Origin of the sequence: uncultured Pigmentiphaga sp., from assembly GCF_937950555.1 — a bacterium.
Classification (GTDB): Bacteria; Pseudomonadota; Gammaproteobacteria; order Burkholderiales; family Burkholderiaceae_B; genus Pigmentiphaga.
In genome coordinates, this window is record NZ_CALFCW010000072.1 from 57,128 (window position 1) to 114,257 (window position 57,130).

Consider the following 57,130-nt stretch of genomic DNA (forward strand, 5'->3'; position numbering starts at 1 on the left):
CCCGCCATCCGGCGCCGCGAGGAGGCCATCACCGAGAAGGGCAGCGATGCGGTGCGCTCGGTGTTCATGGTTCACAAGCTGAGCAAGCTGCTGGGTCGGCTGTCGCAGGACATGCGGCTGGTCAACATCGCCAAGCAGATCCTCGGCTCGGACGTCTACATCCACCAATCGCGCGCCAACATGAAGCCCGGCTTCAACGGCAAAGAGTTCTACTGGCACTCGGACTTCGAGACCTGGCACATCGAAGACGGAATGCCGGCAATGCGGGCGTTGAGCTGCTCGGTGCTGCTGACCGACAATAATCCCACCAACGGTCCGCTGATGGTCGTGCCGGGGTCGCATCGCCAATTCGTGTCATGCGTGGGCGAGACTCCGCAGGATCACTATAAGCAGTCGCTGAAGAAGCAGGAGTATGGGGTGCCGGATCCGGTCAGCCTGCAGCTGCTCGTGGACCAAGGTGGCATCGACGTGCTGTCGGCACCGGCGGGCTCGGTCGTGTTTTTCGATTGCAACCTCATGCACGGTTCCAACAGCAACATTTCCCCATACCCGCGGGCCAATGTGTTCATGGTGTATAACAGCGTGGAAAATACCCTGAACAGTCCCAGGTACGGCCTGAACCCGCGGCCGGAGTTCATCGCCACGCGCGAGAGTTTCGCTCCCATCCAGCCGGTCGAGCCGGGCTATCTGCGGTCGGTCTGACGACCGCCTCGCATCGGCCGGCAGGGGCGTCTTCGGGCGCCCTTGCCGCAGGTACAGGGGAAGCGGGCCGCCGTTGGAGCCAACCGGTCCGGATCGGGTATAAACGCACCTGGCCGTTTGCGGTCGCTTCCTAGGACATCCCACGTTATGCAACGCATCATGCTTCGCGCCAAGATTCACCGCGTCGCGGTGACTCAGGCCGACCTGAATTACGAAGGCTCCTGCGGTATCGACGAGGACTTCCTCGATGCCGCGGGCATGAAAGAGTACGAGCGCATCGAGCTGTACAACATCAACAACGGCGAGCGCTTTTCCACCTACATTATCAAAGGCAAGCGCGGCAGCGGCGAGATCTCGCTCAATGGCGCGGCGGCGCGTCGAGCCCAGGTGGGCGATTTGTTGATCATTTGCACCTACGGTCCGATGACGGACGAAGAGGCGGAACAGCACAAGCCCGTCGTCGTGCTGGTCGACGAGAACAACCGCATCAAAGAAGTGATCCGCAAGTCCTGAGCCTGCCGAGGCTTCGATGCAGGCCGATTTGCTGCTCTTCCTGTCCATGTCAGTGGGCGTGACGATCGCCCCCGGGCCGGACAATCTCCAGGTACTCGCACGTTCGCTTAGCCAGGGCCGCACCGCGGGCATCGCTGCCGCGCTGGGGTTTGCCTCCGGCTGTCTTTTCCATACCGCACTGGCGGTCTTGGGCGTCGCGGCGCTGCTCAAGGCTTCGCCCATGGCCTTCGATGCAATTCGACTGGCCGGGGCAGCCTATTTGTTGTGGCTGGCGGTGCAGGTGCTGCGGAACCGGGGCGGTTTTTCGCCTACGAGCGGCCCGCAGCCCTTGAGCCATGCGCGCATTTTCGGGCAGAGCGTACTGGCAAACATGCTCAACCCGAAGGTCACGCTTTTTTTCCTCGTATTCCTGCCGCAGTTCGTGAATCCCTGGGCCGGCCATCCCGATTGGCAAATGCTGTGGCTCGGCGTGATTTTCATGGTCCAGGCCGCAGTGGTCTTTTGCCTGATCGCCTGGTTTGCCGGGTTGGTGGGGCAGCTGCTGCGGCGCCGCCCGCACGTTGGGGTTTGGTTGGACCGGCTGGCGGGCCTGATCTTTCTGTTCCTCGCCATCCGCATTGTCTGGGAGTGAACGCGGCGCCGCGGTCATCGTGCGCCGAACCAGTTGCGGAGCGCATGACCGACGCAAGGGTGGCGCAGGCGGACGCGCAATTCGGAGCGCAACCGGCGAGTGTCCAGCCGGCGCGACTCCTGCATGAATGACCACATGGCAGGACGCACTGCGGCGCGCACCTGCGCAGCTGGCAGGCGAGGCGGACGTGGCAGGCCGGCAGCGTCGGCGACTGCGTCGAAGTAGTCGCCCATCTTCAAATCCTGTCCATCCGCCGCGTGTATCACCCGTTGTGGCCGGCCCCGGTACAACGCGCATTCCAGGATGCGCGCCAAGTCTCCGATTTCGATGTGGTTGGTGTAGACGTCCTCCTCGGGCACGAGGCACGGCAGCCCTGTGCGCAGTCGCTCCAGGGGCAGCCGGCCTCGGCCATAAATGCCGGGAATGCGCAGCACGACGGTGCGCCACGGAGCAAGGCCCAGGTGGGCGGAGCGCGCGCGGGAGGGGGCGATGGCGCGCCAGACTGCTTCGGCCGCGGCGCGGCGCCGCCCGCGCGGCGAGGCTGGTCGCAACGGCGCCGTTTCCGTCAGCCGGCGCCCCTGCGCATCGCCGTAGACGCCGGTCGTGCTGGCATAGACGAGGGTGAGCGGCCGGCGAACTCGCTCGCGCGGCCCTGTCGCGGGTTTGGCTACAATGTCGGGATGCCGGACAGGACGGGTGCCGCGGCCCGTCGGGGCCGGCAATGCGCGCACTTTCCGGGCTGGGCGCCGTAAGACGGCAGCCAGTCGCCGGGAGCGCGGATCGTCTTCGCCTTGGCCGGGCGGGGGCGCCAGCATCAGGACGTCGGTGGCGAGGCCTCGCAGGCGTCCGAGCTGCCGCAGGCAGTCCAGATTGCCCAGCAGCGGAATGGCGCCCGCGGCGCGGAGCTCGGACAGCCGTTCGGGGCTGGACGTGAGCGCAAAAACCCGTTTCCGGCCGGACAGCCGTTCCAGGACGTGCAGGCCCGTGTCGCCACAGCCGACGATCAACAGACGCGGGCGGCCCAGGCGCGCGGTTCTCGCGGGCTGTGGGAAGTTCATCGTATTTCCACCGTTTTTATAGGATCCGGGTGATGAGTCATCAGGTCACCGTACTGCCCAGCGGTCATCAGTTCATGGTCCAGGAAGGCCAGACCGTGCTCGATGCAGCGTTGCAGGCAGGCGTAATGTTGCCTTATAGCTGCAAGAACGGCGCGTGCTCGTCGTGCAAGGGCAAGGTGGTCGCCGGCGAGATCGAGCTGGGACCGCATCAAGCGCAGACGCTGACGCCGGAGGAGGCCGCCCAGGGATGGGCGCTGTTCTGCGTCGCCAAGCCGCGCTCCGATTTGACCATCGAAGTGCGCGAAGTCGACGGCATTGGCGACATTCCCATCCGCAAGCTGCCTTGCCGTGTGCAGAGCCTGACGGACGCCGCGCCGGACGTGAAGATCGTCCGGCTGCAGTTGCCCGCCACGGAAAAGCTGCGTTTCAACGCGGGGCAGTACGTGGAGATCATCATGAAGGACGGTCGCCGCCGCTCCTATTCCATGGCCAACGCGCCGCACGAAGAGGGCGGACTGGTGCTGCACATCCGCCATCTTCCGGGTGGAGCCTTTACCGATCACGTCTTCGGCGTCGGCCCGACCCAGATGAAGGAGCGGGACATCCTGCGCTTCGAGGGCCCGTTCGGTTCGTTTTTCCTGCGCGAGGAAAGCGCCAAGCCCATCGTCATGCTTGCCAGCGGCACGGGTTTCGCGCCGATCCGGGCGATGGTAGAGCACATGATCCACAAGGATATCCGGCGTCCGGTCCACCTGTATTGGGGAGGGCGTCGCCCGCGCGACCTCTACATGGACGCAGCGGCCCGCGAATGGGCGAGTACCCGCCCGGACTTCCGCTACGTGCCGGTGATTTCCGACGCCTTGCCGGAGGACGGTTGGGCGGGCCGTACGGGTTTCGTGCACAAGGCCGTCATGGAAGACATTCCGGATTTGTCGGGCTACCAGGTCTACGCGTGCGGCGCCCCCGTCATGGTCGAATCGGCCCATAGGGATTTTGTACAACAGTGCGGCCTGCCTGAAGACGAGTTTTACGCGGATGCCTTCACTTCCGAGGCAGACATCGCGCGCAACACGGTGTAATGTTTACCGACCCGCCGCATCGGCGGGTCATCCATTTTCGCCCCCCGGGCACGCAAGGAGTTTGAGTCATGGAATTCGGCCAGTTCAACGTCAACGCCCTCATGGAGATCACGCAGCGTCCGGACCTCGTGTTCATCCGAGGGCAGGGGTCGTGGCTGGAGGATCATGCCGGCAAGCGCTATCTCGACTTCATACAGGGGTGGGCGGTCAATTGCCTCGGGCACTGCCCGCCGGAAGTCGTCAAAGCCCTGGAGGCACAGGCGCGCCTGCTGCTCAATCCGTCGCCGGCGTTCTACAACCAGCCGTCCATCGAACTGGCCACGCGCCTGACCAAGGCTTCCTGCTTCGATCGCGTCTTCTTCGCCAACAGCGGAGCCGAGGCCAACGAGGGCGCCATCAAGCTCGCGCGCAAGTGGGGCCAAGTGCACAAACCGGGCGCCTACAAGATCATCACCTTCAATCACAGCTTCCACGGACGCACGCTGGCCACCATGTCGGCGTCCGGCAAGCCAGGTTGGAGCACGCTCTTTGCGCCCCAAGTCGATGGCTTCCCGAAGGCGGAGCTCAATGACCTCGCATCCGTGGAGGCGCTGATCGACGACCAGACCGTGGCCATCATGTTGGAGCCCGTGCAGGGGGAGGGTGGCGTCATCCCGGCGACCGCGGAGTTCCTGCAGAACCTGCGCAAGCTGGCCGATGCGCGCAAGCTGCTGCTCATCGTCGACGAAGTGCAGACCGGCATGGGCCGCACCGGCACGATGTTCGCCTACGAGCAGGCGGGCATCCGTCCCGACATCATGACGCTGGGCAAGGGCATAGGCGGCGGCGCGCCCCTGGCGGCGCTGCTGGCGCGCGAGGAGGTCTGCGTGTTCAAGCACGGAGACCAAGGCGGCACGTACAACGGCAACCCGCTCATGACCGCCATCGGCGTCGCGGTGTTCGACGCCTTGGCCGCGCCCGGATTCCTGGAGGGGGTGCGCCAGCGGGGGCAATACCTCTCGCAAGGGCTGGCTGCATTGGCCGCCAAGTGGAACATGCCCGGCGAACGGGGCAATGGCTTGCTGCGCGCGTTGATCATGGATCGCGAAGACGGTCCAGCCATCGTCGAGCGCGCCCGCATGCTCGAACCGGAAGGCTTGTTGCTGAATGCGCCGCGGGGCAACCTGCTGCGTTTCATGCCCGCCCTAAATGTGACCGAAGCCGAGATCGACCGGATGCTCGAACTCCTGGACGGCATTCTGGCGACCCTGCGCAAGTAAACTTGCCGCGCGCATCGGGGCCGCGTCGTTCGGCCCCTGCTATCATGGCTGTATGAATATACAGTACCTGCGCCGGGCGCGACGCCGTGCGCCGGCCCGGCCATTCCTGCGGGCATGAATGCGCGTATTCGTCCCGACGGTCAACGTGACGGCCTGGAATCGGCGCCCCTGCCGGACGGCTCGGCGCCGGCTTACGTGGTTGCCGTGCGTGCCCTTTGCGAGTTCACGGCGCGGCAGGGCGACCTCGACTTGCGCTTTTCCCCTTCTCCGTCGGCACAGGAGGGGCAGGCCGGCCATGTCCTGATTGCCAAGCGCCGGGGGCCTGGATATGAAACCGAAATCGTCCTCGCAGGCGCGTATCGCGAGCTGCTGGTACGCGGGCGCGCCGACGGATACGATCCCGTCGCCAACCGCCTGGAAGAGTTCAAGACCTATCGCGGCCGGCTCGAGGCCGTGCCCGCCAACCGGCGTGCGCTGCACTGGGCGCAGGCGAAAATGTACGGCCATCTGCTGTGCGCCGCGCGTGGACTATCCAACCTGGACGTCGCGCTGGTTTACCTCGACATCGCCACCGAGCGCGAGACCGTACTGAGCGAGGCGTACGCGGCGGCGGACCTGGCGTCATTTTTCCGCGAGCAATGCGAGCACTTTCTTGCCTGGGCGCTGGCGGAACGTGCACACCGGCAAGCGCGCGACGCGGCGCTGTCGGGATTGCGTTTTCCTTACGAGCAGTTCCGGCCCGGCCAGCGCGAGCTCGCCGTGGCAGTCTATCGCGCCGCCCGAGACGGCCGCGCGCTGATGGTGCAGGCTCCCACTGGCATCGGCAAGACGCTTGGCACCTTATTTCCTGCGTTGAAGGCCTGCGCCGGAGACGGACTGGACAAGGTGTTCTTCCTCGCGGCCAAGACGTCCGGCCGGGCACTGGCGCTGGGGGCGATCGATGCCTTGCGCAGCGCCGCCGGGTCCCTGCCTGTTCGCGCCCTGGAACTGGTGGCTCGCGACAAGGCTTGCGAGAATCCCGGCCGCGCCTGCCATGGCGACGATTGTCCTTTGGCGCGGGGGTTCTACGATCGCCTTCCGGCCGCGCGTGCGGAGGCAGTTGCCGTTGGCGGCACGTGGGATCGCGCCGGCGTCCGCCGGCTGGGGCTGGCACACGGCGTATGCCCGTACTTCCTGGCCCAGGAGCTGGTGCGCTGGAGTGACGTCGTCGTGGGCGACTACAACTATTACTACGACGGTAGCGGCCTCTTGTATGCCTTGACCGCGATGTGTGGCTGGCGGGTCGCCGTCTTGGTGGATGAGGCCCACAACCTGATTGAACGCGCGCGCGGCATGTACAGCGCATCGCTGGACCAGGCTGCGCTGAAAGCGGCACGCGCCGCCGCGCCGGGGGCATTGCGCAGGCCGCTCGGGGCGCTCGAGCGGCGTTGGTCGGCGTGGAACCGCCTGCACTCCGCCTCCTACCAGTCCCTTCCGGCCGTCCCGGCGGGCTGGCTCGCAGCGCTGCAGCAGGCGACGGCGGCAGTCACGGACTATCTCGCGGAGATGCCGGTGGGCATGGACCCGGCCGTGCAACGGTTTTATTTCGACGCGCTGCACTTCACCCGGCTCGCCGAGCAGTTCGGGGATCACTCGCTCTTCGACGTGCGCCTTGTGCACGCACGCGAGGGGCGGCCGGCCTCATCCACCTTTAGCCTGCGCAACGTGGTGCCGGCGCCGTTCCTCGCTGTGCGCCATGCGGCGGCGCGAGCCACCGTACTTTTTTCCGGAACGTTGGGGCCACCCGACTTCTATCGGGACATGCTTGGCCTGCCAGGGCATGCAGGGTGGTTGGAGGTTGGCTCGCCCTTTCGGTCGGAGCAGTTGTCGGTAAGGATCGCGGCGCATGTGTCCACGCGTTTCCACGACCGAGAGCGCTCGATCCCGCTCATCGGTTCGCTCATCACCGAGCAATATGCGACGCGTCCCGGGAATTACTTGGTTTTCGCCAGCAGTTTCGATTACCTGCGCAGGCTGTCCGACGGTCTGCGGGCGCAGGCGGGCGACTTGCCGGTGTGGGAGCAAACGCCGGAAATGGACGAGGGCGGACGCGAGGAATTTCTCGCCCGGTTCGTCGAAGGTGGCCGGGGTGTCGGTTTCGCCGTCCTCGGCGGCGCGTTTTCCGAAGGCGTGGATCTTCCCGGTTCGCGCCTGATCGGCGTGTTCATCGCCACGCTGGGCCTGCCGCAGGTCAATGAGGTGAACGAAAAGATGCGCGCGGTCATGGAGGCGCGTTTCGGCCGCGGTTTCGAGTACACCTACCTGTACCCCGGCCTGCGGAAAGTGGTGCAGGCGGCCGGCAGGGTGATCCGCACCGAGCAGGACGAGGGAATGGTGATGCTGATCGACGATCGCTATCGCAGGCAAGACATCCGAAGACTATTGCCGACGTGGTGGCGCGTGGGTGGCGTGGCGGGACCGAGCCGGGAGTGCGCGGGGACGCGTGAACCCAGGCCAGGCGGCTGAGTCCAATTGCCGTTCGAACCGCCAAGCTACAATGCACGCGAGAGCGCCGAACGACCGTTCGCGTCGATCCAAGACTTCAACGCCATGACCCGACTCGTGATCGTGGGCGGCGGCCATGCCGCTTCCCAGTTGGCCGCATCGCTGGCCGAGAAGCGCTTCCCCGGCCAAGTCGCACTCATCAGCGACGAGGTGCATCTGCCTTACCATCGCCCGCCTTTGTCCAAGACCTTGATCAAGGATCCAGAAGCGGTCCTGCCGGAGCTGCGGGGCGCCGCGTTCTACGAGCAAGCTGGGATTGAGCTGAGGCTGGGCACGCGTGTGCAAGGCATAGACCGCGCGCGCAAGGTGCTGCGCCTGGTCGCGCCCGACGGGCCGCGTGAATTGGCATACGATCACCTGGTGTTGGCCACCGGCGCGAAAGCGCGCGAACTGCCCCAGGCACCGGTCGGCACACCGGGCGTCCACTATCTGCGCACCTACGACCAAGCCCAGGCGTTGCGGGATGCGCTCGCCCAGGCACGACGCATCGTCGTGCTGGGCGGTGGGTTCATCGGTTTGGAGATCGCCGCCACGGCACGCCAGCTGGGTAAGGAGGTGACGGTGTTCGAGGCGATGCCTCGCCTCCTGGCGCGTTCGGTATCGCCCGCCGTGTCGGACTTTCTACTTGCCACGCATCGCGGCGCCGGGGTCGACATCCGCCTGGGGACGATGGTGGATGGCCTGCAGATGGCCCAGGGACGGGCGACGGGCGTCCTCGTGGGCGGCGTGTCGGTGCCGGCCGATGTGATCATCGCCGGCATCGGCGCCACGCCTAACGTGGACTTGGCGCGGGACGCCGGCCTCGCCTGCGATGACGGCATCGTCGTCGACGCCACCCTGGCTACGACCGACCCGGACATCTCGGCCATCGGAGACTGCGTTGCGTTTCCGCATCCCGACTGGCCCCAGCGGCTTCGGCTCGAGTCCGTGCAGAATGCCAATGACCAGGCCAAGGCCTTGGCCGCGCGGCTATGCGGCGAGCCGCAGCCTTACGCCGCAGTGCCATGGTTTTGGTCCGACCAAGGCGAGGCGCGCCTACAGATCACCGGCCTATGGCGGCCCGGCTGCGAGAGTGTCCTGCGGCCTGCATCACGCGGCAACGGCTTTTCGGTCCTGCATTACGAGGGTACGCGCTTGCGGGCCATCGAGTCGGTCAACTCCCCGGTCGACCATATGGCGGCTCGTCGCTTGATGCAGTCTGGGCAGTCGCCCGACAAGGCCGTTGTCGGTGACCCTGCCCGCCCGATCCAAGCCGCCTGATGGAGGATGCGTCCCATGCCGGGGGCGCCACGGTGTATCCGTTCGATTCGGCTCTCCAGGACGTGGAAAGGGGCCGCCTGACCGAGGGAGCGGTACACGGCGCTGTAGGCGGGAATATACACTTACGCTTTGTGCCCCCTGCCGGGGCGGCGCCAAGACGGACCGGGCCGCCGGGCCCGAGGAGCAAGAATGAAAGTCGTCGTATTGGGTAGCGGAATCATCGGCACGTCGAGCGCATGGTGGTTGCGCCAATCGGGTCATGAGGTGACGGTCATCGATCGCCAGCCCGGCGCAGCCCGGGAGACTAGTTTCGCCAATGGCGGGCAGATATCGGTTTCCTATGCCGAACCTTGGGCCAATCCCCAAGCGCCCCTCAAGCTGGCGCGCTGGCTGCTCAGGGGAGATGCACCCCTGCTGTTTCGACTGCATGCGGATTGGCATCAGTGGATTTGGTGCCTGGCGTTCCTGCGTGAATGCCTACCTGGCCGGCTGCCCCGCAACATTCGGGCACTGGTCAACATGGCGTCGTATAGCCGCTCCGTGCTGCAAGCCATGCGCAGCGAACTCGGCATCCGCTACGATCACCTCGAGAAAGGCATCATCAACTTCTATCGCGATGCGGCGGAGTTCGATGCCTCGCAAAAGGCCGCCGACTTGATGCGGGAGTTCGGAGTCGACCGACGCATCCTCAGCACCGAAGAGCTCGTGGCATTGGAGCCGGCGCTAGCTCCGCAAAGCCATCGCATCGTCGGCGGGGATTACACGGCCTCGGACGAAAGCGGCGACGTCTACCAGTTCACGACGGCGTTGGCAGAGAAAGCGGCCGCGGCCGGCGTAGAGTTTCGGTTTTCAACCCAAATCACGCGCTTGCTCGCCGAAGGCGGCTGGGTGAAGGCGGTGGAAGTCATCGACGAACAGGGCCGGTACGGCAAGGTTCACGGCGACGTGTTCGTTGCGGCGTTGGGCAGCTTCACGCCGGAGCTGGTCAGGCCGTTGGGCGTGCCCTGCATGGTATATCCAGCCAAAGGATATTCGGCGACATACCCGGTTACTGATTCCTCGCGCGCGCCTACCGTCAGCCTGACGGACAGCGCGAATAAAGTGGTATTTTCGCGGCTGGGCGACAAACTGAGGGTCGCGGGCACCGCGGAACTCAGCGGGTACTCGCGGGCTCTGAACACCGCGAGGTGCGAGGCGTTGACGTCCTTGACCCGGGAACTCTTCCCCGGGGCCGTGGACTTGGAGAACGTTTCGTATTGGTCTGGCCTGCGCCCGGCCACGCCGTCGAACGTGCCGCTCATAGGACGCACGCGCCTGCCCAATCTTTATCTGAACACCGGCCATGGCACGTTGGGGTGGACCATGGGCTGTGGTTCGGGGAAAGCGCTTGCCGACCTCATCTGCGGCCGCCGGCCCGAGGTCGATTTTCCCTTTTTGTGAATTTGTGTACCCCTGTGAAGTTTGAGAAGTTTCAGGAGATGGGATTGATGCAGCCGAACAAACGCTGGTCGAAATGGTGGGTATCGGTTTTCGCCGCCAGCGTTTTGGCCTTGAGCAGCCTGGGGGCCTCGGCGGCGCAACCGGCCAAGCAGGGCAATACCAAGGCGGCCGCGAAAAAACCAGCGTCCGCGAAACCAGCATCCGCGCCCAAGAAGGCGGCAGCGGGGGCCGCTGCCGCAGCGGCTGCCGGGGCCGCCGCTGCGGCAGCCGCTCCTTCCGGCCCCATCGAGCTTCAAGTATGGCACACCATGAACCCGCCGCAGGCCGCGGAGTTCGAGTCCCTCGTGGAGCGTTTCAATGCCGGCCAGCACGGCTTCTCCGTCAAAGCCGTGCATAAGCCATCGACCGAAGCATTGATCGAGGACGGCATTGCCGCCGTTCGCGCCCGCCGTGCGCCGCACATGGTCGAGCTGCCCGACAATCGCTCGCCTGAGTTCATCGCGCGGCACGCCACCATCCTGCCCATGCATGAACTGCTGGCCAAATATCCCATCAAGGATCTGCGCTGGTTCCTCCCGCAAACCACCAGCACCATGCGCGATGCCAAGGGAAGGCTGCTGGCGTTGCCGTGGATGGCCGACATTCCCATTTATCTGTACAACCGCGACCTTTACCGGCGTGCCGGCTTGAACCCGGATGTCCCGCCGCGCACCTGGCGGGAAATGCAAGGGCATTTGCTCGCCCTCTTGCAGAGCGGGGTCAGCTGCCCCTATGCGACCAGCTGGCAGACCTGGGTGCACGTGGAAAGCCTTTCCGCCATGCACAACACGGCCTATGCCACCCGCAACAACGGGCTGGACGGCCCCAACGGCGCGCATCTGCTTGCCAATGACCTGCTGCACGTGCGGCACCTTGCGCTCATGATGAGCTGGGTGCGCAGCCACCTGTTCCCGGTACGCTCTGGCCGGGACGAGGCGGATGCGCATTTCGTTTCGGGCGAGTGCGCCGTGCTTACCAGCGGCAGCAGCGCCTTGGCGCAGGTGCAGGCCAAGGCCAATTTCTCGTACGGCGTTGCGCCGCTGCCGTACTACGAGGAAGAAGCCTCGCAACCGAGCACACCCTTCGTCGGAGGGTCGGCGTTTTGGGCGTTGGGTGGACATTCCGCGGCAGAACAAAAAGCCTTGGCGACCTTCATCGCTTATCTCGCCACGCCCGTCGTGGCTGCAGAGTGGCACCAGAAGACCGGCTTCTTGCCCTTGACCGAAGCTGCCTACCGGGCCTCGAGCGTGTCGTTCTACAAGAACATTCCCGGCGCCGAAGCCGTGGTGCGCGCGATGGCCAATCCCCCGGCCAAGTTCACCCGGGGCTTTCGCCTGAACAACTATGGCCGCGTGGTGAGCATCATCGACAGCGAGCTCAATGCCGTCTGGAATGGCATCAAGCCTCCCAAGCAAGGCCTGGACGATGCCGTGGCGCGGGCGGCGGCAGTGATGAACGCGAAAAAATGAGCGTTTCGGCCAACGTCGTTTCCGCAGCGCGCTGGCCGTATCCCCGGATATTGGCCCATCGCGGCGGAGGTGTCCTGGCTCCCGAGAACACCCTGGCGGGCATGCGGGAAGCCCATGCGCGCGGAATCCGGGGTGTGGAGTTCGACGTGATGCTTGCCGCCGACGACGTGCCCATCCTCATGCACGACACGCAGCTCGGGCGCACCGTCCCCGGCCACGGCGACGTCGGCGCCTTCGACTCTGAAGAGTTGTCGCGCATGGACGCCGGCGCGTGGTTCCATCCGCGGTTCGAAGGTGAGCCCGTGCCGCGCATGGAAGACGTGGTGCAGTGGCTGCGGGAGCACGATGTCTGGATGAACATCGAGATCAAGCCTCGCGCGGGACATGACGTCGATACCGGCCAGGTGGTCGGGCAGATGGTGCGGGAGCTTTTCGCCGACACTTCAGATCCCGCCCGGCTGCCGCTGTTCTCATCGTTTTCCGCCAAAGCCCTGGCAGCGGCGCGCAACGCCGCGCCGGACGTCCCGCGCGGCCTGTTGGTGGAAGGCGTTCCTGCCGATTGGTTGGCGCGACTGCAAGCCCTGGGATGCGTATCGCTGCACTGCCGCCACGATATGCTCGATGCGGCACTCGCCCGCTGCATCAAAGAGGCCGGCTATGGCCTCATGTGCTACACGGTCAACGACCCAGACCGGGCGAGGGAGCTGTTTTCCTGGGGGGTCGACGCGATATGTACGGATCGTTACGACATCGTCGGCGTCGACCTGTATTGACGCGCGTTCAGACCGTCACCACCAGCTCAGGATCGAAGTCCGCGTTCTCGCCCGGGTAGCCGCCCGGGTTGGCGACCACGCGCGCCTTGCCGATGTGGTAATCGAAACAGGTATGCGTGTGGCCATGTATCCAAAGATCTGCCTTGGCTACCAAATCGTCGAGCCTGGACGAGAACGCCGGCGATAGTTGGTTGCCTTTGTATTGTTCTGGTACCGACCGCTCGCTTGGCGCATGGTGGGTGACGACCACGGTGCGGCCTGAGTAAGGGGCGTCAAGTTGCTCGGCGAGCCAGTTGCGTGCCACCTGGTGCAGGGCGATGCAGGCGTCGGGCGTGAACCGGCCGGCGTCTGTGTCGATGCAGCTGAAATCCGGCATCAGGCGTACGGCCATGGCCTGGGCCAGCTCGTCGGCCGGCGAGCCGTACAGCGCGAAGTCGGCCCAGAGCGTCGTGCCGAGAAAGCGCACGCCTTCGAATTCCACCGCTTCGTTGACCAAGAAATGTATGCCATGGCGGCGGGCCGTTTCGCGCATCTTGCGCTCGAGCTTGCCCATGTGGGCCGAGTAGAACTCGTGATTGCCAGGGACGTAGACCACCGGCGTCTTGCCGAAGGCGTGCGCCGCCCATTCGATGCCCAGCTCGTGGCTATGGATGTCGCCGGCGAGGACGACCACGTCCGCATCGACGTTGGGAAGGGGGCGGTTTCCGCCGAAGTGTTCGTGGTGGAGGTCGGACAGGACTCGGATGCGCATGGGATTCGGTAGCTTGGCTGGGGCAGGACAAATGCGGCCTTACGTACGTAGTTCACACGCTACTCGCGCCTTGCCGCATGCGGCACGATGCAGCCCTGGTCGCGGCGCCGTCCGCGACGCTTTGCCGGGGGTTCATTATGCATCCGTGTCGAGTCGTCGTGTCCGTCTTTCTCGCCTTGGCCTCGGGCGTCGCATTGGCGCAGCGGGCCGGGCAAGCCACGCACGGGGCGGCCGCCCGCAGCCAGTATGACTTCACCTACCGCGTCGAGGGAGACAGGCGGGTCGCGCCGGTGCAGGTTTTCGACGATGGGCAGCGGACCTACATGCAGTTCCGGGTGGGCCAGCTGCCACCTGCGATATTCACGGGTGCCCCGCACGAGGCCCGCTTGGCGGCCGTGGCGTGGCAGGGCGGCTATGCGGTGGTGTCGGGCACGGCGCGGGACTTCACATTGCGCATAGGCGACGTGTTCGCACGCGTCCGCTACGAGGGGCGGGCGCCGCGCAGCGAAGGGGGAGGTTTCGACGCGGAGGTACCACCCGGACTTTCCGAGCGGACGCCGGTTCCCGGGGCGGCAGGCCGCGCCCGTGTTGCCGCGGATGCGGACGTCGCGGGCGATGCGCGTTCCAGGCCGGCGGCCGTGCAGCCGCCTTCGCTGTACGAGGCCACGCCGGCGGACCGTACCATGCGCCAGGCGCTGGCCCGCTGGGCCAAAGCGGCGGGCTGGACGTTCCAGGACGAGCACTGGGCGGTCGACGTCGATATTCCGTTGGTGGGGGCCGCCCGGCTGGGCACCGATTTCAAGTCGGCGGTGCGCGAATTGCTGGCCTCGACCGAGTTGTCGTGGCGTCCGCTGCAGCCGTGCTTTTACTCCAATCGAGTGCTGCGCGTCATTCCCTACGCAGAATCCTGCGACCGGACGGCGCCTGCGGCGGCGCGCCAGGGGTAGGCCATGAAGCCATCGTTTTTCGCGCGTTCGCTAGGGAGGGCCGGCATGATGGCGGCTGCCGCGCTGTGCGGCTGTGCGCAAATCGAAGCCATGCGCAAGATCGACGATGCCGCTGCCCGCGCGGCGGAGAGCATAGCTGGCGCCCAGGTAGGTTTCCAGCATGCGGTGGTGGATACGCGCCGCAAGCTACTTGCACAAGACGTCGCGCGCCCGTGGCTGGCCGGAAAGCCCCAGCCTCTGGCCCGGGACGTTGCATTGCCCGAGCCGCTGCGCGCATCGGTCGAGACGGCCATCATGTTTCCCGGCGGAAAAGTAGACTTGCAGACCTTGGGCGAGCAAGTGACGCTTGCCACCGGCATACAGGTCCGCGTCCAGCCCGAGGCGCTCTTGCCGTACGAAGCTTTTCTGCCTCGGCTGAGCACTCCCGCAGCCGGCGCCGCAACGCTTCCGGCAGCCTCCCGGCTCACACTGCCTTCCGGCCTGCATCCCTTGCCGCGCCTGCTCGACCTAGCGGCCAACCGGCTTGGGGTTTATTGGAAATACGAGGCCGGCGCCATTGTCTTTTACCGTACCGAAACCCGGGTGTTCAACGTCCGGGCTCTCACGCTCAAGGCCACGGCTGCCGCCACCCTGGGCCGCACTGGTGGCGGAGGAGCCGGTGCCTTCGAGAGCGCTTCATCCACGCGCATCGAGGCGGGGGGCAGCGACGCGCTCGCATCCATCAAGAGCAAGCTCGAGCCTTTCATGACTCGCGCGGGCGTCATCGCAGCCAATGGTGATGCATCGGGGCTCATCGTCGTGACCGACACCCCCGATGCGCTCGATCGGGTTGCGGCATTCCTGGAGCGCGAGAACAAGGCGCTGACGAGGCGCGTGCGCCTGATGTTCGAAGAGATCGAGCTGGTGGCCAAGAACCAAAGCGAACATGGAATCGATTGGAGCCTCGTCTACCGGCGCACGCGCGACGCCCTGCAGGGCGGGAGCCCTGAGTCTCTCGTTTCGGACGTCGCCGGAACCGGACTGGGCGTCTCGATCACGGGAGGACGCTGGGACGGCACGGCGCTCGTTCTGAAAGCGTTGAGCGAGGTGGCCACCATTACCCGGCGGACTACCGTACCGCTGCAGACCCTGAACCGACGGCCCGTTACCCACGCCGTGCGCACGACCTTCACCTATATCGACCAGGTCCAGGTCACGACGGTGGCTTCCTCAGCGGGCACCTCTACGGCGCCTTCGGTCACGCAGAAAGAAGAAACGGTCGGCTCTTTCCTCACCGTCATTCCGGATGCGCAGGAGGATGGCCAGATCCTGCTCACCATCGCGTATGACAATACCGTGGCGCAACCGCTCAAGACGCTCACCTTCGGCGCTAACGGCAATCAGGTCCAACTGCAGCAGAAAACCATCGACGGCATGGGCACGGTGCAGCAGGTGGAGTTGCGGCCGGGGCAGCCCGTGCTCATTTCCGGCTTCGAGCGCTCGCAGGACCAATACGACAAGCGCAGGCTCGACGAAGGCGCGCCCCTGGTCCTGGGAGGGTCGGGAAAAACCGCGCGCGAACGGCGCCATACCGTGGTGCTGATCACGGCCCAGGTCGAAGAAGGATTCTGAGGGCCGGAGCATGAACGACTACGTATTGCTTCGGTTCAGCAACGATGATCGCGTGCTGGTGCTTGGCATGCGCTGGCATACCATCCTCGGTAGCCGGCTCGACCTTCGCGCCAGACAGAAGGCGAAGCAAACCAAGGCCTCGCATTATGCGCATGCTTCGCACTCAGAGGCCGTAGGCGTGGTCAAGCTGGGGCGGGCCGACCGCAAGGAAGCCGAGCTGTTCCATAGCGGCGCGTTGGCCTTTGCCGCGGAGCATCCGCATGGGGTGGTCGCGCTGCGGGCGGCCTTGCCCGACGGAAGAGTGTGGGTCGTCGCTGCCCAGTCCGGCAAGGTGCTCACGAACTCCGACCGCATCTATGCAACGGCAGAACAAGCGCTGGCGGCGATCGACGAGCTCGCGGCGCGTCACGGCGATGCGCTGACCGTGCTGGAAGCGCTGGACTTGGACAGCCCCGCCATGCCATTCGCTGCACTGATGAGCGAGTCCTCGGCTGAGTGCCGCCTTCGGTCCTGCGGTTGGGCGCTGCCGGGGATTCCTCGTCCCGTCGCGGTGGCGGTAATCGGTTGTGCAGCAGCGTTTTTACTGAGGGCCGTCTGGGATTGGCACGCAAGCCGCTCCGGTCGCGCGGTCGAACCGCTGGCCGTCGATCCCGAGGCCGCCTGGTCGCAGGCATGGGAGGCTTTCCGCAGCCGCGTCCGCGTCGATGCGGAGCATGACTGGGGCGCTTTGTTCGACCGACTGGTCGACCTGCCCGTGGAAATCGGCGGCTGGCGGCTCGCTTCGGCGCAATGCAAGCGTGACGCGGTCCGCGGTTGGTCCTGCTGGGCGAAATACGGCCGCATCCACCGGCTCGCCACCAACGCCAGTTTCCTGGCTTCCCGCCCTAAGGGGTGGAGCGAGGCATGGCAACCCATGGATGGCGTGGTTGCCCGCTTCGATGTTTCTGTCACTGGCCGTCCCTTGGATGTTTCCCGTCTCAAGACGAGCGCCGAACACGAGAGTGAAACCATATCGTCGCTGCAGCGCTTGCTGCCGCTCCTGAGCGCCGCCTCATTGGGAGAAGCGGCGCCAGTGCGCGTCGAGGCTCCGCGCGACGAGCGCGGCGTGCCGCTTCCCGTTCCTCCGTCGTTACCGGCCCTCGTCGAGCGGACGGTGACACTCGAAGGGCCGCTACGTTCGATGTTCTTGCTGCCCGGTACGTTGGCAGGCCAGGTCGAATGGCGATCCGTCGCGCTATCCGTGGACCCTTCCGTCGAACCTGCATTGAACCGCAGCCAGCTCATGGCCGGTATTTCTGGAGTGCTCTATGCGCATGAATAGGAGGATCGCATGGGCGTTGGCCGCGTTTGCGTCTGCGGCCGCCTATGGACCGCTTGCATGGGCGAGCGATGCGGATCTCGACAAGGTTCGCGAAATGCTCAGGCTCGATACCGAGCGCGCGTTGGCGGCCGAACGCGCGCGGCGGGGGGCAGGCGGGGAGGGCGCGCAGCCCCCCAAGGTCGCGCGCCGCCCGGATAAGCTCGTCCTTTCAGCCGTTTACGGCTTGCGCGGTGCGCTGACCGCGGTGGTCCTGGTCAACGGTGAACCCAAGGTATATCGCCAGGGGCGCGACTTGCCTTTCGGTGCGACGTCCGCCTCCTCGGACTACCGGCTGCACCGCATCGAAGAAGGGTGCATATACCTGCGCAAGGGCGCGGTGCAGAGGTCGGCGTGCTTCGACCCGTCGGCATCGCTGCCCAGTCCGCCGGGCCTCGCCCCGCCTGTTCCGACACCGGCCCAGGCTCCGCCGCCCATGCTCCCCATGCTTGCACTTCCTCCCGCCGTCCGCCCGTGACGCCAGCGGCCATCGCCCACAGGAGGCTTCATGTTGATATCCGCTACCCGTACGCGACTGCGTACGATCAAGCACTCGCCCACGCCGGCAAACGGGGCGTTTGCCGGCGAAATCGACGCCCTCTCGGCGCCTTTCGCCCGGATCGACAACCGGGATCAGCTTGCACGCATGACCCCTGCATTCAAGCGGGCATTGCGCACCGAATTCGACCTAGGCAGCCTGCTCAACAAATTTTGCCCCGTCGAGTTGGACACTGGCGAGATTGCCCTATTCACCGTGGATGACTACGTCCGCAGCGAGCAGATCGAGGAGTTCGAGCGCATGGTGCGGGCGCGCGGGCGTACGTTGGCACGCCCTGCGCGGGTGGTCGTGCATGCCACGCTATTGCTGTCCATCGTGCGCGGCCAGATTACGGGCGAGACCCTGCGTTCCCGCCGCAGGGTCCTGATGGACCCGGTCAAGAGCTCCATGGCTGCAGCGTTCCACGACATCGTGGCATGGGGCGTCCGTCACGGCGCGAGCGACATCCATTTCAACGTCAGGATGGCCCACCCTGAATCCGAGATCCGGTATACGGTTGGCGGCCGCTACGTGATGCCCGAGAGGTTCCGCGGCATGCATACCTCGACCCTGATGGAAATCCTTGCCGTGGCGTACATGGACATACAGGGCGGAAACGGCGCCGTGTTCGATCCCATGACAGAGCAGCAGGGCAGCATTCTGCATGAGGTGGAGGGCGGGGCGTACATGCTGCGTTGGGCGTCGCTGGCTACCGACGCGGGCGCGTCGGTCACGATGCGCCTGCTGCGCATGGACATGACCGAGCAGCCCAGGGACTTCGCGCAGCTGGGGTATCTGCCCTCGCAAATCCAGACCATGGAGCGTGCCCTGAAGGCGGAGGGCGGGGCCATCGTGCTGGCGGGCGTGGTGGGATCGGGGAAATCGACCACGATTGCTTCGATGATGGCGGCCATCCCGCCCACCCGCAAGGTCATCACGCTCGAGGATCCCGTGGAGTACCTGATCCCGAACGCACTGCAGAACAGCGTGAGCCGCTCGCTCGACGGTACCGTGTCGAACGAATTCGATGCCAAGCTCAAGACGATCAAGCGGTCGGCCATGAACGACTTGCTGATCGGCGAAATACGCGATCGCTCTACCGGCAGGGCCTTCATGGATCTTGCCAGTTCGGGCAGCAATCTCTACACGACGACGCATGCCGGCAGTGCGGCCCTGATCCCGGACAGATTGGCTTCCGAATTCATCGGGGTGTCTCGCCGTTTGCTGTCCACGCCGGGCATCCTGAAGCTGCTCATTTACCAGACTTTGCTACCCACTTTGTGTCCGCGCTGCGCGCTGCCCCTGTCTTCCCTGTTCGAACGAAGAGGCGGGGAGGACGGATCGCCGGACGAGTGGAGGGCCTATGCCGGTCGCCTGCAGGAACTGTACGGGCTCGATATTGGCCGCCTGAAGGTGCGCAACCCTGCGGGTTGCGCATCGTGCAAGGAAGCCGGGCTCGCCGAGCTGCAAGGATATGCCGGCCGCACGGTGGCGGCCGAGATGATCGATCCGGCCGTCGATGACGACTTTCTGCGTCTCGTACGCGATGCCGATGCGCTTGCCTTGCGGGATTACTTCCGGTATCGGCGACGCACGGCGTTCGACCACCCCGACATGACGGGCAAGACAGCCATGGAGTGCGCCATCTACAAGGCATCCCAGGGTTGGATAGATCCGCGCGACATCGAGCCGAGATTCGTCAGTTTCGAGACGGTGCAGATGCGGGCGAAACATGCCGGCGCGGCGGCGAGGCGCCCGATGCGAAGGCGCCGGCTGGCGTCGGGCCGGGTGCCCGCGCTGCTCTCGCGCCGGCGAGACTCAGGGCGGGGGGCCGCATCATGATGCCCTCGCTCGAAGGGTTGCGCGTGAGCGTGGCCGCACGATGCTTTCGTCCCATGCGGGCGGATTACTACGACTACCTTGCCGACATCATGGAAGCCAGCAGCGGCCGCAAGACGCTGCGGGACATATTCCTCGACGACGCCAGGCGTTATGGGCGTCACCCGCGCGGCGTGCTTTCCGGCCATTGGGCCGCACGCTACCAGGAGGGTGGGGGCGACCTGTACGAGACCTTCCGGTCCACCTTGCCCACTGATGAGCTCGTCTTGATCCGGATGGCCCAACGGGGCGGGGGCGGCGCGCTCGAACAGACTTTGCGCGATGTGGCAGCGTTGACGCGCCTGGTCGAGGAAACCAGGAGGACGCTCGTGAGCACGCTGTCCGTGGCCTTCGCCGCAGTGTTGGTCACCTTCGGGATGATCGTAGCGGTGCCATTGTTCACCGTGCCGCGCCTGAAGCGCGCATTTGGCATGCTCCCCGCCGAGTTCGTTGGAGGGTTGACGCGCAAGCTGTATGCATTCGCCGAGTTCGTGCAGGCACATTTATTTGCTTTCGTCGTGTGCCTGGGCCTTGCGATCTATTTCGTGGCATGGTCGTTGCCGAATCTGACGGGACGCCTCCGGCACGTGTTGGATCGATGGTTCGTGTGGCGCTTGTATCGGGATCTCCAGGGCATCGGTTTCCTGGCATCGCTTGCGACGATGGTCAAGCGGCGCGGCAACGTGAGCACGGCATTGCGCGAAGCGCTCGAACTGCAGGTAGAAGGCGCGACGCCGTGGCGCCGATGGCACCTGGAACGGATGATCGCCAACATCGACGATGGGCGGGTCGGTAGTTCGACCTTCGATACCGGCATCGTCGACGCCGAAACCCTATGGTTCCTGACCGACCTCATCGCGGCGCGAGGCATGGACACCGCCTTGCAACAGACGAGGCAGCGGCTCGTGGAGCGGTCTTTGCGGCAGGTGGCGCGCAAGGCCGCCGCGGCGCGCTGGATCCTGCTCTTGGCGTCCGTAGGAACGGCGCTGTCCATCGTTTTCTGGCACATGGGCGTCGTCCAGGAAATGCGGACGTCCCTGACGAATTATTACTCCAGCCGATGAGGTATCCAATGCGTCGCTTTTTCCGAGTCTCCCTGCATCGCCAGAAAGGTTTCACCTTGGTGGAAGTCGCCATCGTCGCAGCCATCGTGTTGATCGCTGCGATCGTGGGCATTCCGGCCATCAACGGGTACATCATCGAGAACAAGGTACCGGCCGTGGCGCAGGAGTTGCAGCGCTTCATCGCCCGGACCAAAGCGTCGAGCCAGGGATTGGGGACGACGCCCTACGCAGGCATCGGGATCGTGCAGCTGGCCAACGCGTTGCGCGGCAGCAGCGTCGTCACCGTCAGCGGTGCGGGGGCAGCGGCCATCGTGCGCCACGGATTGGGCGCCAGCGACGGCCGCATTGTCTTGGCTGCCGGCACGATGACCAGCGCGGGGGATGCTTTCGAGCTGACGCTGGACAAAGTCAACGAGGCCGCGTGCCCCGGGCTGGCCGCCGTCATGCAGCGCGTCTCAGAGCGCATCGTGATCAACGGCAGTGCGGTCAAGCAGCCCGGGACAGGCAACGCCGCGGGCGTCTACGACGCGGTGGGCGCGGACGGAGCCTGCACGAGCGGCGACACGAATACGTTTTCGTTTACCGCGCGCTGAGGCAGGGGATGGAGAGGCTGGCCGGAACACGTCGTCGTGCCGCGTCCGCGCGACAGCGGGGGGTGACGCTGGTCGAAGTGGCCGTGGCCGCGAGCATAGCCATGGTGCTGGCGGTGCTCGCGGCCGGCCGCCTGATGCAGGAAGTCGACGATGCCGCGGCGCACGCCACCGGGACGTATCTGCTCGCCGTCAAGGGTGCGCTGGATGGTTATCTCGTCCAGCATTACGACGCCCTGGCAAGCGGGCAGGACATTCCTGGCGTGGCGGCGCCGTTGGCCCCCACCCTGAGCGAACTGCGGGCCGCTGGCATGTTGCAGGCCTCGTTCCCGGACCGCACGCCGTTCAACCAAGACGTTGCCATTCGCATCGAGCGCAGCGGGGCATGCCCGGGCGCGGGCTGCCGGATGGATGCCCTGGTCCATACGACGACTCCGCTCAGGCCGCCGGGCGCCGCCGAGGCAAACGACCAGCTATTGGCACAGGTCGTCATGGCGAGCGGAGGGTTCGGCGGCGCGGCATATAGCCGGCAGCCCTCCGTGGTGCGGGGCGCCACCTTTACTGTTGCCAATCCGCTCGGCGCCGCGGCCGGCACGGTAGGCGCGTTGGCGAGCCTGGATACCACGCTCTTTCAGCAGTTCGTGCGCATGCGCGACACCCGCAACCCCGACCTACGAGGCGGCCTGGACGTGCAGGGGGCCGTTCGGCTGCACGATACGCTCACGCTGCGCGGAGCGGCAGGCGATTGCATCTCCGCCAGCAACACGGGCGTCATGACCATACAGTGCTCTGGCCTGCTGCAGACGAAGACAGGGCTGTTCCAGGCCGACAACGGTGCGGTCGTGCGCATAGACCCTGCCACGGGCGTGATTGCCAGCCAGCGGGTCATGGGGGCGCTCGGGTTGGTCACAGACCGGGGGTCCGTGTTCGATGCGGCCGATCCCCAACCCGCCATTCGGGTCGCAGCAGGGCAGATGGTCGTCGCCACCGGCGATGGCGTGGCCTTGACTGTCTCCGGCCGTGACCTCGTCGGCCACGCCGGCGTCTCGGCGGCACGGCTGGGCGTTCGCGAGGTGGCGGTTGCGAATACGCCTTGCGCTCCGCTGATGTCGCCCGAGGCTGGGGCCAACGCCGAATTCGCGCGTACGGCCGCGGGTGGCCTACTCGTGTGCGTAGGGGGAGCCTGGCGGGAATTGGCCGCCATCGCCTCGAACGGGACGGCCTGTACGCCCAACGGCGCTTTCGCCACCGATGCGGATACCGGGACGGGGTTGGTGTGCCGCCTGGGGGTTTGGATGCGCGCCGATGATCTGCTTTCCAGCTACGTCATGACGGGCAGCCAGGTGGTCGGGTCGGGAGACCTGGTGCAGAAGCCCACGTGCGGACGCCTCGGCACCGCCAGCGGAGTGCCACTCATTTATCTATTGCCCCAGATCGAGTCTTCCAAGGGGGCGTCATTTACGCGCAAGGCGCTCGATGCCGGCACGGCGTGGCAGGTGCAGCTGCTCGATTTCGATGGGACGGCGCTGGGCGGGCAGGCCAAGGCCATCGCCCAGGTCTATTGCAAATACTAGGAGAGATCCATGAAGCGACACTTACTGATGGGCCTGGGCGGCTGGCTCGCCGCGGCCGCGCAGGCATACGGCCAACCCGCCGAGCCGCAGGTGCGTTCGCCGTGGGCGGATTCCACGCATATCACGGGGGTGGCGCAAAAGGTCATGCCGGATGCGCCGACGTCGCCGCCTGTGGATCCTGTTCCCGATGCCGGCAAGGCACCCGCCACGATCCAAGACTTCCTGGACGCATTGAATGGCGCCGATATCTATTTCCGAGAAGCGTGGGACGGCCGCAGCGGCTGGGCCGAGCTGCCGGCATTCCTGCGCGTGGCGGTCCGCAGCAGCGGGGCGCAGATCCAGGTGCACAACCCGGGGCAGAACGCCTGGTACGAGCTGTGTACGTTGACGCCCTGGAAGACACAATGCGTCCTCAGCGCCGGCACGCCGGTGAACCTGACGTTCGGGATCAGCAACTCCGCGATCACCATAGCGGGCGCTGGCTGTGGGCCCGGGTATTACGGGAGCGCGCAGGCTTCCGGTTCCTATACGTGGGAAGCCTTTGCGCACAATCAAAGCGCCTTTTCCAACCAGAACCGGCATTTGGAGCCGGTCGCCAACGGCTATTCGGGCCACTTCTTCATGAACGGAAGTTTCTTATCCGCCTGCAGCTACGAGTTCCCGGGGTAGGGGCTTTGCGCCATCCCGCAGCGCCGGGTTTGCGCTGCGGGTCTCGAAGCGCCAGTCGGTCGAGATGTCTTTGCCTGCCTGCTCGGCGTGGACCGAGACCTGGTAGGTCTTGCCGAACTGGAGTTCGGTCGTGGGCAGCAGGAAGACGCAGCCCTGGTAGACGGATGACAGCGCGAGATTGGGGTCCACGACGATATCGATGTTCGATCCGGCCTCGGCCTGCACCCGCTCGTTCACCAGCAGCCTGGCAGGGATGGAAGCGCCAGACTCGCGTTCTTGGAGGGCGACGCCGATGACGCGCAAGGGGGCGAAATCGCCTTCGGCCCCGCAAAACATGATCGGCGTGCCCGCGGACTCGAGGTCGGGGGCCGGGTTGGGCGATTCATTGGCAGGGTAGAAGATGGGGTTGACGTCGGCCTGCCCGTCGACCGGCCAATGCCAGACCGAGCCTAGTGTCAGCAGGCCCCGGCCGCTCGTGCCCATCGTGATGCTGGTGCTGGAAAGCGGCGCGGGGGTCGAGGTGGAATCGCTGCCGATGCCGATCTGGTTTGCACGCGGCTCCAGCACGCCGTGCAGGTGGTAGACGGACTGAAGGAGGGATTCGATGGCGTCGACGCCGGGACGCGCGTAGCTGATCACCTCGACTACGGTTGTGCCTGAATAACCTTGAGCGCGTGCCCTTGCTCGATGGTCGACTCCCGTGAACCATGGTTTGCCGGGATCCTCTCCATGCCCAACCCTGTAATTCCGCACCTGATACGTCGCATGTGCCTGCGCCGCCGCGTCGAGCTGGGCGTTTTGCTCGACGGCGCTGACGCCGGCGGCTAGGCGAGCCTGGTTCAGGCGCATGAAGGCTTCGAGTTTGTCTCCGGTATAGCTCGAAACGGGCATTTCGGTAATAGGCCGGTCGGTGTCCGGCGTCGGTGGCGTTTGCGGGGTGGCGGGCGGGCCGTCGCTTCCTCCGCCGCCGCATGCGGCAAGGAGCGCTGTCAGGGGAAGCACGCGCAGGGCAGGTTGCAGAAATTTCGGAAGGACGGGAAATAAGGTTGTTTTCATGGCGGTAGGGCATCACGAGGAGATAAAGGCGCCCGAGCGCCCGCGACCTGGTTTCGATGCGGATGGTCGAGCTATGAAGATCTAACGGGCGTTCCTACGGTCTCGAGATGCGGGGCTCTACGTACGTACCCCGGGCGGCTTGCCGGGCGTTTCCTGGTCCGCGGTGCAAGGGGCCAGGGAGGTGGCGCTCCGCTCATGGAAGCCGTCGCCCCGCACCGGCGAGGGCGCCTGGGTAAAATGGCCGCCATGACTGTTTCGGGGTCTCTATGCGCCTACTTCTCGCCCTCTTGCTTCCCTGGCTGCAGTTTTTCACTATCGGCCGCCCTTTCGCCGGCATCGTGTGCCTCATCCTCCAGCTCACCGTGATCGGGTGGGTGCCGGCCGCGATATGGTCCGTGTACGCCCTCAGCCAATACAAGACCGACCAGAAGATCAAGAAGGCCCTGGGCGGCCGCTGAGCTGCGTCCCTCTATAATCAAAGATTCGATATTTATCCGGGGATGTAAACGGGCGCTGTTGGCGATTCATCCCCTACCTGCGTGCAGCGATGAAATCCGCCGAGATCCGTCAGAAGTTCCTCCAGTTCTTCGAATCCAAGGGGCACACCGTCGTGCCGTCCTCGTCGTTGGTGCCTGCTAACGACCCGACCTTGCTCTTCACCAATTCGGGCATGGTCCAGTTCAAGGACGTTTTCCTGGGCAACGAAGTTCGTCCCTATAAACGCGCCACCTCCGCCCAGCGCAGCGTGCGCGCGGGCGGCAAGCACAACGACCTCGAGAACGTGGGCTACACCGCCCGGCACCATACGTTCTTCGAGATGCTGGGTAATTTCAGCTTCGGCGACTATTTCAAGCGCGATGCCATCCATTACGCGTGGGAACTGCTCACCACGGTCTACAAGCTGCCTGCGGAAAAGCTGTGGGTGACGGTCTACCAGGAAGACGACGAAGCCTACGACATCTGGAAGAACGAGATCGGCGTACCCGTCGAGCGCATCGTGCGCATCGGCGACAACAAGGGCGCCCGCTACGCGTCGGACAACTTCTGGCAGATGGCCGATACGGGCCCCTGTGGCCCGTGTTCTGAGATCTTCTACGACCATGGCCCGGATGTCTGGGGCGGCCCGCCGGGATCGCCCGAGGCTGATGGCGACCGCTACATCGAGATCTGGAACCTGGTGTTCATGCAGTTCGACCGCGACGCTTCGGGCAACATGACGCCGTTGCCTAAACCCTGCGTGGATACCGGCATGGGGCTTGAACGCATCGCCGCGGTGCTCCAGAACGTCCACTCGAACTATGAAATCGACCTGTTCCAGAACCTGATCAAGGCTGCCGCGCGCGAAACCGGCTGCACGGACTTGGCGAACAATTCGCTGAAGGTCATCGCCGACCACATCCGCGCGTGCTCGTTCCTGGTCGTGGACGGCGTCATCCCCGGCAACGAAGGCCGGGGCTATGTGCTGCGCCGTATCATCCGGCGGGCACTGCGCCATGGCTACAAGCTGGGGCAGACCAAGCCTTTCTTCCATCGCCTGGTGAAGGATCTCGTGGCCGAAATGGGCGAGGCCTATCCGGAGCTGGCCAAGGCCGCGCCGCGCGTGGAGCAGGTGCTGCGCCAGGAAGAGGAGCGCTTCGGCGAAACGCTGGAGCACGGCATGAAAATCCTGGACAACGCGCTTGCCGCGTTGAAGCCGGGTGCCCCGTTGGACGGCGATACGCTCTTCAACCTGTATGACACCTATGGATTTCCGGTCGACCTGACGGCCGACATCTGCCGCGAGCGCAACGTGGAGGTGGACATGGACGGTTTCGAGGCTGCCATGTCGCGCCAGCGCGAGCAGGCCCGCGCCGCCGGCAAGTTCAAGATGGCCGCCGGCCTGGCGTACGACGGCGTCAAGACTGTATTCGAGGGCTACACCCACTTGGCAGTGCAGGGCAAAGTGACTGCGTTGTACGTGGACGGCGTCTCCGTGCCGCGCATCGAGGCAGGGCAGGCTGCGGTGGTCGTGCTGGATCGCACGCCTTTCTATGCGGAGTCGGGCGGCCAGGTGGGCGACGCCGGCGTGCTGGAACAAGGGCAGGTCCGGTTCGAGGTGGAAGATACCCAGAAAATCCAGGCCGAGGTGTTCGGGCATCACGGCAAGCTCGTCTCGGGATCGCTTGCCGTGGGCGACACGGTCGACGCCCGGGTGGACGAGCTGCGGCGGGCGCGCACCATGCGCAACCACTCGGCCACCCACTTGATGCACAAGGCGCTGCGCCAGGTCCTGGGCGACCACGTGCAGCAGAAGGGCTCGCTGGTCGACCCCGACAAGACCCGCTTCGATTTCTCCCATGATGCCCCGATGTCCGCCGAGCAAATCGCGCAAGTCGAGGCCATCGTCAATCGCGAGATCCTGGCCAATACGCCGGTGCAGGCCCGGTTGATGGCTTATGACGAAGCCGTCAAGGGCGGTGCCATGGCGCTTTTCGGGGAGAAATACGGCGACGAAGTGCGGGTGCTCGACATCGGGTTCTCGCGCGAGCTGTGCGGGGGCACGCACGTGAGCCGCACGGGCGACATCGGCCTGTTCAAGATTGTCTCCGAAGGGGGCGTGGCAGCCGGGGTGCGCCGCGTAGAGGCCATTACCGGCGACAACTCGCTTGCCTACCTGCAGAACCTGAATGCGACCCTGAACTCGGCAGCCGGCGCGCTCAAGGTGCAGCCGGGCGACCTGCCGGCGCGCATCGCGCAGGTCCAGGACCAATTAAAGGGCCTGGAAAAGGAAATCGCCCAACTCAAGAGCAAGCTCGCGAGTAGCGCCGGCAACGACCTGGCGGCATCGGCCGTCGAGGTGAAGGGCGTGAAAGTACTGGCCGCGAAGCTCGACGGCGTCGATCCGAAATCCCTCCGCGAGACCGTGGACCAGCTCAAGAACAAGCTCAAGTCCGCCGCCATCGTGCTGGCCACCGTCGACGGTGGCAAGGTAAGCCTGGTCGCCGGCGCGACGAACGACGTCTCGGGCAAGGTCAAGGCCGGGGAACTGGTCAACTTCGTGGCCCAGCAAGTGGGCGGCAAGGGCGGCGGCCGGCCCGACATGGCCATGGCCGGCGGCAGCGATCCTTCCGCGTTGCCCCAGGCGCTCGCCAGCGTGCAGGCATGGGTTGAGAGCCGCCTGTAAAGGGCGGCAGGAGAGGCTTCGATGAACACCGAATCGATTGCATTCGATCTGGAAGTGGATGCCAAAGGGCTCAAATGCCCTTTGCCCATCCTGCGCGCAAAAAAAGCGTTGTCGAACTTGGTGAGCGGCCAGGTGCTCAAGGTCGTCTGCACGGACAAGGGCTCCGTGCGGGATTTCCAGGCCTTCGCCAAGCAGACGGGCAACGAGTTGATTGCCCAGGCTGACGACGGGGAAGTGTTCGTCCACTATTTGAAACGACGCTGAGCGCGTCGCGCGCCTCGGGCCGCTTGCAGCGGCCCGGGCCCTCCAAAAAAAGAACGGCCCGTGCGGGCCGTTCTTTTTTTGTACGCGAGGCTTGCCGGTCAGCCCAGCTTGGCGCGTTGTTCCCGGATCTTGCCCAGCGTGTCGGTGAATTGCGCGAGCCGGCTTCTTTCCTGTTCCACCACGGCCGCCGGCGCCCGATCGACGAAGTTCGGGTTGCTCAGTTTGCCGTTGGCCTTGGCGATCTCGCCCTCGAGGCGGGCGATTTCCTTGTCGAGGCGCGCCTTTTCCGCGGCGACGTCCACTTCGATGTGCAGCATGAGCCGCGCATCGCCCACGACTTGTACTGGGGCACCGATGATGTCGGGCAGCTGGTCCACCACCTTGACTTCGCTCAGCCGCGCCAGCGCTGCCAGGTAGGGTGCGTTGCGCTCCAGCGTCGCGCGGTTGCCGGTCGCGTTGAGCGGGGCTTTCTGAGAGGGGGGCACGTTCATTTCCCCGCGCAAGGCGCGGACCGCGTCCACCTGCGCCTTGAACTCAGCCATGGCGGCCTCGGCCGCTTCATCGATCTTCTCGGGCTGTGCGACGGGGTAAGGCTGCAGCCCCACGCTGGTGGCTTCGTCTGCGCGCCGCTTGCCGGCCACGACGGACACCTTCTGCCACAGTTCCTCGGTAATGAAAGGAATGATGGGGTGGGCGAGCCGTAGCACGGTCTCCAGTACCCGGATCAGGGTTTGGCGCGTGCCGCGTTGCTGCGCCTCGCTGCCGGCCTGAAGCTGGACCTTGGCCAGTTCGACGTACCAGTCGCAGTATTCGTCCCAGACGAAGCGGTAGAGCGCGGTCGCGATGTTGTCGAAGCGGTAATCCTCGAAACCCTTGGCGACCTCGGCCTCGGTCCGCTGCAGTTGGCTGATGATCCACTTATCGAATATGGACAGTTCGACTTCGGCCCCGGGTTCCAGCCCGCAGTCCTTGCCTTCCACGTTCATCAGCACGAAGCGGGTAGCGTTCCAAAGCTTGTTGCAAAAGTTGCGATAGCCTTCGCAGCGCTTGAGGTCGAAGTTGATGTTGCGGCCGAGGGTGGCGTAGGCCGCCATCGTAAAGCGCAGGGCGTCTGCCCCGAAGGCGGGGATGCCGTCGGGAAACTCCTTGCGCGTTTTCTTGGCGATGCTTTCGGCCTGCTTGGGGTTCATCAGGCCCGTCGTGCGTTTCGCAACCAGCTCGTCGAGGCCGATGCCGTCGATCAGGTCGACAGGGTCCAGGGTGTTGCCCTTGGACTTGCTCATCTTTTGCCCTTCGGCGTCGCGGATGAGGCCATGCACGTAGACGTGCTTGAACGGAACCTGGCCCGTGAAGTGGGTGGTCATCATGACCATCCGGGCGACCCAGAAGAAGATGATGTCGAAGCCGGTGACCAGCACCGAAGACGGCAAGTAGCGGGACAGGTCGGGTGTCTGCTCGGGCCAGCCGAGCGTGGTGAAAGGCACCAGCGCGGACGAGAACCAGGTGTCGAGCACGTCCGGATCCCGCGTGAGCGGACCGGTGTAGCCGGCCGCGGCGGCTTTGTCCCGGGCCTCTTGTTCACTGCGGGCGACGAAGATCCGGCCGTCGTCGGCGTACCACGCGGGAATCTGGTGCCCCCACCACAGCTGGCGGGAGATGCACCAGTCCTGGATGTTGTTCAGCCACTGGTTGTACGTAGTGGTCCAGTTTTCCGGATAAAACTTCACGCGGCCGTCGGCCACGACTTCCAGCGCCACCTGGGTGATCGATTTTCCGGGGTGGAGGGTGCCTTCGGGCGCGGGCTTGCTCATGGCGACGAACCACTGGTCGGTCAGCATGGGCTCGATGATGGCGTTGGTGCGATCGCCGCGCGGCACCATCAGCTTGTGCTTCTTGACTTCGGCGAGCAGGCCCTGGGCCTCGAGATCGGCCACGATGCGGGCGCGCGCCTCGAAGCGGTCCAGCCCCCGATACGCCTCGGGGGCCTGGTCGTTGATGCGTCCGTCCAGTGTCAGGATGGAAATCATGGGCAGCCCGTGGCGCTGGCCGACTGCGTAGTCGTTGAAGTCGTGCGCAGGCGTGACCTTGACCGCGCCTGTGCCGAACTCGCGGTCGACGTAGTCGTCGGCGATGACGGGGATGAGTCGGTCGGTAAGCGGCAGGCGCACTCGCTTGCCGATGAGCGCCTGGTAGCGCTCGTCGTCAGGGTGCACCATGACAGCCACGTCGCCCAGCATCGTTTCCGGACGCGTGGTCGCGACCGTGATGAAGCTGTCGCTGCCTTCCACCGGGTAGCGGATGTGCCACAGGTGGCCGTCTTCTTCCTCGCTGACGACTTCGAGGTCGCTGACCGCGGTCATGAGCTTAGGGTCCCAGTTGACCAGGCGTTTCCCCCGGTAGATCAAGCCCTGCTCATAGAGGCGGGTGAAGACTTCCGCCACGCCGCGCGACATGTCTTCGTTCATCGTGAAGTATTCGCGCGTCCAGTCGGGCGACGTGCCTAGGCGCCGCATCTGGTTAGTGATGGTCCCGCCCGAGTATTGCTTCCATTCCCAGACCTTTTCGACGAATTTCTCGCGGCCGAGGTCGTGGCGGCTGATCTTCTGCGCGTCGAGTTGGCGCTCGACCACGATCTGCGTGGCGATGCCCGCGTGGTCGGTGCCGGGAATCCATACCGTATCGAAGCCGCGCATCCGGTGGTAGCGCGTCAGGCCGTCCATGATGGTCTGGTTGAACGCGTGCCCCATGTGCAGCGTGCCGGTTACGTTGGGCGGCGGCAGCTGGATGGCGAAGGCTTGGTCGTTGTTGGGCCCTTTTACGTGTACCCCGGCTTGGAAGTCCCCGCGTTGTTCCCATAGCGGATACCAGCGCGCCTCGATGGCCGCTGGCTCGAAACTCTTGGGCAGTTCGTCGGTTTCGTTTTGGGCTGGGGTGGATGCTTGGGTCATCGGAGTTCCGGAAATGCGTCGAAGAGGAGGCGGGCACGTGGCCGCCGCCCGTAAACCTACGATTTTAGTGGATTGAGTGGCTTGCCGCCTTCGGCAGGGTCGTCCGCGCGGCCGGCTCGGCCTTCCCGGCGCCGGGGTCGCGGGCGTGGAGGCGCTTATTCGGACGCAGGGCGGCTCCGGGCCTGGAAATCGGCGGCTTCGCGGCGGATCAGCTCTTTCTGCACGGCTTCGTCGACCATGCGGCCAAGTTCTTCGCGCAGGCTCGCGGCAACGTCATCCAGGGCGCGCGCGGCTGCCAATTCGAGCGCGGTGCGCATGCGGCCCTTGAGCAGCGGGTCGACCCGCTCCAGGAGGTCCTGCAGCACGGCCGTGCGCAGGGCTTCTATCTCTTTCTCGAAGTCTGGCGTGCGTGGCGCCGCAAAACTGGGCTCGGTGCGCGCGGCCGGCGAGGCCCGCCCGGCTGGGGGCGAGGCGGGTGTCGACGACGGCAGCGGCACGTCCAGGACTTCGGTCAGGACCGGGATGGCCGGATCATTGCGGGGAGGGAAGGGAGAGTGCATGTCGATATGCCCCGTGGTTACGGGATTTGTTGGCGCGACACGTCATGCCGCACGATGTTGTGGCCGCATTCTTGGTAGAAGCGCCAGCGCGCCCGGGCCGCCTCACGGTCTGCCGGATCGGTAGACACGACCTCGATGACCCGCTGGAAGCGGGCGTAGATGGGCGGCCAGGCATCGTCCAGGTTGAGCAGCCAATCGTGATGCGGCGTGGGGGCGTCGGAGGAGGTCAGGACGATGGGGGTGTCCGCGGCGAGCGGGTCGTTGAGCCAAACGTGGGGAACGAAAGAGATGTCGTCCAGCGCCCACAGCATTTGATCGAACGCGGTCAGCCGTCCATGATCGCGGCAATACACCACCAGCCTATGCCCCGCCTGGTGGCGGCGGGTGGCGATCAAGCAGGCGGTGCGCAGGCGGTCGGGGGCGCTGAACGCGAAGTCGATTTCAGTCATTGGGCCGTGCGATTCAGCTCAAGGACAGGAGGTACTGCGTGAGCAACGGCACCGGCCGGCCGGTTGCGCCTTTGTCTTTGCCGCTGCGCCATGCCGTGCCGGCAATGTCCAGGTGCGCCCAGCGATAACCCTTGGCGAAGCGCGACAGGAAGCAGGCTGCCGTGACGGCGCCGGCCGGCGGGCCGCCGATGTTGGCCATGTCGGCGAAGTTGGACTTGAGCTGCTCCTGGTAATCGTCGTCCAGGGGCATGCGCCAGACCGGATCGAGCACCTGCCGCGACACGCCGAGCAGGGCGTCGGCCAGTGCGTCGTCCGGCGTGAACAGGCCGGTATTGACGTGACCCAGGGCAGTGACGCAGGCGCCGGTGAGCGTGGCGATGTCGATGACCGCGGCCGGCTTGAAGCGCTGCACGTAGGTCAGTGCATCGCACAGGATGAGGCGTCCTTCCGCATCGGTATTGAGGATTTCCACGGTCTGGCCGGACATGGTGGTGATGACGTCGCCCGGCTTGTTGGCCCGACCGCTGGGCAGGTTTTCGCAGGCGGGGACGACGCCGATCACGTCCAGCGGCAATCCAAGCTCGGCGACGGCGCGCAGCGTGCCGAATACGCTCGCCGCGCCGCACATGTCGTATTTCATTTCATCCATGCCGGAGGCGGGCTTGAGCGAGATGCCGCCTGCATCGAATGTGATGCCTTTGCCGACCAGCACGATGGGCCCTTGGCCGGCCGTCTTGGCGCCGGCTGCCTTGGCACGCGAGGCGGGTTTTTGTTTCGCGCCTTCGTAGCGCATCACGATGAACTTGGGCGGTTCATCAGAGCCACGCGCCACCGACAGGAACGACCCCATCTTGAGCGCTTCGATCTGTTTGCGGTCGAGCACCTCGACCTTGAGCTTGTGCGTCCGGCCAAGCTTCTTGGCCGTTTCGCCCAGGTAGGTCGGCGTGCAGACGTTGGCCGGGAGGTTGCCGAGGTCGCGCGCCAGGCTCATGCCGTTCCCGATGGCGCCGCCTTCGCGCAGTCCTGCCTCGGCTTCCTTGGTGTCGGACCGTTCGACGGCGAGGGCGACGCGGCCAAGCTTGGGCCGGCTCGAAGCATCGCGCTTGCCGAGGGTGGCGTCGAAACGATATGTGACATCTGCGGCGGCGATCGCGGCGAGCCTGGCCCGGGCGCGCATGTCGGCACCCTGCATGGGCACGGCTGCCAATGCCGATACCGCCTCGGCCACGCCCAACCCGGCGGCCGCCGACAGCGAGGCGCGGTAGGCAGAGGCGAGCACCTTGGGAGAGAACGCATCTTGCGGGCCCAGGCCGGCCAGCACGACCCGCTGGGCAGCGATGCCGGGCAGGGACCTCAGCACGAGCGTTTCGCCTGCCTTCCCTTTGAAGTCGGTCTTGACCGCGGCGCGCACGGCGCCCTGCGAGGCGCGGTCGATCGCGTCTGCGGCCGGCGAGAGGGCTCCGTCGGCAAAGACGCCGACCACCAGCGCTGCGGTCTTGATTTTCTCGGGTGCGGAGGTCTGTGTGCTAAAGTCCATGCGCGATTCTTCCTATATGTAGTCGCGAGATTGCCGATTATCCCGCAGATGCGGGCCCCTCGCACAGGCCGTACCGTGTCCTTGTTCCAGCGCTCCGTCAAAGACGAACTGACCAGCCATGCCAGCGTGGTGTTTTCTACGCTCGTGGTCGTGTGGATCAGCGTGCTGCTGGTGCGCCTGCTGGGCGAAGCGGCGGCGGGGCGCATCGGCGCCGACGTGGTGCTGGGCATCGCGGCGTTCTCATCCATCAACGCGCTACCCACTATCATCGCGGTCTCCGTATTCATTGCCGCGCTGACCACCGTCACGCGCAACTACCGCGAATCGGAAATGGTGGTCTGGTTCTCCAGCGGCCTGAGCCTGGTCGCCTGGTTTCGCCCCATCTTGCGCTTTGCCGTACCCGCCGCCGTATTGGTCGGGCTGCTGACGCTGGTGGGCTCGCCGTGGGCGCAGAAGCAGATCGCCGATTACCGCCTTCGCTATGAACAGCGCTCGGACGTGTCCAAGGTCACGCCTGGCCAGTTCCTCGAGTCCAGCGGCGTTGACCGCGTGTTTTACGTGGAATCGGCCACCGACACCATCGATCGCGTGCAGAACGTATTCGCACGCTGGATCGAGAACGGGCGGCTCAACGTGCTCGTCTCGGGCGGGGGGACGCAGGAAGAGCAGCCCAACGGCGACCGCTTCATGGTGCTGGAGTCCGGCCATCGGTATGAATTCGAGCCGGGATCGCCGCAGTTCAGGCTGACGAGTTTCCAGAAATATGGCGTGCGGATGGAGAGCAAAGGCCCCGTCACCTCGGACGATCTCTCGAACAAGGCCCGCTCGACCATGCAGTTGATCCGGGATAGGGGGCCGGGCGCGGCGGGCGAGATGCTCTGGCGCGTCAGCATGCCCCTGTTGGCCATCAACCTCGCCCTGCTGGCCGTTCCCCTGGGAGCGGTGAACCCGCGGCTGGGGCGTTCGGGCGACGTGGTCATCGCGCTCTTGGTAGCCCTGTTCTATCTGAACATGGTCAATCTCGCCAAGGCTTGGGTCAATAACGGCCGGGTGGACTTTTTCGTGGCGCTGGTCGCCCTGCACGGCACAGTGGCCCTGCTTACGGCTGTCCTGATGTATTTCCGGGTCCGCGTGAAAGCTCCCAAGGCAGCTCCCAAAGCGGCCTGAGCTGCGCACGGCCGCAGTAGTGCGGCCGTCATGCTGCAAAATCCGACTATGCTTATTTCCAAATAGAATTAACGGTAGTCGGCATATTACATTATGATCTATGGCTTGCCGCGGCCTGCGTTGGCAGGTTGGTAGGCCGATCATAGTGAACCGCACCATGAACTTGCAGCAATTCAAATTCGTCCGGGAAACCGTGCGCCGCGATTTCAATCTCACGGAAGCCGCGCGCATGCTCTATACCTCGCAACCTGGGGTCTCCAAGGCCATCATCGAGCTCGAGGACGAACTCGGCGTGAAGATCTTCGAACGCCACGGCAAGCGCATCAAGGGGTTGACCAAGCCTGGCCTGGCCGTCTCCCAGATCGTCGATCGCATCATGCGCGAGGTGGACAACCTCAAGAAGGTCAGCGACGAGTACGCGCGCCGCGACGAAGGGGGGCTGACCATCGCCTGCACCCACACCCAGGCTCGCTATGCGCTGCCCCAGGTGATTCCCGAATTCCGCAAGCGGTTCCCCAAGGTGCATTTGTCATTGATCCAGGGTAGTCCAGGCCAATTGGCCGACATGGTGCTCAACGAGCAGGCGGACCTTGCCGTGGCGACCGAAGCGCTGGCGCTCACGCCCGGCATGGTCACGCTGCCGTGCTATTCCTGGGAACACGTGGTGGTCGTGCCGCCAGACCATCCCCTGGCACAACTGACATCTTCGCAGGCACGCAAGCTCACGCTGGAACAGCTGGCGGAATACCCGATCATCACGTATGACCGGGCGTTCGCGGGCCGCACCGCCATCGACCAAGCCTTCAGTTCACAGGACATCCATCCCGATTTCGTGCTGGAAGCCATCGACGCCGATGTCATCAAGACCTACGTGGAACTGGGGCTGGGCATAGGCATCATCGCGGGCGTCGCCTACGATCCCAAGCGCGACAGCGGGTTGGTCGGCTTGCCGGTGGGCCGGCTGTTCGGCATGCACACCAGCCGCATCGGCATGAAGGCGGGGACCTTCCTCCGGGACTACGTCTATACCTTTGTCGAGCTCCTCGCACCGAATCTCACGCGCGAGGTCGTGCAGAATGCCCTCAAGCCTGCTGACGCGTAGAGGCTTTCATTTCCCGGCCGGCGAGGCGAAGCGGGCCTTGGCCGGGAAGGATTTGCGCCGGCTATCTGGCGGGCGATGTCGATCAGTTTAATCAAATGAGAATTTTTCTCATTCTTGTTGACTTGATAACAAGAATGATTATCATTTGATAAACGTTTCCTTGCGGAGATCGATATGGCAGTGAGCGCCGTCGTGGTCGGGGCCGATAGGCTGGGCAATATCCCTGACCTGCTGAAGGGACACAACATCGCCATCACCCACCACATCAGTGGCCGGGATCCGGCGCACCAGAAGAAAACCCTGCAATTGCCGTCGGGAACGGAGCTGCTGATCCTGCTCACCGATTTCCTCGGCCACAACGTAATGAAAGCCTTCAGGCAGGCCGCGCAGCGCTCGGGCGTGCGTGTCGTCGCGTGCCGCCGTTCGGTCTGCTCGATGCAGCAGGCATTGCAAAATTGTGGGCTGTGCGGGGCAGGGGCAGGAGGCGCCTGCGCCCGCGAAGCGGAGGAGGTCAGCGTGAAGCTGGTTCGGGGGAGGCCAGGCGCCGTGCGCCATTGAAGCGCTTCTTCCAGTAGGCGATGTCCATGCGCTCGACGCGGACGACGCCCCCGGAAGCGGGCGAGTGGACGAAACGGCCCTCGCCCAGGTAAATCCCTACGTGAGAGAACTTGCGGCGCAGGGTGTTATAGAACACTAAGTCGCCGGGTTGCAGTTCGCTGAGTTTGACCGGTTCCCCGACACGACTCATTTCTTCCGCGCGGCGCGGCAGGTGCAGTCCTAGCACGGCGCGGCTCACGTAGCTCACCAGGCCGCTGCAGTCGAAGCCGTCCTCGGGCGAGGCACCTCCCCGGCGGTAGGGCACCCCCAAGTAGTTCAGGGCGTACACGGCCAGGTCTGCGGTATTGGCTGCATTGCCCGAATCCAGGCTTTTTTCCCATTCGCCGGAAAGGATTTTTTCGGGATCAGGCTGCCTCTCCGAAGAGAGCGCATCGAGGGAAGCCTGCGACCAGGAGGGCGCGGGGCGCGTGGGCAGGCTGTAACGATGCGTCCGCGCGGAGACTTCGGGCACCTGCGCTGCCGTCTTGTCTGGGCTGGGGGTTTGGGTGGCGCAGCCGGCCAAGGTGGCAACGCTGAAGATCAGCGCCAGCCCGCCTCCAGCCCTCCGACCCTCCATCCGCCCGGCGGGGAACTGTGGCCGAGGTATGCATGGTCGAAGGAGGGGAGGGTTTTTCTTCATTCGTATGGCGGGGGGCTGATGCGGCGGGTCGTACAAAAGTGGGGCTAAGATACCGCTTCCGTGGCGTGAAGGTCAATTCACTTGTGCGGAGATTGCTATCAATTCGGTGAGGGAAGCCCCTAAAATCGCAGCTTTTCCCACCAACGAGGATTCCGCTCCATGAAGACCAAACACGTACTGACGGCCGACGACGTCAAGAAAATTCTCGCCGCCTCCGAAGCCGAAGCCCTTGCCAACAAATGGGCGGTGACGATCGCGGTCGTGGACGATGGCGGTCATCTGCTCGGCTTGCTGCGCTTGGACGGTGCCCCGCCCATTTCCGCACATATCGCCCCGGCCAAGGCCCATACGGCCGCGCTGGGCCGCCGCGAGTCCAAGGTGTACGAGGAAGTGATCAACAACGGCCGCACCTCTTTCCTCTCCGCTCCCGCCATCCAGGCCATGCTCGAGGGCGGCGTGCCCATCGTGGTCGAGGGTGAAACCATCGGCGCGGTTGGTGTCTCTGGCGTCAAGTCGAACGAAGATGCGCAAATCGCGCGGGCCGGCATCGCCGCGCTCGGCGTCTGATCCCCCGGCTGCCGGAGTGAGCGCCATGCCCAGGCCGTCCATGCGCGGTGCGCTCAACCCCGGGGTGCGCCCGCGTGAAGTCTTTGCCTGGGCGCTCTACGACTTCGCGAATTCCGGCTATACGACGGTCGTCCTGACAGCCGTCTTCAATGCTTATTTCGTCGGCGTCGTCGCTGGCAACGCCGCCTGGGCGACGCTCGCCTGGACGGCCACGCTCTCGCTTTCCTATCTCATCGTCATGCTGGCCATGCCCGGCCTCGGGGCCTGGGCCGACGCCCGAGCGGGCAAGAAGCGGCTGCTTGCGGCCAGCACGGTGGGGTGCGTCGCGGCCACGGCCGCCCTCGCCCTGGTCGGCCCGGGGGGGCTCTGGATCGCCGTGCCGGCCATCATCGTTTCCAATGTCTGTTACAGCATCGGAGAGTCGGTGATTGCCGCGTTCTTGCCGGAGCTGGCCCGTCCGCAGTACCTCGGGCGGGTCTCGGGCTGGGGATGGAGCTTCGGCTATGTGGGCGGCATGCTGACGCTCGGCCTGTCCCTGGCGCTCGTGATGGCGGCGCAGGAGGCAGGCCGGCCGGCAACTGAATTCGTTCCCTGGACGATGCTCGTGACCGCCGGCGTATTCGGCCTGGCAGCCATCCCGGTGTTCGTTTTCTTGCGAGAGAGGGCGAACCCGGGTGCGGCGTCCCAGGGCGTGCCCAGCGTGGGCGAGGTCATGCGACAGCTGGCGGCGTCTTGGCGCGACGCAAGAAACTTCCCGGATTTCCGGCGCTTGCTGGGTTGCGGGTTCTTCTACCAAGCCGGCATCGCCGTCGTCATCACCCTGGCGGCAGTTTATGCCGACCAAGTCATGCAGTTCACCCAGACCCAAACCATGATGCTGGTTTTCCTGGTCAATATCGCGGCAGCCGGGGGCGCATTCGCTTTCGGTTTCGTCGAAGACCGCATCGGGCACAAATGGGCGCTGGCGGCGACGTTGATCGGCTGGATCGCCATGGTGCTGATCGCCTTCTTCGCCCGCAGCCAGTCCGGGTTTTGGGGCGCAGCGACCATTGCGGGGCTGTGCATGGGATCGAGCCAGAGCGCCGGGCGGGCCATGACGGGCGCATTGGCCCCGGCATCACGATTGGCCGAGTTTTACGCTTTGTGGACATTTGCGACCCGGTTGGCTTCCATCGTCGGGCCGTTGACCTACGGCCTGGTCACCTGGGCGACGGCCGGCAATCATAGGCTGGGAATACTAGCGACCGGCGTGTTTTTCGTGGCCGGCTTGCTGATCCTCGCGCGCATAGACATGGGGCGCGGCGCGGAGCGGGGGAGAGAGGCCGAGGCACTCGGCGCGCGAGGTGCTTGAGCACCCCGGACAAGGCCGCCGGCCCGGCCATCCGAAGGATGGCGGGCGGCGTGCAGGCGCACGTCAGGCCAGTTCGGCGATCTTGACCTTCCAGATCTTGGGGCCGGTTTCGTGCACCGAGGTGCCGTTCGAATCCACGGCCACGGTCACGGGCATGTCCTGGACTTCGAACTCATAAATGGCTTCCATGCCAAGATCTTCGAAGCCCACGACCTTGGCTGAACGAATGGCCTTCGAGACCAAGTAGGCCGAGCCGCCGACGGCCATGAGGTAGGCCGACTTGTGCTTGCGGATGGCCTCGATGGCCACGGGGCCGCGCTCGGCCTTGCCGATCATGGCGATCAGGCCGGTCTTCTCGAGCATCATGTCGGTGAACTTGTCCATGCGGGTGGCCGTGGTGGGGCCCGCCGGGCCGACCACTTCGTCGCGCACCGGATCGACGGGGCCGACGTAGTAGATGACGCGGTTGGTGAAGTCCACCGGCAGCTTCTCGCCGCGGGCCAGCATGTCCTGGATCCGCTTGTGGGCGGCATCGCGGCCGGTCAGCATCTTGCCTGACAACAGCAGCGTCTGGCCGGGTTGCCACGACGCGACTTCTTCCTTGGTCAACGTGTTCAGGTCCACGCGCTTGGACTTGTTGTAGTCCGGCGCCCAGTGCACGTCCGGCCATTCGTCCAGCGAGGGGGGCGTCAGGTTCGCGGGGCCGGAGCCGTCCAGCACGAAATGGGTGTGGCGGGTGGCGGCGCAGTTGGGGATCATCGCCACGGGCTTGGAGGCGGCGTGGGTCGGGTACATGTTGATCTTGACGTCCAGCACGGTCGTCAGGCCACCCAGGCCCTGCGCGCCAATGCCCAGGGCATTGACCTTCTCATACAGCTCGATGCGCAGTTCTTCCAGCTTGTTGCTGGGGCCGCGCTGGAGCAGTTCGTACATGTCGATGTCTTCCATCAGCGCTTGCTTGGCCATCAGCATGGCCTTTTCGGCGGTCCCGCCGATGCCGATGCCCAGCATGCCGGGAGGGCACCAACCCGCGCCCATGGTCGGCACGGTCTTGAGCACCCAGTCCACCAGCGAGTCGCTCGGGTTGAGCATGACGAACTTGGATTTGTTTTCCGAGCCGCCGCCCTTGGCCGCGACCTGGACGTCCACCTTGTCGCCCGGCACCAGCTCCACGCTCAGCACACAGGGCGTATTGTCGCGGGTGTTCTTGCGCTCGAACTGCGGATCGGCCAGCACCGAGGCGCGCAGCTTGTTGTCCGGGTTCAGGTAGCCGCGGCGCACGCCTTCGTCGCACAGCTCCTGCAGGCTGCGCTGGGTGTCGAAGCGCACCTCCATGCCGATCTTCATGAACACGTTGACGATGCCGGTGTCCTGGCAGATCGGCCGCTTCCCTTCGGCGCACATGCGCGAGTTGGTCAGAATCTGCGCGATGGCGTCCTTGGCGGCGGGGTTCTGCTCACGCTCATAGGCGCGCGCGAGATGCCGGATGTAGTCGACCGGGTGGTAGTAGCTGATGAACTGGATCGCGTCGGCAATCGACTGGATCAGATCTTCTTCCTTGATGACGGTAGTCATGAGCGCTCCGTAAAGAGTGGGGTGGGGCGCTGGCATGCCGCCGCGCCTTTCTTGTGGCCTGTACCGGTTAATGCCCGCGGGCGTCCTGCGAGAGCATGGGCGCCATCAGGCGGTCGCAGTAGGCGATGGCCATCGCCGACAGCAGGAAAGCCAAATGGATGCCGGCTTGCGCCAAGATAGTCTTGGAATCGTAATGCGCGGCGTTGATGAACGTCTTGAGCAGGTGGATGGACGAAATCCCGATGATCGCCGTGCCCAGTTTCACCTTCAGCACCGAGGCATTGACGTGCGACAGCCACTCAGGCTGGTCGGGATGTCCCTCCAGGTGGAGCCGGGACACAAAGGTTTCATACCCGCCGACGATCACCATGATGAGCAGGTTGGAGATCATGACCACGTCGATCAGGCCGAGCACCACCAGCATGATGGTGGTTTCCGTGAGTTTGACCTGCTCGGGCACGGCAGCTGCTCCCGGGACCGCGGGCATGACGGATTCGGCCAGCATGCCGATTGCTTCTTTGTTACCGAAGGCTGCTTCTATCAGATGGACGAGCTCGAGCCAGAAGTGATAGACATACACGCACTGGGCCACGATCAGCCCGAGGTAGAGCGGGAGTTGCAGCCAGCGGCTCATGAAGATGAGCTTGGGCAGGGGGCGCAGGGGTTCCGTCCGGGAAAGTCCGGGGTGGGGAGTTGGGGAAGACATGGGTTCCAGATGGGCTGCGACGCGCAGAATAACGGATTGGTTCGGCGGAAATTGTAAGGCAAGCCGGCCCCGCGCCCGGGTGCACCCCCCGCTCTCCGCATCGGGCGCCCGGCCGGCCAGGCGGCGAGGCCGCCCGAGAGGCTTTGTTGCATTGCAGCGCGTGTTAATGGCCGCCTTTCGGTAACCTACGGGTATCCGCCCCAATCCATTTACGCAAGAGGACCCAAGGCGATGTCGACCATCGATTCCGTTCTGACCGAAACCCGCGTATTCCAGCCGCCCGCGGAACTCGTCAAGCAAGCCAATATTTCGGGCATGGCGGCCTATAAGGCGCTGTATGAGGAAGCCGAGCGAGACTTCGAAGGCTTCTGGGGCCGCCTGGCGAGGGAAACGCTGCAGTGGAGCAAGCCCTTCACCAAGGTGCTCGACGAAAGCAACGCCCCCTTCTACAAGTGGTTTGAAGACGGCGAGCTGAACGTCTCGTACAACTGCCTGGACGTCCATCTCACGAACGGCAACGCCGACAAGGTCGCCATCATCTTCGAAAGCGACGATGGCAAGACCACCAAGGTCACTTATCGCGAACTGCACGCCCGGGTGTGCCGGTTCGCCAACGGCATCAAGGCCCTGGGCTACAAGAAGGGCGATCGCTCCATCATCTACATGCCGATGTCCATCGAGGCCGTGGTTGCCATGCAGGCATGCGCCCGGCTCGGCATCACGCATTCGGTCGTGTTCGGCGGCTTCTCGGCCAAGAGCCTGCAGGAGCGCATCGTCGACGTGGGCGCCTCCTTCATCATCACGGCGGACGAGCAGGTGCGAGGCGGCCGGACCATCCCGCTCAAGCCCGCCGTCGAGGAAGCCATCGCCATGGGCGGCTGCGAAGCCGTCAAGAAGGTCATCGTCTATCGCCGCACCGGCGGGAACGTACCCTGGGTCGAAGGCCGCGACCTCTGGATGCACGACGTGGAGCAAGGCCAACCCGATACGTGCGAACCCGTCCAGGTCGGGGCAGAGCACCCGCTGTTCGTTCTCTATACCTCGGGTTCCACTGGCAAGCCCAAAGGGGTCCAGCACTCTTCCGGGGGCTACCTGCTTTGGGCGGCGCTCACCATGAAGTGGACCTTCGACATCAAGCCCACCGACGTATATTGGTGCACCGCGGATGTCGGCTGGGTGACGGGGCATACCTACATCACTTACGGCCCGCTGGCGGTCGGCGCGACGCAGATCGTCTTCGAGGGTGTCCCGACCTACCCCAACGCCGGCCGTTTCTGGGAGATCATCCAGAAACACAAGGCCACCATCTTCTATACCGCGCCGACCGCGATCCGCTCGCTGATCAAGGCGGCCGAGGCCAGCCCGGACCATCATCCCAAGAAATACGACCTGAGCAGCCTGCGCATCATCGGCTCGGTAGGCGAGCCGATCAATCCCGAGGCGTGGGTCTGGTACTACACCAATGTCGGCGGGGAGCGCTGCCCCATCGTCGATACCTGGTGGCAAACCGAGACTGGCGGCCACATGATCACGCCGCTGCCTGGCGTCACGGGCTTGAAGCCAGGGTCCTGCACGTTGCCGCTCCCGGGCATTTTCGCTGCCATCGTCGATGAGACCGGCGCAGACGTCGAGCTGGGCAAGGGCGGATTCCTGGTGGTCAAGCGTCCCTGGCCCGCCATGATCCGGACCATCTGGGGCGATCCCGAGCGCTTCAAGAAGAGCTACTACCCCGAAGAACTGGGGGGCAAGTACTACCTGGCGGGGGACGGCGCCAACCGCGACGCCGATGGCTATTTCTGGATCATGGGACGCATCGATGACGTGCTGAACGTCTCCGGCCATCGCCTCGGCACCATGGAGGTCGAGTCGGCGCTGGTGGCCCATCCCTTGGTCGCGGAGGCCGCCGTCGTGGGGCGCCCGGACGATGTCACCGGCGAGGCCGTCGTGGCATTCGTCGTCTTGAAGCGTGCCCGTCCAGACGATGCAGAGGCCGCCGAAATCGCCAAAGAGTTGCGAAACTGGGTGGCCAAGGAAATCGGCCCCATCGCCAAGCCCAAGGAAATCCGTTTTGGCGACAACCTGCCCAAGACCCGCTCCGGCAAGATCATGCGCCGGTTGCTGCGCGTGGTCGCCAAGGGGGAGGCCATCACGCAGGACGTCTCCACCTTGGAAAACCCGGCCATCCTGGAGCAGCTCGGCAAGGCGCTGTGATTGGATGCACCGTGTTGGTGCGCGCCCGCGTCGATGGCATGGTGCGCACCGCACCATAATAGGGTCAATACCTAGTGTCAGCGGTAAATTGCAGGAGCAGAATATCGTTATGCAGTGGAGGAGACAAAACCCCTGCAGTCGTTAGAAGAGCAAACCGCCCGAGCGACCGGCGCCAACGTGCGCCGGTCGCCGTGGCCATAATAAACTGGTGCAGCGGTCTCCTCCATTCCCGCCAAAACCGTTCGGTCTTGGTGCCTTTCCTGCCTAGAGTCCCAATCCTCGATCCCCTATTCGACGCATTGTGCGGCGCAGCGCACCGAAACGGCGCGCGCCCCGGAGATACGGAACGAGTTCCGCGCAGTGGCCGCATCGTCGCCAATCTGGTAATATTGCTGGCTCTGCCGGATTTTTCCGCAGTACGGACAGGTGGCCGAGTGGTTGAAGGCGCACGCCTGGAACGCGTGTATATGTGAAAGCGTATCGTGGGTTCGAATCCCACCCTGTCCGCCAGGATTCTCCTTCCGGGGCTGCTCCCGGAGGTTCGCAAACCCGCCCCCGTTCGGCGGGTTTTTTCATGGCGTTCCGTTGCCCCCATGGCGTCGTTCGATGCCTGTCGCCGCCCGGCGTTGATTTCCTGTTTTCGCCTAAGGCGCTCCATCCCCATTGGCCCCTGACACGTCTGCGCCCTTTGCCGATGAGCGGGAAGCCGTCGGCTGCCTTGGCGCATGACTCCATCACGGATTCAGACGATCGAACGATACGCGTGATCGGCGGCGCTGGTCGAGCTAAGCGATGCGGTGCTTTCATTCCAAGAACGGAGACAACATGATGATGAAGCATCGAATCGGCTCGATTTTTGCGGCGTGTGTGCTTGCCATGGGGGTGACCGGGGCCGTTGCCCAGGAGTGGCCCAGCCGTCCCATCAAGCTCGTGGTGCCGTTTCCCGCCGGAGGGCCGACCGACATGATCGGTCGCGAGGTGGCGGAAGTCCTGCGGGCCGAGTTCAAGCAGCCCGTCGTGGTGGAAAACCGCCCAGGGGGAAACGGAACGCTGGGGCTGGGCGTGCTGGCCAAATCGCCGCCTGACGGTTACACCCTGGGCCTGGTCGCCATTACCGTGGCAATCGCTCCCCACCTGGGCAACGCGGGATTCGACTCGTTCAAGGACTTCACCTACATCAGCAACGTGTCGTCCACCACGCCCATCTTGGTCGCGAATAAAGAGTCTCCGTTCAACACGCTCTCGGAGTTGGTGGCATACGCCAAGGCCAATCCGAACAAGGTGGCATACGGTACGCCCGGGATAGGCACGGTTCCTCACCTCGCGGTCGAACTGCTCCAGATCCAGACCGGCATCAAGCTGAACCACATTCCGTACAAAGGTGCGCAACAGCAGATCCAGGACCTGATCGGGGGCTCTACCCAGCTCGATTCCCAGAGTTCGCTGGTCGTGGCGGGGCCGCAGATCCAGGCGGGGCGCATCAAGCCCATTGCCGTGCTTACCGAGCAGCGCTCGCCGCTGCTTCCGGATACGCCCACCGCGAAGGAGTCCGGTTATCCGAGCCTGGTCGTGGCGCCGTGGTTCGGCATTGGCGCGCCGGCCGGGCTGTCTCCCGACATCGCGAAGAAGATTCATGCCGCGATCGCCAAGGGGTTCGCGACGCCGGAAGTGCAGCAGAAGTTTGCGGCCAACGGCAACGTGATACACATCAGCGGCTCGCCCGCCGAGTTCGAAAGCTATGCGAAGGCCGAGTATGAGCGCTGGGGCAAGGTCATCCGGGAGGGGGGGATCAAGGCTCAGTGAGAACTGGCCGGTGCCGGCGTTTGGTCGGCGCCGGCACCGCGGCCGGCATGTGTGCAGGGCGGGGCAGGCATGCCGGCCATAAGATTTTTCGAACGCTGAATCAGGAATTCCCGGCTATTCGCCGCCCATAGGTTTGCCTAGACTCATCCAAGCAACGGATGAGGAGGCAAGGCATGCCGCGGAGCTGCGAGCGATTCATGCCCGCTTATGTCATCGAGCAGGTGATGAAAAAGCGCGGTCGTCTCGAGGTGTTCGATCGCTTCGACCCGGGCCGGACGGCGCTGGTCATCATCGACATGCAGCGCTTCTACGTGCAGGACCTGGAGCCTGCGCTGCGCATCATTCCAGCCGTCAATGAAACGGCCCAAGCCGTTCGCGAACGGGGGGGCGTCGTGGCCTGGGTCAGCATGACCGTCGGCAAGGACGGCGTCAGTACCTGGCCGCTCTATCACGACTATTTCTTCAAGCCCGAAGGCGGCGCGCGCCACCGTGACCAGCTCAGCGAGGGAGCGCCGGGGCATGCGCTGCATCCCGAACTCGACGTGCGACCGGAGGACATCCGCGCCAGCAAGTCGCGCTTCAGCGCTTTCCTGCCCGGCTACTGCGACCTGCACGAGCAGCTCCAGGAGCGGGGCATCCGCCACGTCGCCATAGGCGGCGTCGTGACCAATTTCTGCTGTGAGACCTCGGCGCGGGACGCCATGATGTTGGGTTACCAGGTCGCGATGGTGAGCGACCTGAATGCGGCGCGCTACCCCGAGGATCATCTGAACGGCCTGACGACGGTGTTCCAGAGCTTCGGGGACGTCGTCACGGCACGCGAGTTACTCGACGACCTACTTTAGGACGGCGGCCGGACCAAGTTGGCCGCTGCGCATCGCTTATCTCCGTTACGTCAATCGAAAGGGGCGAGGCAATCATGATGAAACCGCGGTTTTCGGCAGGACTACGCCACGCATGGACCGCGCTGTGCACCGGCGTGCTGCTCTGGGGGATGCATGGCCACGCGATTGGCCAGGAAAAGGTGGTCCGGGTAGGCGTAATCGGCGAGTTCTCGGGCGTGTTTTCTATCTATGGGCAGCAGTCGCGTCGCGCGATCGAGCTTTTCATGAAGGAGCACGGGGACACCGTCGCGGGGCACAAGGTGGAGGTGATTTATCGCGACACGACCGGCGCCAACCCGGAAATTTCGCGTCGTGCCGCGCAGGAATTGGTGACGCGTGACCGCGTGCAGTTTCTGGCGGGCTTCGGCCTGACGCCGAATGCGCTCGCTGCAGCCCCGGTGGCGACCAAGACGGAAACGCCGATGATCATCATGAACGCAGCGGCCACGGCCTTCGTGCCTACTCGCTCGCCCTATATCGTCCGTTTCTCGCTCAGCCAGCCGCAGGTCACCAAGCCGCTCGCGGCCTGGGCCGCCCGCAATGGCATCAAGAGCGTCTACGTCATGGTGCCAGACTATGCGCCGGGCATCGACACGGAAAAATACTTTTCCGCTGCCTTTACGGCAGCCGGCGGGAAAATCGTCGGATCGGTCAAGACGCCGATCAGCAACGTCGAGTACGCGCCATACCTGCAGCGGGCTGCCGATGCCCAGCCCGACGCGATCTTGTTCATGAGCCCGTCCGGAGACCAAGGGTTGCAGTTCCTGAAGGCATTCAGGGAGCGCGGACTGGACAAGCGCATGAAGGTGTTGTCTACCGGCGAGCTGACCGATGAAATCGTGCTGGACACCTTCGGCGACGAGGCGTTGGGCCTGGTCACGAGCATGCACTACTCGATGGCGCACGACAGCCCCGAGAACCGCGCCTATGTGGCGGCCTGGCAAAAGGCCTACGGCGCTGACGCGCGGCCCAACTGGTACGCCACCGGCGCTTGGGACGGCATGGCCGCCATTTACCACGTCATCCGGGAGCTGAAGGGAAAGATCGATGCGGAACCAGTCCTGAAGGTGCTCAAGGGCTACCAGGCGCAGAGTCCGCGCGGGCCGATCCGCATCGACGACAACCGGGATGTTGTCCAGAACATCTATATCCGTCGCGTTGAGCGGGTCGGCGGCAAGCTGCAGAACGTCGAGTTCGAAACGTTCGAAAACGTGGCGACCGAGCTATGAGCAACATCGATCGAGCACACTCCCCGGCCTGGGCCTCACTGCCCGTCATCGGGCTGAACGAGGATCCCGACGGCTACGACATCGATGCGCGCACGCCTAATGGAGAGCAGCATCTCCAAGCCTTCGCCGAGCGCAGCGCTGCGGCGAGGCAGGCAGCGGGGCTGCAGGCGCGGACCGTTTCCTATGCAGACCACTCCTTGGCCGTCGCGGACGTGTTTCGCCCGGGGCACGGCACCGTCCGTGGCACGGTGGTCTTTGTGCACGGTGGTTACTGGAAGGGCGCAGGGCGCCCCAACCGGGCGTTTCTGGCGCCTGCCTGGGTGGCAGAAGGCGTGCAGTGGGTGAACCTCGGGTATCCGGTCGCACCGGAGACCCCTCTGCCGGAGATCTGCCGGCTCACCCGCGGGGCCATGCTCGCGATGATGCGTGGCGATGCGCCATTCGGCGGGATGGACGGACCTATCGTCCTGTCGGGGAATAGCGCGGGGGCCCACCTGGTCGCGCATGCGCTGCTCGAACCGCAGTTGCAGGCGGCCGCGGCCGGTCGCCTTGCCGGATGCATGCTGCTAAGCGGTTTGTACGATCTCGAGCCCCTGGTTTCGCTGCCCGCCAATGCGTGGATGCGCCTGGATGCGAGGCTCGCGGCCGAGCTCAGTCCCCTGCGCCACGACGTGCCCTCCCTCGATGCTCCGGTGTTGGTCACAGTAGGCGCGGACGAACCCGACGCCTTCATCGGTCAATCGCGCGCCTATGCCCGCCATTTGCTGGGCCGCGTAGAGATCGACTACCGCGAAGTCGATGGCCGCAACCACATGACGATGATTTCCGCACTGGAATCGCCGGATGCCGTGCTCGGGCGCATCGTGGCCGGATGGCTCGGCCTGCGCGCGGACGGACAGTGACGCAATGCTGGTCCAGGCGCTAGTGGTGCTCATGGATGGGCTTGCCTATGGGGCACTGCTCTTCATGATGTCGGTCGGGTTATCCATCACGCTGGGGCTGATGGGGTTCGTGAACCTGGCGCACATGGCCATCGCCATGCTGGGCGGCTATGTGATGGTGACCGCCATGGAGCAGCTCGGCCTGTCGTTCCTGGCCGCGCTTGGAACGGCCGTCGTGGCGGTGGGCGTGATCGGCGTCATCCTGGAACGCGGCCTGTTCCGCTTCGTGTATGGCGCTCCGCCCCTGGCGCAAGTGCTGTTGACCGTCGGCACGCTATTCATGCTGGGGGCTGCGGTCACTTATCTCTGGGGGCCGGGGCTGCTTTCCGTGCAGATCCCTGATTGGCTCAATGGCAGGCTGTCGCTCGGGCCCGTAGGCGTATCGCGCTATCGGTTGTTCTTGTTGCTGCTCGGGTTGGCCATCCTGGGGCTGTTGGTGGTCGGGATGGAGCGTACCCGCTTCGGCGCCATGGTGCGGGCGTCTGTCGATAACCAGGAGGTCGCGCGCAGCTTGGGGATTCCGGTCGATCGCGTATTCATGGGCACGTTTGCGCTCGGCTCGGCGCTATCTGCCTTGGGTGGCGCCTTGAGCGTGCAGGCCATGGGATTGGACCCAGGCTTCGGGTTGAAATACCTGGTGTTGGCGCTGCTGGTGGTCGTGCTGGGCGGGGCAGGCTCTATTACCGGCACTTTCCTGGCGTCGATGTTGATCGGCATTACGATGATCGCGGGAGCGTATTACATCCCCTGGGCCGGTGCGTTCATCATTTACCTCGTCATGATCGCGGTATTGACGTTTCGGCCCATGGGGCTTCGTGCCGCCCGGGGAGGGCATTGATCATGGATCGGTTCGGCGAGGCGTACCTCCGCACCCAGCGGCGCTGGCACTGGGCCGAGGCATGTTTCTGGATAGCCGTTGCGGCCGCATGGTTCGTCTTTCCCGACAATCTCGTCCTGGGCACGCAGATTCTCATTGCGGCGCTGTTCGCGCTCTCCCTGGACCTGGTTATGGGCTACGCGGGAATCGTGACGCTGGGGCATGCCGCCTTTTTCGGCATCGGGGCCTACGCCGCGGGCAAGCTGGGCCAGCAAGGATGGAGCGAACCGTTTACCGGCCTGCTCCTTGGCGGACTGGCGGCGGCCGTGGTCGCGGCGGCGACGGCCCGGCTCGTCTGCCGGGGCCATGATTTGAGCCGGCTCATGGTCACCCTGGGGCTGGGAATGCTGCTGTTCGAGCTCGCCAACAAGGCTTCGGAGTGGACGGGCGGGCTCGACGGCATGTTGGACATCGAAATCGCCCCGCTGTTTGGCGTATTCGAGTTCGACATGGCGGGGAGGGTGGGGTACGTCTATTGCGCCGTCGTGCTATTTGCCTGGTTCCTGCTGGCGCGCCATCTCGTGCGCCAGCCTTTCGGCCTCAGCCTGCACGCGGTGCGCCTCAACCCGATACGTGCCCGGGCCATCGGGCTGGACACTGCGGCCGCGCTCAGCCGCATCTACGTGCTGTCGGCGATGATGGCGGGCACTGCCGGTGCCCTGCTTGCCCAGACCAACCAATACGTCGCGCTCGACGTGCTGTCATTCCAGAGAAGCGCCGATGTCGCCACCATGCTCATCATCGGCGGCCTGGGCCAGTTGTACGGAGGGCTGGTGGGGGCCGGCGGCTTTGTCGTCGCCCAGGACGCGTTGTCGGGGTTGAACCCGGAGTATTGGCAATTCTGGCTAGGGTTGGTGCTGGTGCTCGTCGTGCTGTTCGTGCGTGGCGGCGTGGTGGAGCTGCTGCGTGTCGGGTATCGCCGGGCGTTGGTGCAGGTGCGCAGGGGCCGGCCATGATGCTCGAGACGCGCGGCTTGTGCCGCAGTTTTGGTGCGCTGGCGGTGACCCGCAACGTGTCGCTGAGCCTGGGGCGCGGGGCGCGTCATGCACTCATTGGTCCCAACGGGGCAGGGAAGAGCACCCTGGTCAACCTCCTTGCCGGGTTGTTGCGCGAAGATTCTGGAGAGATCTACCTGGAGGGCGAGCGCATCAATGGCCTGCCCGTCCACGAACGGGTGCGGCGGGGCCTGGTGCGCACCTTCCAGGTCAACTCGCTGTTTTCCGAGCTGACGCCGCTGGATGCGGTGGCTTTGGCGCTGTGCCAGGCGCAGGGGCGTGCGCTGTCGTTCGTCAACGCCCGGCGCGTTCATGCGGAGGCGGTGGATGAGGCTGCCTCCATTCTCGAGCAGGTCGGCTTGCTAGACCAGGCGCATGCCGTGACGCGGCACATGGCCTACGGCCACCAACGCCTGCTCGAGATTGCACTGGCCTTGGCCTGCCGTCCCAAGGTGCTGCTGCTCGACGAACCCGCGGCAGGCGTACCCGCGGCGGAAAGCCGCCGGTTGTTCAACGCCTTGGACGAGCTGCCCGAAACGCTGGCGATTCTCCTGATCGAGCACGATATGAAACTGGTGTTCCGCTTCGCCAAGCGCATCTCCGTCCTCGCCGAAGGCGCCTTGCTGGCGGAAGGCACTCCAGAGGAGATCGCCAACGACCCTCGTGTTCGCGCCACGTATTTGGGGAGTGGCCATGTCTGAGCTGCTTGTCATGGAGTCCGTGACCGCAGGCTATGGCGACGCGACCATTCTGGAGCAGATCGACCTGGCCATTGAACAGGGTTCGAGCCTCGCCGTGCTTGGACGCAACGGCGTGGGCAAGACGACGTTGCTGCGGACCTTGCTGGGCGCCGCCCGCCAGACGGGCGGCGACATACGCTGGCTGGGAAAAAGCCTGCGCGGCCTCGATGCGGTACAACGCGCGCGCTTGGGCATGGGCTGGGTCCCGCAGGAGCGGGCGGTCTTCCGCTCCTTGACGGTCGAGGAGAACCTAGACGTCGTGGCCCGCCCGGGACCATGGAACAAGCAGGCTGTCTGGTCGCTTTTCCCCCGCCTCCAGGAGCGACGAGGGCATTATGGTGACCAGCTCTCCGGTGGAGAGCAGCAAATGCTGGCCATCGGCCGCGCGCTGATGACGAATCCCGCGCTGCTCTTGCTGGATGAGCCGCTGGAGGGGCTCGCACCCATCGTGGCGCAAGAGGTGGCCCAGTCCGTCCGGCAGATGATGCAGCAGGGCGGGATCACTGCCGTGGTGGTTGAGCAGCATCCCATCGTGGCCTTGCAAATGACGACGCAGGCCATTGTCTTGGAACGCGGGCGGATCTGCCTGCGCGCAGCCAGCGACGAATTGGCGCGTGACCCGAGTCGGCTGGAGTCGCTGCTGGGGGTGGTTTGAAAGTCGGTCGCGCTGTGCAGGAAGCGCCTTGCAACGGTGCAGCACGCTTTGCCACGCGATTTCCACGCAACGCCGTAGCCCATCTCCCCTCTCGCACGTCCGTGCGAAATCGTTTTTTCGCAAATTTGGAAGAATTTCCCGCTGAAAATCAGCCATACTGATGGCGTCGTTACCGGCAGAACGAAGCATACAGGGGCACCGGAATGGATCGACTTCAGGCGATGCAGGTTTTCACGCGCGTCGTCGAGGCGCACAGCTTTGGCAAGGCGGCTGAGAGCCTAGGCATGCCCGCTTCGTCGGTCACGCGAATAGTCAAGGAGCTGGAAACCTACCTAGGAGTCAGGCTGCTGCAGCGGACCACGCGGCATTTGAGCCTCACGCCGGATGGCACCCTCTATTACGACCATTGCCGTCGCTTGTTGTCGGATATCGAAATGGTCGAGGCCTCGTTTCCCGGCAGCGCGGGGAGGCCCCGGGGCAAGTTGCGCGTGGATACGACGTCCTCGATAGCGCGCTTGTTCGTGTTACCAGCCATCAAGCGTTTCCAGGAGACGTATCCCGATGTCGAACTGATCCTGACATCTGGGGATAAGACGATCGACCTTGTCCAGGAGGGGGTCGATTGCGTGATTCGCGCGGGCGTTCCCCAGGATTCGGCCACCCTCGTCGCGCGCCGCGTTGCTGGGTTTGAGTGGGTGACGTGTGCCTCGCCGGCTTATCTCGCGGCATATGGCGAACCCCGGTCGCTGGACGATTTGAAGAATCACCATGCAGTGGGGTTCATATCTAGTCGGAGCGGACGAAGCATGCACTGGACGTTCGTCGTCGATGGCGAGGAGCGTGCTATACGCGTCCCAGAGCGTATTACTGTTAACGACACGGACGCTTATGTCTGCAGCGGCCTGGAGGGTTTGGGGTTGATACGGGCGGCCAGTTACATGGTCATTCCCCATCTGCGTAGTGGCGCGCTGCGCCAGGTGTTGCCAGAGTTGAAAGCGCCGACCGTTCCCCTATCGGTGATGTATCCGAAGAACCGCCAGCTTTCTCCCACCGTTCGTGCATTCACGGATTGGTTTGGCCAATTGATGCAGGAGCTGGAGCCTCAGTGGGCGCTTTCTCGTCCGGCAATGGCTGCCGCGGCTCATGCGCCGTCCAAGAAACGGGTCTCGTCGGCGTAGCTGCCTCGAGATGGGGCAGCGCGTTCTCGCCGAACCTCGCCTTTGCACCCGCTTGGTACCCGGCGCGCATCGACCCAGTGCGCCATGTCCCGGTTTCGTGCGATCGAAATGGGGCAGGCTATCTATCTGGAAATCCGAAAAATCCACAAATACGAATGGTTTGTTGGAATAGGTGGTCGTCTCTAGGATGAGGGGCGTCGAGTCATGGCGAGATGTCACCCTTCTGGAGGCTGCAATGAAATTGATGGCTTGGAAGCTATCGCGGCGCGCCGCGGTTGCATGGCGGGCGTCATTGTCCAGCGCGCTCATCGCGACCGCGCTTCCCTGCACGGTGTCGGCCGATGAGGCTGCCGATTATCCGAACAAACCGGTCCGCCTCGTGCTGCCGTTTGCCGCGGGCGGCGTGTCGGATGTGATCTTCCGCGCGTTGGCCAATGAGCTGTCGCAGCAGCTGGGGCAACCGTTCGTGGTCGAAATCCGGGCGGGTGGGGGTGGCACGGTCGGTGCCGGCTATGCGGCCGGGGCGGCGCCGGACGGTTATACGTTGCTGCAGTCCAACCCGACGATGATCGCCGTCGCACCCCGGTTGGTCAAAGGGCTTTCCTACGATCCGGAACGCAGCTTTACGCCGATCGCCACCGTAGTGACGACGCCCAACATCATGCTGGCCAATAAGAATGTGCCGGTCAAGACGCTGCAAGACTTGCCCGCCTTCGTCAAGAAGGGCGGGCAGGGAAAAGTCAGTTTCGCCACGGCGGGGATAGGCAGCACCGGCCATACCTCCGGTCACATTCTCCAGCAGGCGCTGGGCATCGAGATGGGCCACATCCCGTACAAAGGGGCGGGGCAGGCGGTTCCCGATCTATTGGCGGGACGCGTGGCGTTTCTCTTTGATTCGGTGCCCTCGGCGATCGGCCATATCCGGGCGTCGAGCATGACACCCGTCGTCGTGTTTTCCCGCACGCGTTCCAGCGTGCTGCCGGACGTGCAAACCGTTGCAGAGGCGGGGTATCCGCAAGCGACCCTGGATTTCTGGATGGGGCTCGAGGGGCCCGCGAACATGCCCAAGCCCATCGTCGACAAACTCAACCAAGCGGTGAAACGGGCCCTCGAGAGTCCGGCCATGAAACAGCAACTGGCGTCCGTGGGTGCAGACCCATTCCATTCTTCTCCCGATGAGTTCGCGCAACTGCGTAGCCGAGACATTCGCCGGCTGGGGGAGGTGGTCGAGACGATGAAACTGACAGATTGATCACGGCCCAGGCTTCTCGTCCGGGATCTGTCGGCGTGTTGCCGCCAGGTCGTCAACCCGCCTTCGGGCAACTCATGGAGGAGCGCGGGTCGCCGTTGAAGACGAGATCGATTTGCGGCTTGCCGCCGCGCTTGATGGAGAATCTGCCCGTGGCGTTCGACATGGTGCCGGTGAATCGCATGCCCCCGTCCTGCGAAAGCGTGTAGTTGCCGCCTTTGTTGCCGACCGAGTAGCGTCCTCCCTGCAAGATTTGAACGTCGGTATAGGTGTAGTTCAGCTGTCCGTTGTCGAAGGTATAGCAGCTGTACTTGCCAGGTGGCACTGCATTCGGGGCCGATGCGGCCCCGGTGGCGTTCGGGGTGGCCTGCGGAGGCGAAGCCGGGGGTGCCTGCCGCATGTCTACGCCCGTCTCGTTCTGCACGACCCGGTACCACATGTTCTCCAGCTCCTCGAGCGTGGCGTTGACTTTCTGCCGGACGTCGCCGGGGCAAGCCTGATTGGAAAATTTTTCCGCCGCCTGCGATCGCGCCTCTTGGCGACGCGCCTCGATGGCCGTGCGGATCTGCCGCGCGTCTTTCTCATCGAGCTTGAAATGCGCGTAGCTGCGCGACATGAGATCGACCAGGGTTTGGGAATTGCCGCCGCAGTAATCCGCGGCCCCCATTACCGTGGCAAGATTGACACCGATCTCTTCAAGCTTGGAACGGAGTTTTTCGTCGGCACCCGCGGCGGTGCCGCAGACCGACAGCAGAAGGGCCCCGGCCAGGGCAGTGCGTCGAAACATGGTGGAGTTGTCTCCGGTGAGTGGGAGTCTGCGTGGATTTTATGTAGACCCCACATTTCATGGCCGAGCAGCGTTGGTTGGGGCTTTCCTGAGTTGACGGCACTTGGGCCTTGCGCTTGGCGCTTTCGGGCAAGGCCGCGGCGCCCGCGCCGAAGGCGGGCGCGGGAGGTACTAGCGCGCTTCCACCATGAACCGGGCGAAGAAATTCGCCAGTTCTTCGTGGGCGTCGAGCGGCAATACATGCGCGATGTATTGGTCGGGCCGCACGATTACCATGCACCCGCGTTCCCGGTCGACACCGCGCATGTCGAAGATGTCTTGACCGCTCTTGAGGTCGGGGCAGAACATCTTTTCATAGTCGATCAGGCCGTAGCGTCCTTTGCGCGGGAGCAGGAAAGACGGCATGGCGTCGAGCGCCAGCGTGCGATGCCCTTGCTGGAAGATTGCGCGCACGTCGATCACGGCGTCGATGTCCATGTCCGCCGGCGTGTACTTCTTGACCGGCGATCGTGGCGAGTCGGCAAGGAATTCGCAAAGCGCCCGGATGCGCGCCGAGGGCTGCATCGGGTCTTCGCGGTCGGCGAACGCAAACACGCGCCAGCGTCCGTCGGCCTTGACCGTGTGGCCCAAGTGCATGGGCTTGGCGTCGGCCAGGCGGATGACCGGCGCAGAATGGAAGCGCATGCCGACCACGAAACCTGTGGCCAGTTCCTGGTGCACGGGTTCGGCACTGATGAGGGACGGATGGTAGTGCGTGGCGGTGCCGGCCGTGAAGCGGCCTTGCATGATGAAATAACGCTGGAACTCCGCGGGATCGACGCCCTCGCTATCTTCCTTGGTAGGATCCTTGGGCGCTGCGCTGAACATCTTGGCGAATTCGCGATCGAAGTCGATCAACTCCTTGGCGACCGCCTGGCGTTCCTTGGAATACGTATGCAGGACTTCGGGGATGCAGCGGCCGCGCAGAACCGCGGCAAGTTTCCATCCAAGGTTAAAGCCGTCCTGCATGGAGACGTTCATGCCCTGGCCGGCCTTGGGGCTGTGCGTGTGGCAGGCATCTCCGGCGATGAACACGCGCGGGAATTGCTCGTGCTCCAATTCTGCCGGGACGTCGTCGAACTTCTCGCACAGCCGCTGTCCGATCTCGTAGACCGACCACCAGGCGATCTCCTTCACGTCGAGCGTGTAAGGGTGCAGGATGCGCTGGGCAGCCGCGATTAGGCGATCGGTTGTGATCTGGCGGTTGGATACGCGCTCGTTCTCGTTGAGCTTGTCAAGCTCGATGTAGAGGCGCACCAGGTAGCCGCCTTCGCGCGGGATGATCAGGACGCTGCCTTCATTTGCCGAGTGGATGGCCGACTTGATGCGGATGTCGGGGAAGTCAGTGACCGCCAGCACGTCCATGACGCCCCAGGCCTGGTTGGCAGATTCGCCATGCAGCGCGCGGCCCAGCGACTTGCGCACGGTGCTATGGGCGCCGTCGCAGCCGACCGCATAGCGAGCCTTGACGACCTCGACCCGCCCTTGGTGTTCGGGGTCGACGCGCTCGAAGCGGGCCGTGACCGGGTGGCTATCGTTTCCAGACCGGTCGACCTTGAGCTCCAGCAGGCGGCGGGAATAGGCGGGCTCCAGGCGCGATGGCGAGTTGCGCATCACGTCCAAGTAGAAGTCGTGGACCCGGGCCTGGTTCAGGATGACGTGCGGAAACTCGGAGAGGCCGTCCTCGGTGTCCTGGATGCGGCCGCCGCGGACGATGTGGGATCTTTGGTTGTCGTCGGGTTTCCAAAACGAGGTCTCGTTGACCCAGTAGGCTTCCCTCAGCACCCGGTGGCTGAATCCGAAGGCCTCGAACATTTCCACCGTGCGGCAGGCGATGCCGTCGGCCTGGCCCAACTGCAGCGGGCCGGGCTTTTGATCAACGATGCACGTCTTGATGTCGGGGAACGCGGCCAGTTGCGCGGCCAAGGTCAGGCCGGTGGGCCCGCTGCCCACGATCAGCACGTCGACTTCTTGGGGGAGGACATCGGCACGAGCGCCCACGGCATGAGGGGCGGGCTCGGAGATGGCGGGATCGCCGGTCTTGAATCCGTTCAGGTGGAATTGCATGGCACGTCAGATGGAAAGGTGGACACGTCACGACTTGGCAGACGTGT

General features: G+C 64.7%; 50 protein-coding genes and 1 tRNA gene (1 of these 51 only partly in view). 39 read left to right on the forward strand and 12 right to left on the reverse strand.

The genetic code is table 11. The annotated features are described in order from the left end of the window. The 3 genes from thpD to Q0319_RS18125 form a co-directional block, all read left to right on the forward strand. Positions 1 to 702, forward strand: the 3' portion of a protein-coding gene (thpD, locus tag Q0319_RS18115; RefSeq protein ID WP_296467949.1) for an ectoine hydroxylase. 231 nt of this gene lie to the left of the window's left edge; the window shows 702 of its 933 coding nt (coding positions 232–933); its start codon lies beyond the left edge, outside the window; it ends in the stop codon at positions 700 to 702. Between the two features lie 147 nt (positions 703 to 849). Next, the gene (gene panD, locus Q0319_RS18120; RefSeq protein WP_296467952.1) at positions 850 to 1,215 is read left to right on the forward strand and encodes an aspartate 1-decarboxylase; all 366 of its coding nucleotides are present in this window, start codon (positions 850 to 852) and stop codon (positions 1,213 to 1,215) included. Between the two features lie 16 nt (positions 1,216 to 1,231). Continuing rightward, positions 1,232 to 1,846: a LysE family translocator gene (locus Q0319_RS18125; protein WP_299454932.1), complete on the forward strand. Its 615-nt coding sequence runs from the start codon at positions 1,232 to 1,234 to the stop codon at positions 1,844 to 1,846. A gap of 14 nt (positions 1,847 to 1,860) precedes the next feature. Here the strand turns inward: Q0319_RS18125 and Q0319_RS18130 are convergent, their stop codons facing one another. Then, on the reverse strand, positions 1,861 to 2,904 hold the full coding sequence (locus Q0319_RS18130) for an SDR family NAD(P)-dependent oxidoreductase (protein WP_299454934.1): 1,044 nt from the start codon (positions 2,902 to 2,904) through the stop codon (positions 1,861 to 1,863). A gap of 32 nt (positions 2,905 to 2,936) precedes the next feature. On the opposite strand from Q0319_RS18130, the gene Q0319_RS18135 reads away from it, so the two are divergent. From Q0319_RS18135 to ugpQ, 7 genes are all read left to right on the forward strand, one after another. Continuing rightward, complete coding sequence (locus Q0319_RS18135; RefSeq protein ID WP_296469187.1) at positions 2,937 to 3,983, forward strand: CDP-6-deoxy-delta-3,4-glucoseen reductase; 1,047 nt, start codon at positions 2,937 to 2,939, stop codon at positions 3,981 to 3,983. 68 nt (positions 3,984 to 4,051) lie between these two features. Then, positions 4,052 to 5,242, forward strand: a complete 1,191-nt coding sequence (locus Q0319_RS18140) for an acetylornithine transaminase (protein WP_296469192.1) — start codon at positions 4,052 to 4,054, stop codon at positions 5,240 to 5,242. Positions 5,243 to 5,356: 114 nt separating this feature from the next. Next, positions 5,357 to 7,747 carry an ATP-dependent DNA helicase gene (locus tag Q0319_RS18145; protein WP_299454937.1) on the forward strand — a complete coding sequence of 797 codons (2,391 nt, stop codon included), beginning with the start codon at positions 5,357 to 5,359 and terminating at the stop codon, positions 7,745 to 7,747. An 84-nt stretch (positions 7,748 to 7,831) separates the two neighbouring features. Further along, on the forward strand, positions 7,832 to 9,046 hold the full coding sequence (locus Q0319_RS18150; RefSeq protein ID WP_296469196.1) for an FAD-dependent oxidoreductase: 1,215 nt from the start codon (positions 7,832 to 7,834) through the stop codon (positions 9,044 to 9,046). 189 nt (positions 9,047 to 9,235) lie between these two features. Then, on the forward strand, positions 9,236 to 10,486 hold the full coding sequence (locus Q0319_RS18155) for a D-amino acid dehydrogenase (protein ID WP_299454940.1): 1,251 nt from the start codon (positions 9,236 to 9,238) through the stop codon (positions 10,484 to 10,486). A gap of 47 nt (positions 10,487 to 10,533) precedes the next feature. Then, entirely contained in the window at positions 10,534 to 11,994 is a 1,461-nt protein-coding gene (locus Q0319_RS18160; protein ID WP_299454942.1) for an extracellular solute-binding protein, read from the forward strand. Further along, positions 11,991 to 12,767 carry a glycerophosphodiester phosphodiesterase gene (gene ugpQ / locus Q0319_RS18165; RefSeq protein WP_299454944.1) on the forward strand — a complete coding sequence of 259 codons (777 nt, stop codon included), beginning with the start codon at positions 11,991 to 11,993 and terminating at the stop codon, positions 12,765 to 12,767. The genes Q0319_RS18160 and ugpQ overlap by 4 nt, the downstream gene beginning before the upstream one ends. Before the next feature lie 7 nt (positions 12,768 to 12,774). Here the strand turns inward: ugpQ and Q0319_RS18170 are convergent, their stop codons facing one another. Next, positions 12,775 to 13,518 carry a metallophosphoesterase gene (locus tag Q0319_RS18170; protein ID WP_296464127.1) on the reverse strand — a complete coding sequence of 248 codons (744 nt, stop codon included), beginning with the start codon at positions 13,516 to 13,518 and terminating at the stop codon, positions 12,775 to 12,777. A gap of 158 nt (positions 13,519 to 13,676) precedes the next feature. On the opposite strand from Q0319_RS18170, the gene Q0319_RS18175 reads away from it, so the two are divergent. The 9 genes from Q0319_RS18175 to Q0319_RS18215 all read left to right on the forward strand — a co-directional run bounded on the left by Q0319_RS18175 (position 13,677) and on the right by Q0319_RS18215 (position 23,746). After that, on the forward strand, positions 13,677 to 14,465 hold the full coding sequence (locus tag Q0319_RS18175) for a TcpQ domain-containing protein (RefSeq protein ID WP_299454946.1): 789 nt from the start codon (positions 13,677 to 13,679) through the stop codon (positions 14,463 to 14,465). 3 nt (positions 14,466 to 14,468) lie between these two features. Then, the gene (locus Q0319_RS18180) at positions 14,469 to 16,076 is read left to right on the forward strand and encodes a hypothetical protein (protein ID WP_299454949.1); all 1,608 of its coding nucleotides are present in this window, start codon (positions 14,469 to 14,471) and stop codon (positions 16,074 to 16,076) included. Between the two features lie 10 nt (positions 16,077 to 16,086). Next, positions 16,087 to 17,397: a hypothetical protein gene (locus Q0319_RS18185; protein ID WP_299454952.1), complete on the forward strand. Its 1,311-nt coding sequence runs from the start codon at positions 16,087 to 16,089 to the stop codon at positions 17,395 to 17,397. Further along, positions 17,390 to 17,911, forward strand: a complete 522-nt coding sequence (locus Q0319_RS18190) for a hypothetical protein (RefSeq protein WP_296464134.1) — start codon at positions 17,390 to 17,392, stop codon at positions 17,909 to 17,911. Before Q0319_RS18185 ends, Q0319_RS18190 begins: the two co-directional genes overlap by 8 nt. 30 nt (positions 17,912 to 17,941) lie before the next feature. Then, positions 17,942 to 19,813, forward strand: a complete 1,872-nt coding sequence (locus Q0319_RS18195; protein WP_299454955.1) for an ATPase, T2SS/T4P/T4SS family — start codon at positions 17,942 to 17,944, stop codon at positions 19,811 to 19,813. Continuing rightward, positions 19,810 to 20,913, forward strand: a complete 1,104-nt coding sequence (locus Q0319_RS18200) for a general secretion pathway protein (RefSeq protein WP_296464139.1) — start codon at positions 19,810 to 19,812, stop codon at positions 20,911 to 20,913. Before Q0319_RS18195 ends, Q0319_RS18200 begins: the two co-directional genes overlap by 4 nt. 8 nt (positions 20,914 to 20,921) lie before the next feature. Beyond that, complete coding sequence (locus Q0319_RS18205) at positions 20,922 to 21,506, forward strand: type 4 pilus major pilin (protein ID WP_296464141.1); 585 nt, start codon at positions 20,922 to 20,924, stop codon at positions 21,504 to 21,506. A 62-nt stretch (positions 21,507 to 21,568) separates the two neighbouring features. Beyond that, positions 21,569 to 23,077, forward strand: coding sequence for a hypothetical protein (locus Q0319_RS18210; RefSeq protein WP_296464143.1), 1,509 nt, complete (start codon positions 21,569 to 21,571; stop codon positions 23,075 to 23,077). A 9-nt stretch (positions 23,078 to 23,086) separates the two neighbouring features. Continuing rightward, positions 23,087 to 23,746 carry a hypothetical protein gene (locus Q0319_RS18215; protein ID WP_296464145.1) on the forward strand — a complete coding sequence of 220 codons (660 nt, stop codon included), beginning with the start codon at positions 23,087 to 23,089 and terminating at the stop codon, positions 23,744 to 23,746. Here Q0319_RS18215 and Q0319_RS18220 read toward each other — a convergent pair. Next, positions 23,714 to 24,802, reverse strand: a complete 1,089-nt coding sequence (locus Q0319_RS18220; RefSeq protein WP_296464147.1) for a CAP domain-containing protein — start codon at positions 24,800 to 24,802, stop codon at positions 23,714 to 23,716. The genes Q0319_RS18215 and Q0319_RS18220 overlap by 33 nt on opposite strands. 266 nt (positions 24,803 to 25,068) lie before the next feature. Between Q0319_RS18220 and Q0319_RS18225 the strand changes: the two genes are divergently transcribed. From Q0319_RS18225 to Q0319_RS18235, 3 genes are all read left to right on the forward strand, one after another. Beyond that, entirely contained in the window at positions 25,069 to 25,260 is a 192-nt protein-coding gene (locus Q0319_RS18225) for a YqaE/Pmp3 family membrane protein (RefSeq protein WP_296464149.1), read from the forward strand. A gap of 89 nt (positions 25,261 to 25,349) precedes the next feature. Further along, positions 25,350 to 27,965, forward strand: a complete 2,616-nt coding sequence (gene alaS / locus Q0319_RS18230) for an alanine--tRNA ligase (protein WP_296464151.1) — start codon at positions 25,350 to 25,352, stop codon at positions 27,963 to 27,965. 36 nt (positions 27,966 to 28,001) lie between these two features. Then, positions 28,002 to 28,229 (forward strand): sulfurtransferase TusA family protein, encoded by a 228-nt coding sequence (locus Q0319_RS18235; RefSeq protein WP_299455074.1) that lies wholly within the window; start codon positions 28,002 to 28,004, stop codon positions 28,227 to 28,229. A 98-nt stretch (positions 28,230 to 28,327) separates the two neighbouring features. Here the strand turns inward: Q0319_RS18235 and Q0319_RS18240 are convergent, their stop codons facing one another. The 4 genes from Q0319_RS18240 to Q0319_RS18255 form a co-directional block, all read right to left on the reverse strand. Then, positions 28,328 to 31,177, reverse strand: coding sequence for a valine--tRNA ligase (locus tag Q0319_RS18240; protein WP_299454963.1), 2,850 nt, complete (start codon positions 31,175 to 31,177; stop codon positions 28,328 to 28,330). Positions 31,178 to 31,332: 155 nt separating this feature from the next. Further along, a complete protein-coding gene (locus Q0319_RS18245; protein ID WP_296464155.1) occupies positions 31,333 to 31,737 on the reverse strand; it encodes a hypothetical protein in 405 nt (134 codons plus the stop codon). Between the two features lie 17 nt (positions 31,738 to 31,754). After that, complete coding sequence (locus tag Q0319_RS18250; protein ID WP_296464157.1) at positions 31,755 to 32,186, reverse strand: DNA polymerase III subunit chi; 432 nt, start codon at positions 32,184 to 32,186, stop codon at positions 31,755 to 31,757. A 13-nt stretch (positions 32,187 to 32,199) separates the two neighbouring features. Continuing rightward, the gene (locus tag Q0319_RS18255) at positions 32,200 to 33,723 is read right to left on the reverse strand and encodes a leucyl aminopeptidase (protein WP_296464159.1); all 1,524 of its coding nucleotides are present in this window, start codon (positions 33,721 to 33,723) and stop codon (positions 32,200 to 32,202) included. Between the two features lie 75 nt (positions 33,724 to 33,798). Between Q0319_RS18255 and lptF the strand changes: the two genes are divergently transcribed. From lptF to Q0319_RS18270, 3 genes are all read left to right on the forward strand, one after another. Next, positions 33,799 to 34,890: an LPS export ABC transporter permease LptF gene (lptF, locus tag Q0319_RS18260; protein WP_296464161.1), complete on the forward strand. Its 1,092-nt coding sequence runs from the start codon at positions 33,799 to 33,801 to the stop codon at positions 34,888 to 34,890. A gap of 157 nt (positions 34,891 to 35,047) precedes the next feature. Beyond that, the gene (locus tag Q0319_RS18265) at positions 35,048 to 35,992 is read left to right on the forward strand and encodes a CysB family HTH-type transcriptional regulator (protein WP_299454968.1); all 945 of its coding nucleotides are present in this window, start codon (positions 35,048 to 35,050) and stop codon (positions 35,990 to 35,992) included. 168 nt (positions 35,993 to 36,160) lie between these two features. Continuing rightward, on the forward strand, positions 36,161 to 36,550 hold the full coding sequence (locus tag Q0319_RS18270) for a DUF2325 domain-containing protein (protein ID WP_299455076.1): 390 nt from the start codon (positions 36,161 to 36,163) through the stop codon (positions 36,548 to 36,550). On the opposite strand, the gene Q0319_RS18275 is transcribed toward Q0319_RS18270, so the two are convergent. Beyond that, a complete protein-coding gene (locus Q0319_RS18275) occupies positions 36,504 to 37,166 on the reverse strand; it encodes a C40 family peptidase (RefSeq protein WP_299454971.1) in 663 nt (220 codons plus the stop codon). The genes Q0319_RS18270 and Q0319_RS18275 overlap by 47 nt on opposite strands. A gap of 222 nt (positions 37,167 to 37,388) precedes the next feature. Between Q0319_RS18275 and Q0319_RS18280 the strand changes: the two genes are divergently transcribed. Continuing rightward, positions 37,389 to 37,796 carry a heme-binding protein gene (locus tag Q0319_RS18280; RefSeq protein WP_296470579.1) on the forward strand — a complete coding sequence of 136 codons (408 nt, stop codon included), beginning with the start codon at positions 37,389 to 37,391 and terminating at the stop codon, positions 37,794 to 37,796. 25 nt (positions 37,797 to 37,821) lie between these two features. Further along, positions 37,822 to 39,147 carry an MFS transporter gene (locus Q0319_RS18285; RefSeq protein WP_299454975.1) on the forward strand — a complete coding sequence of 442 codons (1,326 nt, stop codon included), beginning with the start codon at positions 37,822 to 37,824 and terminating at the stop codon, positions 39,145 to 39,147. A gap of 63 nt (positions 39,148 to 39,210) precedes the next feature. Here the strand turns inward: Q0319_RS18285 and Q0319_RS18290 are convergent, their stop codons facing one another. Further along, the gene (locus tag Q0319_RS18290; protein ID WP_296470585.1) at positions 39,211 to 40,722 is read right to left on the reverse strand and encodes a fumarate hydratase; all 1,512 of its coding nucleotides are present in this window, start codon (positions 40,720 to 40,722) and stop codon (positions 39,211 to 39,213) included. Between the two features lie 67 nt (positions 40,723 to 40,789). Beyond that, the gene (locus Q0319_RS18295; protein WP_299454979.1) at positions 40,790 to 41,428 is read right to left on the reverse strand and encodes a YqhA family protein; all 639 of its coding nucleotides are present in this window, start codon (positions 41,426 to 41,428) and stop codon (positions 40,790 to 40,792) included. 231 nt (positions 41,429 to 41,659) lie between these two features. Here Q0319_RS18295 and acs point away from each other — a divergent pair, with 231 nt between their 5' ends. The 12 genes from acs (at position 41,660) to Q0319_RS18355 (ending at position 54,193) form a co-directional block, all read left to right on the forward strand. Beyond that, on the forward strand, positions 41,660 to 43,639 hold the full coding sequence (gene acs / locus Q0319_RS18300; protein ID WP_296471271.1) for an acetate--CoA ligase: 1,980 nt from the start codon (positions 41,660 to 41,662) through the stop codon (positions 43,637 to 43,639). A 420-nt stretch (positions 43,640 to 44,059) separates the two neighbouring features. Further along, positions 44,060 to 44,149 (forward strand) — tRNA-Ser (locus Q0319_RS18305). Between the two features lie 315 nt (positions 44,150 to 44,464). Beyond that, complete coding sequence (locus tag Q0319_RS18310) at positions 44,465 to 45,442, forward strand: tripartite tricarboxylate transporter substrate binding protein (protein ID WP_299454982.1); 978 nt, start codon at positions 44,465 to 44,467, stop codon at positions 45,440 to 45,442. A 173-nt stretch (positions 45,443 to 45,615) separates the two neighbouring features. Beyond that, on the forward strand, positions 45,616 to 46,287 hold the full coding sequence (locus tag Q0319_RS18315) for a cysteine hydrolase (protein WP_296469967.1): 672 nt from the start codon (positions 45,616 to 45,618) through the stop codon (positions 46,285 to 46,287). 74 nt (positions 46,288 to 46,361) lie between these two features. Beyond that, positions 46,362 to 47,555 carry an ABC transporter substrate-binding protein gene (locus Q0319_RS18320; protein ID WP_296469969.1) on the forward strand — a complete coding sequence of 398 codons (1,194 nt, stop codon included), beginning with the start codon at positions 46,362 to 46,364 and terminating at the stop codon, positions 47,553 to 47,555. Next, positions 47,552 to 48,457 carry an alpha/beta hydrolase gene (locus tag Q0319_RS18325; RefSeq protein WP_296469971.1) on the forward strand — a complete coding sequence of 302 codons (906 nt, stop codon included), beginning with the start codon at positions 47,552 to 47,554 and terminating at the stop codon, positions 48,455 to 48,457. Before Q0319_RS18320 ends, Q0319_RS18325 begins: the two co-directional genes overlap by 4 nt. Positions 48,458 to 48,461: 4 nt before the next feature. Next, complete coding sequence (locus Q0319_RS18330) at positions 48,462 to 49,334, forward strand: branched-chain amino acid ABC transporter permease (protein ID WP_296469974.1); 873 nt, start codon at positions 48,462 to 48,464, stop codon at positions 49,332 to 49,334. A gap of 2 nt (positions 49,335 to 49,336) precedes the next feature. Beyond that, the gene (locus Q0319_RS18335) at positions 49,337 to 50,329 is read left to right on the forward strand and encodes a branched-chain amino acid ABC transporter permease (RefSeq protein ID WP_299454987.1); all 993 of its coding nucleotides are present in this window, start codon (positions 49,337 to 49,339) and stop codon (positions 50,327 to 50,329) included. Beyond that, positions 50,326 to 51,069: an ABC transporter ATP-binding protein gene (locus Q0319_RS18340; RefSeq protein ID WP_296469978.1), complete on the forward strand. Its 744-nt coding sequence runs from the start codon at positions 50,326 to 50,328 to the stop codon at positions 51,067 to 51,069. Before Q0319_RS18335 ends, Q0319_RS18340 begins: the two co-directional genes overlap by 4 nt. Beyond that, entirely contained in the window at positions 51,062 to 51,763 is a 702-nt protein-coding gene (locus Q0319_RS18345; protein ID WP_299454990.1) for an ABC transporter ATP-binding protein, read from the forward strand. Before Q0319_RS18340 ends, Q0319_RS18345 begins: the two co-directional genes overlap by 8 nt. Before the next feature lie 203 nt (positions 51,764 to 51,966). After that, entirely contained in the window at positions 51,967 to 52,941 is a 975-nt protein-coding gene (locus Q0319_RS18350) for a LysR family transcriptional regulator (protein WP_296471381.1), read from the forward strand. Between the two features lie 235 nt (positions 52,942 to 53,176). Beyond that, positions 53,177 to 54,193, forward strand: coding sequence for a tripartite tricarboxylate transporter substrate-binding protein (locus Q0319_RS18355; RefSeq protein ID WP_299454993.1), 1,017 nt, complete (start codon positions 53,177 to 53,179; stop codon positions 54,191 to 54,193). Positions 54,194 to 54,245: 52 nt separating this feature from the next. On the opposite strand, the gene Q0319_RS18360 is transcribed toward Q0319_RS18355, so the two are convergent. Continuing rightward, positions 54,246 to 54,977, reverse strand: coding sequence for a hypothetical protein (locus tag Q0319_RS18360; RefSeq protein ID WP_299454996.1), 732 nt, complete (start codon positions 54,975 to 54,977; stop codon positions 54,246 to 54,248). A 171-nt stretch (positions 54,978 to 55,148) separates the two neighbouring features. Continuing rightward, positions 55,149 to 57,083 (reverse strand): FAD-binding monooxygenase, encoded by a 1,935-nt coding sequence (locus Q0319_RS18365; protein ID WP_296468974.1) that lies wholly within the window; start codon positions 57,081 to 57,083, stop codon positions 55,149 to 55,151. Positions 57,084 to 57,130 lie beyond the last annotated feature (47 nt).

Coding starts and splice junctions, on each gene's coding strand:
- panD (WP_296467952.1), top strand. CDS start 850: ATGCAACGCATCATGCTTCGCGCCAAGATTCACCGCGTCGCGGTGACT.
- Q0319_RS18125 (WP_299454932.1), top strand. CDS start 1,232: ATGCAGGCCGATTTGCTGCTCTTCCTGTCCATGTCAGTGGGCGTGACG.
- Q0319_RS18130 (WP_299454934.1), bottom strand. CDS start 2,904: ATGAACTTCCCACAGCCCGCGAGAACCGCGCGCCTGGGCCGCCCGCGT.
- Q0319_RS18135 (WP_296469187.1), top strand. CDS start 2,937: ATGAGTCATCAGGTCACCGTACTGCCCAGCGGTCATCAGTTCATGGTC.
- Q0319_RS18140 (WP_296469192.1), top strand. CDS start 4,052: ATGGAATTCGGCCAGTTCAACGTCAACGCCCTCATGGAGATCACGCAG.
- Q0319_RS18145 (WP_299454937.1), top strand. CDS start 5,357: ATGAATGCGCGTATTCGTCCCGACGGTCAACGTGACGGCCTGGAATCG.
- Q0319_RS18150 (WP_296469196.1), top strand. CDS start 7,832: ATGACCCGACTCGTGATCGTGGGCGGCGGCCATGCCGCTTCCCAGTTG.
- Q0319_RS18155 (WP_299454940.1), top strand. CDS start 9,236: ATGAAAGTCGTCGTATTGGGTAGCGGAATCATCGGCACGTCGAGCGCA.
- Q0319_RS18160 (WP_299454942.1), top strand. CDS start 10,534: ATGCAGCCGAACAAACGCTGGTCGAAATGGTGGGTATCGGTTTTCGCC.
- ugpQ (WP_299454944.1), top strand. CDS start 11,991: ATGAGCGTTTCGGCCAACGTCGTTTCCGCAGCGCGCTGGCCGTATCCC.
- Q0319_RS18170 (WP_296464127.1), bottom strand. CDS start 13,518: ATGCGCATCCGAGTCCTGTCCGACCTCCACCACGAACACTTCGGCGGA.
- Q0319_RS18180 (WP_299454949.1), top strand. CDS start 14,469: ATGAAGCCATCGTTTTTCGCGCGTTCGCTAGGGAGGGCCGGCATGATG.
- Q0319_RS18185 (WP_299454952.1), top strand. CDS start 16,087: ATGAACGACTACGTATTGCTTCGGTTCAGCAACGATGATCGCGTGCTG.
- Q0319_RS18190 (WP_296464134.1), top strand. CDS start 17,390: ATGAATAGGAGGATCGCATGGGCGTTGGCCGCGTTTGCGTCTGCGGCC.
- Q0319_RS18195 (WP_299454955.1), top strand. CDS start 17,942: ATGTTGATATCCGCTACCCGTACGCGACTGCGTACGATCAAGCACTCG.
- Q0319_RS18200 (WP_296464139.1), top strand. CDS start 19,810: ATGATGCCCTCGCTCGAAGGGTTGCGCGTGAGCGTGGCCGCACGATGC.
- Q0319_RS18205 (WP_296464141.1), top strand. CDS start 20,922: ATGCGTCGCTTTTTCCGAGTCTCCCTGCATCGCCAGAAAGGTTTCACC.
- Q0319_RS18215 (WP_296464145.1), top strand. CDS start 23,087: ATGAAGCGACACTTACTGATGGGCCTGGGCGGCTGGCTCGCCGCGGCC.
- Q0319_RS18220 (WP_296464147.1), bottom strand. CDS start 24,802: ATGAAAACAACCTTATTTCCCGTCCTTCCGAAATTTCTGCAACCTGCC.
- Q0319_RS18225 (WP_296464149.1), top strand. CDS start 25,069: ATGCGCCTACTTCTCGCCCTCTTGCTTCCCTGGCTGCAGTTTTTCACT.
- alaS (WP_296464151.1), top strand. CDS start 25,350: ATGAAATCCGCCGAGATCCGTCAGAAGTTCCTCCAGTTCTTCGAATCC.
- Q0319_RS18240 (WP_299454963.1), bottom strand. CDS start 31,177: ATGACCCAAGCATCCACCCCAGCCCAAAACGAAACCGACGAACTGCCC.
- Q0319_RS18245 (WP_296464155.1), bottom strand. CDS start 31,737: ATGCACTCTCCCTTCCCTCCCCGCAATGATCCGGCCATCCCGGTCCTG.
- Q0319_RS18250 (WP_296464157.1), bottom strand. CDS start 32,186: ATGACTGAAATCGACTTCGCGTTCAGCGCCCCCGACCGCCTGCGCACC.
- Q0319_RS18255 (WP_296464159.1), bottom strand. CDS start 33,723: ATGGACTTTAGCACACAGACCTCCGCACCCGAGAAAATCAAGACCGCA.
- Q0319_RS18265 (WP_299454968.1), top strand. CDS start 35,048: ATGAACTTGCAGCAATTCAAATTCGTCCGGGAAACCGTGCGCCGCGAT.
- Q0319_RS18275 (WP_299454971.1), bottom strand. CDS start 37,166: ATGGAGGGTCGGAGGGCTGGAGGCGGGCTGGCGCTGATCTTCAGCGTT.
- Q0319_RS18280 (WP_296470579.1), top strand. CDS start 37,389: ATGAAGACCAAACACGTACTGACGGCCGACGACGTCAAGAAAATTCTC.
- Q0319_RS18285 (WP_299454975.1), top strand. CDS start 37,822: ATGCCCAGGCCGTCCATGCGCGGTGCGCTCAACCCCGGGGTGCGCCCG.
- Q0319_RS18290 (WP_296470585.1), bottom strand. CDS start 40,722: ATGACTACCGTCATCAAGGAAGAAGATCTGATCCAGTCGATTGCCGAC.
- Q0319_RS18295 (WP_299454979.1), bottom strand. CDS start 41,428: ATGTCTTCCCCAACTCCCCACCCCGGACTTTCCCGGACGGAACCCCTG.
- acs (WP_296471271.1), top strand. CDS start 41,660: ATGTCGACCATCGATTCCGTTCTGACCGAAACCCGCGTATTCCAGCCG.
- Q0319_RS18310 (WP_299454982.1), top strand. CDS start 44,465: ATGATGATGAAGCATCGAATCGGCTCGATTTTTGCGGCGTGTGTGCTT.
- Q0319_RS18315 (WP_296469967.1), top strand. CDS start 45,616: ATGCCGCGGAGCTGCGAGCGATTCATGCCCGCTTATGTCATCGAGCAG.
- Q0319_RS18320 (WP_296469969.1), top strand. CDS start 46,362: ATGATGAAACCGCGGTTTTCGGCAGGACTACGCCACGCATGGACCGCG.
- Q0319_RS18325 (WP_296469971.1), top strand. CDS start 47,552: ATGAGCAACATCGATCGAGCACACTCCCCGGCCTGGGCCTCACTGCCC.
- Q0319_RS18330 (WP_296469974.1), top strand. CDS start 48,462: ATGCTGGTCCAGGCGCTAGTGGTGCTCATGGATGGGCTTGCCTATGGG.
- Q0319_RS18335 (WP_299454987.1), top strand. CDS start 49,337: ATGGATCGGTTCGGCGAGGCGTACCTCCGCACCCAGCGGCGCTGGCAC.
- Q0319_RS18340 (WP_296469978.1), top strand. CDS start 50,326: ATGATGCTCGAGACGCGCGGCTTGTGCCGCAGTTTTGGTGCGCTGGCG.
- Q0319_RS18345 (WP_299454990.1), top strand. CDS start 51,062: ATGTCTGAGCTGCTTGTCATGGAGTCCGTGACCGCAGGCTATGGCGAC.
- Q0319_RS18350 (WP_296471381.1), top strand. CDS start 51,967: ATGGATCGACTTCAGGCGATGCAGGTTTTCACGCGCGTCGTCGAGGCG.
- Q0319_RS18355 (WP_299454993.1), top strand. CDS start 53,177: ATGAAATTGATGGCTTGGAAGCTATCGCGGCGCGCCGCGGTTGCATGG.
- Q0319_RS18360 (WP_299454996.1), bottom strand. CDS start 54,977: ATGTTTCGACGCACTGCCCTGGCCGGGGCCCTTCTGCTGTCGGTCTGC.
- Q0319_RS18365 (WP_296468974.1), bottom strand. CDS start 57,083: ATGCAATTCCACCTGAACGGATTCAAGACCGGCGATCCCGCCATCTCC.